Origin of the sequence: Nonomuraea indica, assembly GCF_002850745.1 — a bacterium.
GTDB classification, from domain to species: Bacteria; Actinomycetota; Actinomycetes; order Streptosporangiales; family Streptosporangiaceae; genus Nonomuraea; species Nonomuraea indica.
The window spans coordinates 57,672-114,696 of record NZ_PJOK01000068.1 but is presented as its reverse complement, the minus strand read 5'-3'; the positions used below and the strand labels follow the sequence as shown (position 1 = coordinate 114,696).

The window sequence follows — 57,025 nt, the reverse complement described above, 5'->3', positions numbered from 1 at the left end:
GTACGGCCGTTCCTGTGAGCGAGGCCGAGGAGGCGGTCATCCGGGCCCACCACGACGAGTGGGCGCGGGTGGTGGCCGCCCTGACCAGGCGTTTCGGTGACCTCGACATCGCCGAGGAGGCGGCTGCCGAGGCGTTCGCGACCGCCGTGGAGCGGTGGCGGGCCGACGGCGTACCGCCCAATCCGGGCGCGTGGCTGACCACCACCGCCAACCGCAAGGCCATCGACCGGATCCGGCGTGAGAGCAGGCGCGACGACAAGCACAGGGAGGCTCGGATGACGTACGACGACCTGCCCGAGCCCGTCGGCGCCATCGATGACGACCGGCTCCGGCTGATCTTCACCTGCTGCCACCCGGCGCTGGCGGTGGAAGCGCGCGTGGCGTTGACGCTGCGCATGGTCGGCGGTCTGACCGTGCCCGAGATCGCCCGCGCCTTCCTGGTACGGGCGACCACCATGGAACAGCGCATCACCCGGGCGAAGGCCAAGATCAAGGCGGCTCGCATCCCCTACCGGATGCCGTCCGCCGACGATCTTCCGGCTCGTGTCTCCGGCGTCCTGGCCGTGCTGTTCCTCGTCTACAACGAGGGCTACCTGGCCAGCGGCCCCGGCACCGACCCCGTACGACACGACCTGACCACCGAGGCGATCCGGCTCACCCGCCTGATCCGCGCGCTCCTGCCGCAGGACGGAGAGGTGGCCGGGCTGCTGGCGCTGATGCTGCTCACCGAGGCCCGCCGCACCGCCCGCGTCTCGGCGAACGGCGAACTGGTCCCGCTCGACGAGCAGGACCGTGGGGCCTGGGACGCGGAACTCATCGCCGAAGGCCATCGGCTGGTGCGCGAGCGCCTGGCCGCTGCCGCCGCCGGGGTGGCTCCGGGCCGCTACCAGATCCTCGCCGCGATCAACGCGGTGCACACCTCCGCCCGCGACATCCGCGACACCGACTGGTCGCAGATCCTCGCCCTCTACGACCGGCTCGTCCGCCTCGACCCCTCGCCGATCATCGCCCTCAACCGGGCCATCGCCGTGGCCGAGCTCGACGGGCCTGAGGTGGCACTGGCCATCGTGGACCGCCTCGCCGAGGTGCTGGCCTGCTACCACGCCTACCACGCCACCCGCGCCGACCTGCTGCGCCGGCTGGGCCGAAGCCGGCAGTCACACGCGGCCTACGACCGGGCCATCGACCTGGCCGGCAACACCGGCGAGACCGCCTACCTCACCCGCCGCCGCGACCAACTGCGGTAGCGCCCGGGTTTCGGCAGGAACGTCCACACGGGGGACGGCCGGCCGAAGGCGTCGATCAGCACCGCGGCTCGATGACGGGGCCGCTTGTACCCCCACAAACCCGACCTGCCACGCCCGGCACAGAAGCGGTTTCCTGAAATCGCGTCCGGGTCGCGACACCACCGACCGCCGCGCCCTTTTCCCCACCGACCGAATATGAGGTCCATCCTCCTGGTGGCCGGCGCCGACGCGAGGCCGCGACGAACCGAACGCGGACGGGTCGACCGGGCCGTTCCTCACCCGCCCAGACATGTCGTCCTTCTTCGTCGCCGTGCTGTATCGGTCAGGGGTTGATGAGGACCTTGAGGGTCTTGCGGTCGGCCATGTCCCGGTAGCCGGCTGGGACGCCGTCGAGGTCGGTGGTGGCGTCGAAGACCTTCCCGGGCTCGATGGCGCCGCCGAGGATGTCGGGCATCAGTTCCTCGATGTAGGCGCGCACGGGTGCGGGTCCTCCGGCCAGGCGGATGTTGTGGCGGAAGAGGCTGCCGAAGCCGACGGGGGCGTCCTCGTACTGTGGGACGCCGACCCGGCTGATGACGCCGCCGCGGCGGACGACCCCGAGGGCCTGCTCGTAGGCGGGCATGTTGCCCACGCATTCGAGGACCACGTGCGTACCGTTGCCGCCGGTGAGCTCCCGCGCCTGCTCGATGCCTTCCTCTCCGCGGGCGGAGACCACATCGGTGGTGCCGAACTCGCGGCCGAGGTCAGTGCGGGCCTGGTGGCGTCCCATCAGGATGATCTGCTCGGCGCCCAGGCGCTTGGCCGACAGGACCGCCAGCAGGCCCACGGCGCCGTCACCGATCACGGTGACGCGGGTGCGCTCGTTGACGCCGCCGGCCACGGCCGCGTGGTAGCCGGTGCCCAACACGTCCGAGAGCGTCAGCAGGGACGGCATGAGGGCCGAGTCCGCTTCGACGGGCAGCTTGACCAGGGTGCCGTCGGCGAGCGGGACGCGGACCGCTTCGGCCTGGCCGCCCTCGTCCGCCTCGCCGTCCCAGAAGCCGGCTTGCGGGTGGGCGCAGGAGGTGTGCAGTCCCTCGCGGCAGAACTGGCAGGCGTTGTCGGAGATGGCGAACGGCGCCACGACCAGGTCGCCCCGGTCGACGGTGGTCACCTCGGGGCCGGTGTCCTCGACGATGCCGATGAACTCGTGCCCCATCCGGGCGGGCCCGTCCTCCGGCTTCATCGAGCCGTAGGGCCACAGGTCGCTGCCGCAGATGCAGGACGCGGTGACGCGGACGAGCGCGTCGGTGGGCAGCTTGATGACCGGGTCCGGCACCTGCTCGACGCGGACGTCGCCGGCACCGTACATCAGGGTTGCACGCATCAGAAGTTCTCCGTTCCGGATGGTCGTCTCTCTCGGTGGTGGCGGTGCCCCGTGCCGTGACCCGGGCTGCCTGGAGTGTCTCGACTCCCCACCACTCCCCGTCTGACCTGGCCATACACCCCAGGGCGGCAGCCAGTGCGCGGGTAGCGCGGAGCGGCGGCGCCGGATGACGGCGATGGCGGTCGTGGGGTGCCGAGCCCAGGAAACCCGCCTGGTCGCACGCGAGGCAGAGCGCGTTCACAGGGGGCGACCTGGCCCGCGCCGCCCGTACCGCCCGCCGCGTACCCTCGCGTCGCAAGGACGTCCAGGTTCCGCCGCGGGTTCGGTGGCTGCTGGACTCCATGACGATGTCGGCGGCGTTCGTGCGCAACGGCTGCCAGGACATCGTCGCCGGCAATGCGCTGTTCGGACCTTGCACGCGCCGGTCTTCGACAGTCCCACCACCGCGCAGCACGGCCGCGCCAACATCGCCCGTTACCTTTTCCTCGACCCGGGCTCCCAGCGGTTCTTCGTCGACTGGGACGCGGCCGCCGTCGCCACCGCCGCGCTGCTGCGCGCCGAAGCCGGGCGCGAGCCCCACGACCGAGCCCTGCGCGACCTCGTCGGTGAGCTGTCCACGCGCAGCACCGAGTTCCGTAGCCAGTGGGCCGCCCACGACGTGCGTATCCGCCACGACGGCAGCAAGCGGCTGTGGCACCCGCAGGTCAGCGACCTGGATCTGACCTACCAGTCCCCGGAGCTGCCCGTGTCCAACCGGACGGTGTACGACTGATGGGCAGCTCCCGGATCTCCACAGATGCGCGGCAGCGGCGCGGCTCCGAGATGCGCGCAGTACATCACCGGACAGGGGCTCGTCATCGATGGCGGCCTCGTGGCAGCGGCGCCGCTCGGGCTGCGCCTTTGACCGGACGGTGACCGCGTCAGTATGCGGCGTCGAGTTTCGCCCGCTGTTCCGCGGTCAGCTCCAGGTCCACCGCGGCCAGGCTCTCCTCCAGCTGCTCGACCGAGGAGGCGCCGACCAGCGGGATGACCTGAATCTCGCCGCCCATCAGCCAGGCGAGCACCACCTGGTTGACGGTCGCTCCCGTCTCCTGCGCCACTTCCCGCAGTGCCGCGAGACGCCGTGGCGTGCCCGCGTGGTCGAACGCGACGCCGAGTGGCTTGTCCGGTCGTACGTAACCACCGCCCAGCAAGGGGGAGTAGGCGACCAGCGTGAGCGCAGGCTCGGCTCTCAGATAGCTGAGCAGGTCTCCGCTGGTAAGGCCGAGGTTGCCGTCCTTGGATCGCAGCGTCGGCAGATCGGTGCGCGGACGTAGGTAGGAGTGGTGATATTGCACGACTTCATAACCGGGTAGCCCCGCCGCGGCCGCCAGGCTTCTGCTCCGCTCGAGTCGCCAGACCCAGTGGTTGCTCGCTCCGAGAAGACCCACGGTGCCTTCCTCGACCAAGCCCGCGAAACTCTCGACGATCTCCTCCAGCGGCGCCCTCGCCTCCTCGATGTGGGCGTACAGGAGGTCCAGTTTGGCCACGCCGAGCCGTTCCCGGCTTCGCTCCGACGACTCCCGTATCACCTTGGCCGACAAGCCCTCGATGTCGAGGGTGAGCGTGGTCGCCGGAACGTTCGGCCGTCCTCCGAGCTTGGTGGCGATGACGATGTCATCCCCGATGCCGCGGCTGCGACGCCAGCGGCCGAGCAGCGCCTCGCTTTCGCCGCCCTGCGTGCCGTTGACCCAATAGGCGTAATTGTTCGCGGTGTCGATGAAATTACCGCCGGCCTCGACGAAGCGATCGAGGATGGCGAAGGACGTCGCCTCGTCGATGGCGCTGCCGAAGAGCATCGCACCAAGGCTCAGCGCGCTGACACGTCGCCGGCTCTTCGGGTCGCTGCCAATCATGCGGTACTTCATCGATAATCCTTTCGCGGCTGTCTCGGGCGAAATCATTCACCCTAGAGTCGACTCGAGGTCAACTCGGAAGCCCGGGATCACCCCGCCAGGTCGACGCCCGCCCGGGAAGAGCTCGACATCGTGCAACGGTCCACGGCCCAGCGGGATCGCCACGAGCTCGTCATGGAGTCGTCCTCGCTGCCATACGGCCTTCAATCACCGGCGAAGAGCAGTTCGAGGCCGGCGTCCTCTGCGCAGAGCCGGCCCATCGCCACGAGCTCGTCCAGGGCGTCTCTCTCGACATCGTCCTCCGCCAAGGTTCGCAGATAGTCCAGCTCGTCGAGGAACTGCGGCATCTCCGACGAGGTCAGGGTGACGTCGTCCCAGGGATCGATGCGCTGGAGCAGGGGAGCCCGGCTCCTGTCTCTCGCGAGCGCGACGAGATGCTCGATGGTTGCCCACGGCTCCCAGCCGAGATCGACGCCCGACTCTGTCACGGACCGCCGTCGCGGACCGGTCCCCGCCTGCGCCACCCTCATCAAATGCACTGTGACGCTCAAGATCGAATTTCCCTGTCGGTTCTGTCGAACACCGGCCGGCGATGGTCGGAGGACAGCGATCCGTCAGGCAAGGGTTCGCCAGCGCGCCGTCGGGACGGCCTCCCGCAACTCGGCGAGACGGCGCAGCGCCTCGTCCACCGTGGTGGAGGTGCCGTCGGCGAACAGGACGTGGTCGACCTCCAGGCCGACGAGCCGGTCGAGATCGGCGGCGATCTGCCGGGCCGAGCCACCCAGGAACGGCCGCTCTCCGCCCAGGTCGCTCGAGGTGATGGGGGTGTTGGCCCGCACGACCACGCGCAGGTCCGCCACAGCACGCCCCGCTTCCCTGGCCGTGGCGCGAAAACGAGTGACGGCCTCCTCCAAGGACTCGTACGAGAACGCCACCGGGTGCAACCCGTCAGCCACTCGCGCTGCCCGGTCGATCGCAGCCGGAACCATCGCCGCCAGCACGATCGGAACCCCCGACCGCTGGACGGGCTTGGGATTGATCGCAGACGACGGGACGGCATAGTGCTTGCCCTGGAAGCCGACGGGGTCGGCGCCCCAGGCGGCCCGCAGCACGCCGATCGCCTCCTCCAGAGCCTCGCCCCTGGTGCGCTGTGAGACGCCGACCGCCTCGTACTCCTGGTCCATCCAGCCCAAACCCAGGCCTGCGATGGCTCGCCCACCGCTCAACTGGTCGAGCGTGGCGAAACGCCGGGCGAGCACCACAGGATTGTGGAAGATCGCGTTGACGACACTGGTCCCCAACCTGATGCGCTCCGTGCACGCCGCCACATAGCTCAACGTCTCGATCGGCTCGAAGGTCGATGCGTAGTAGTCGGGGAGTGGCTGGGGCCGGCCGCCGGACGTGGCACCGGCCGTCGGGTACAGCAGCCGCTCGTAGGTCCAGACGGCTCCATAGCCCAACTGCTCGGCCTCTCGCGCCACCCGCGTGATGGCTTTCACCGACGCATACGGCCCGGACGTGGGCAGCACCACCCCAAGATCCACTCTTGCTCCTCGCTCATAGGGTTCCTACTGATTCATCCTGGCCAACCTCGCACGGCAACCACAGGGCAACGACTGCCAATTTCTCTCGGTTTACTGCCAACCGGCGACTGCGTCTCATCGCGTGGGGGACGCAGACGCCGTCCGGTGGCCATCACTTTCCGCCGATCACGCCGGTCCGTTCACGATGGGCTCGTCTCGCTGTGGCAGGTTGCGAACTCCGGCGCTACTCCTGCCGCTTGGAGTGAAGGTGTCATCAAGCCGTTGCCCACATGGAAGCGACGCCTCATCACGACACTGCTGATGGCCGGAACGACCAGCGCCGGTCTCGCGGCTGTGTGCGGGGGATCCCGGGACACCCTCGTGCTGTACTTTTCCACCGGCATCGTGGCGGCCCGCCGGCCGGATGAGACGCACCGCCTTCCCGCTCGCCGCCGGGAGCCGGCCCGGCGTCAGGGGCGCGTCGATGAGGGCAGGCGCGGCGGCCGCCATCGCCAGGTGGGGTTTCCGTCAGCGGCGATGCCCTTGCGCCACAACGGCGCCGGCATCAGCCGGATCATCGTCACCATCGCCCGGTGGGCGGCCCTGGAGGTGGTGCGGTCGCCGTCCTTGCGGGCGCCTCGGGCGGTTGCCTGCGTGCGCGGGCGGCGTTCGGTGTCGTAGCGGCGCAGCGCGGCCTCGATCCTGGGCTCGCCGGCGAGGGCTGCGGCGAGCACGACGGCGTCCTCGATCGACTGCCCGGCGCCCTGGCCGCGGTCCGGGCTCATCGCGTGCGCGGCGTCGCCGAGCAGGGCCACCCGGCCGCGCACGTAGGTCGGCAACGGCTCCAGGTCACAGATGTCGATATGGATCACCGCCTCGGCCGGGGTGGCCTCGACCAGGGCCGGGATCGGGTCGTGCCAGGCGCCGACACGGGCGGCGACTTCGGCCTTCTCCTGGTCGTAGCGGACGCCCGGCGTGTCGGCTGTGGTGACGTGGGCCCAGTACGCGCGATCGCGCGCGATGGGGTGAACGAGAAGGTAGCCGCCTGGACCGAGGGTGATGCTGCCCGGCAGGCCGGCGATCGGGGCGATGCCCAGCCATGCGGTACGGGCCAGGAAGCGCGGCGGTGGCGCGTCCGGCCACAGCAGGCGGCGGACGGTGCTCCGGATGCCGTCGGCGGCGATGACGAGGTCGGCGGTCAGCTCGCCGCCGACGAAGTCGACGGTCACGTTGCTGCCGCTCTGCCGGACGGCGGTGACCTCCGCACCTGTGCGGATCCAGTCGGCGGGTACGGCCTGCAGCAGCAGCCGGTGCAGATCGGCGCGAGCGAAGGCGAGCATCGCGGTCGCATCCCCGGGCCGGGCTCGTTGCAGGTAGCGGCCGTCCGGGGTACGCAGGTTGGCGGAGGCGTGGGTGGGCACCCCGACCGCACGGGCTTGGTCCTCGACGCCGAGCTCGGCCAGCGCGCGCAGGGCGTTGGGCGCTTGGGACATCCCGGCGCCGATCTCGCTCAGTTCGCTCGCCCGCTCCAGCACGGTGGCCCGCCAGCCGATCCGGTGCATCGCCAGCGCCGCGGCCAGCCCGCCGATGCCGCCGCCGACCACGATGGCGTGTCCGCTCATGAAGTCTCCTCGTCGCCGGGGCCGTCAACGGGTGGAGGCGGCGCGCTGTCGAAAATCTTGGCCATCCACTCGAAGGTGGCGTGCGCCTGGCGGACCCGTGCGGCACGTTCGTCGTCCGCGCCCACCAGGTCCACGCCGTCGCGGGCGATCTCCAGGAACGAGGCGATGGAGGCGATCTGGCGGCGCACCACGACCACCCAGGCGTCGTCGGCCATCCGGTAGTAGACGGTGCGCTCGCCCGGCCGGGTCCGCCAGGTGAGGAACCCCATGCTGGTCAGCAGCCGCAGGTTCGAGGTGAGGGAGGCGCGGCTGGCGCCGATGGCGGTGCTGATCTGCCCGGCGGACTGCTCGGGCGGATCGCAGACCATCAGCCAGCCGAGCACCCGCCCGGCGATCGGTGGCACACCGTCGCGCGCCAGATACATGGCGACGCGTTCAACCCACTCCAGCAACGCATCTCCTTGAGTCATGCCGGACCCGCCCTCCCTCTTACAGTTATTTCAGTATGGGCTAAAATATCTGTATTGATCAAGTGGGCGTCCGTTGATTGACCGCGCGTATCCTCACGCCGCTGCTCTGGTGCCGGTGCTGTTGTGGGCCGACGACGCCACCCGGCCCGGTCACAGCCTGTGGCACCACAGCGCCAGCCAGCTCGGCACCGGCGAGCGCGCCTGGCTGCAGACGGCGAACTTCGTGCTCGGCGGGATGCTCTTGCTGGCCTTCGCGGCCGGACTGCGCCGGGCGTTGCGCGGCGGCTCAGTGCGGCGGCCTTCGTCCTGGCGCGGCGCCTGCGGGAACGAGGCCGGAGCTGGGCCCGCTACTCTCACCTGTCGGGGGCACTGATCATCGTCTCCGCGTTCGCCGCCGGTATCGCCTGCCGCCTCGACGTCCTGGGAGTCTGGCGACCGGCACCGGCGGGACTGCTCGAACACGTCTCCTTGCTGACCGGCTTCTGCTGGCTCATCGCGCTGAGTGTTCATCTGCTGCGCACGCGAACGTGAGACGACAGCCAAGATTTCTCATCATCCGGCTGGGTAGGACGACGGTCCGCCGGCAGAGGCGGCGGAAGCGCGTTCACGGTCCTTGTCCCATGCCGATCCGGGGTGGAGTCATTCGTTGCGCCGGGCCAGGCCCGCGGCGACGATCTCGATGAGCAGGTCGAGGATCTTGGGGTAGAGGACCGGGTCGCCGAGCCGTTCGGCGAACATCGGCACCAGCAGCACGCACTGCAGGACGCCGATGATGACGGCCGGCTCGGCGGCGACCAGGTCGCCCCGGTCCTTGTGGGCGGCGACGTACTCGGTCAGTGCGGTGGCGGGGTTGTCCGGCATGGCGGCGACCCGTTCGGGGTCCAGCTTGCGGGCCACAGCCTGCATCTCCTCCGGATGGGTCATCAGGCGGCGCCACAGCGGGTTGGCCGACAACTCCTCGATGGTGGCGTGCAGGAAGCGGCGCAGTCCTTCGCGTGTGTCGTCGGTGCTCAGCAGCGCGCCGTCGATGACGCGGCGCGTGACCTCGCCCGACTGCTGGAGCATCAGCTCCAGATACAGCGCCTCCTTGGAGTCGAAGAACACGTAGAAACTGCTCTTGGCCACTCCGGTGGGGGCCATCAGCTCTTCCAGGGACGTCTTGCGCAGCCCTTGGCTGGTGAACAGCTTCTGCCCGGTCTCCAGGAGCAGGGCGGTGATGCGGGCCTTTTCCTGGGCGGTGAACGCGGGCGGCATCGGACGACCATTCCTTCCCTCAAGCGAACAGATCGTTCATATGGTTTCACGAGCCCGCCTCGATGCGCCCAGTTCGCGCATCAGCGACGGGATGGCCAGGTTGAGGATGGTGTTGTCGATCAGGCCACCATCCTGGACGTCCTCATCACGGTCCGCTGACAGGCGAGGAAGCCGCAGGGTGCTCAAGGATGGCCAGGCGGACCTTCGCGTTGAACCGTTATTGTGAGAGCCCACGCGGCGAGCGATATGGCCGGCAGCGGGCGCGGCGGGTCGTCGGGCGCGTGCTCGGTGCAGTGGTGCGATGCCGGCCGATGAGGCCGCGTGCCCAAGGTGGGCTTGGCTGGGTGGTGGCGGGGTCGAACAGGACTTGATCACGGGGCGCCGGCGGTGTCATGCCGAGGTTCTCGGTGGAACAGGACCTGCGCCTGCCCCTGTCGCTCATCGAGGCCCTGATCGCCGGCGCAACCTTCGCCGACCGCCGGAGCGCGCCGCACCGCGGGCGCGGGGCTCGGGCCGTGATGGGGGAGTACGGACGACGCGCGTTCACGGAAGGTGGAAATCTCGCTATGCCAAGCAGGCCTGACGGGCACAGACACGTCATCGCGGTCGCGGTCACCGATGCCGTGCCGACGTTCGAACTGGCGGTCCCGTGCGAAGTCTTCGGCGTTGACCGTAGCGACATCGTCGCTCCCTGGTACGAATTACGCCTGTGCGCCGCAGAGCCGGGTCCTCTGCGGACACCGGCGGGGATGCGGGTCGACACCACCCATGGGCTGGAAGATCTCGCCGAGGCGGACACCGTCATCGTGCCGGCGATCGACAGGGACATTCAGCTCAACCCGCCCCCGCTCCTGATCAAGGCGCTGCGCTCGGCCCACGACCACGGCCGCCGGATCGTCTCCCTGTGCACCGGTGCGTACGTGCTCGCCACCGCTGGGCTGCTCGACGGCCGCAAGGCCACAACCCACTGGATGAACGCCGGCGACTTCGCCCACCGCTTCCCCGCCGTTCAGGTCCAACCGGATGTGCTCTACACCGACGACGGCGACATACTGACGTCAGCGGGAACAGCCGCGGCCATCGATCTGTGCCTGCACCTGGTACGCCTGGACCACGGCGCGGCAGTGGCCAACGAGATCGCCCGCCGCATGGTCGTCCCTCCTCCTCGCGAGGCGGCGGAGCCCCAGGTCGCCCAGCTGCTGGTTCGACCCGAGATCCGCAGCGAACTCACGCCGGTGTTGCAGTGGGCGCGTGCGAACCTGGACCGGTCGCTCACGGTTTCCGACTTCGCCAGGGCCGCCCGTATGAGCGAGCGGACTCTGGCCCGCCGATTCCGCGAGGTACTCGACATCACCCCGAAGAAGTGGCTCATGCAACAGCGGGTCCGCCTGGCACAGGAACTGCTGGAGACCTCCGACGAGTCGATCGACAAGATCGCGAAGCGCACGGGGTTCGGCGCCGCCGCCAACTTCCGGCACCACTTCAGCCGGATCACCGGCCAGTCTCCGCAGACGTATCGCCACATCTTCCGCGATCGGGCGGCCGGGTGAGACACGACCGACCCCTAGCCGGCCGCATCCGCCCAGGCTCGCAGCGGCGTGGCCTTCTGAAGTGCTGTTGGCCACGGCAGGAGCAGTTGCGAGAGGTCCGGGTCCCTCGACACGTCGGCGGTCCTGGCAGGCAGGCCGGCCGGGTGCGGGCCGCCGCCGTGCCTATCGGTGCCCTGGCCCGTCCTGTTCTTCCCGCTCCTCCCGGTGCGCCGGCATCGCAGACCCGGCCGTTGACGGGAGGGCCGCGGCGATGCAGTCGAGGACGCGCTGGAGCCCGTACCGGAACTGGTCGTCACGGCTCAGGTGCGGCTGGCGCGCCTCCATCACGATCTTGGTGAAGATCGGGTACTCCCCGCTCTTCACCAGCCGGTCGACGTACGGGGAGCTCCGCTCCATCCACTCCGACTCGCTGAGCCCGCTGCGGCGGACCTCCTCGGCCGAGCTGATCTCCTCGCGGACGGTGCCCTCGACGTAGCCGTTCAGCACGGCCATGAGGCTGAGGTTCTCGTCGATGGAGACGAAGGGGTCGAGCACTCCCATCAGCCGTTCGATCAGGAGCAGCTGGTTGGGGCCGAAGCTGGGGAGTGACCGCTGCACGGTGGAGATCCACGGGTGCCTCAGCCACATGGCCCGCAGCCCGTCGGCGTAGCGGGTCAGGTCGGCGCGCCAGTCGCCCGAGGGCATGCCCGTGACGTCGATCTCGCCCATCAGCCGGTCGGCCATGAGCTCGACCAGGTTGTCGCGGCTCGGGACGTACCGGTAGAGGGACATCGCGCCGGCGCCGATCTCGGCGGCGATCCGCCGCATGGTGGCGGCGTCGAGCCCCTCGGCGTCGGCGATCCGGATCGCCGCCTCGGTGATCTGCGCGCGGCTGTAGACCGGCTTCGGGCCGCGGGCGGGGCGCTCGGGCCGCATCCAGATGCTCACGTATTCGGCGTCGGCCACCGTCTCCTCCCCTCCAGTTGCGTACATAGTACCCAGTACTCTAGCCTGACCCGGAACCGCGTACAACGTACCCAGTGGAGGCGACATGCCTGATCCGATCGTGGTCGCCGAAGGGCTGCACAAGTCCTTCGGCGACACCCATGCGCTGCGAGGACTGGACCTGAGCGTCCCGAGAGGAACCGTCTGCGGGGTGCTGGGGCCCAACGGCGCGGGGAAGACGACCGCGGTGCGCATCCTGGCGACCCTGTCCGATCCCGATGCCGGCCACGCCCGCATCGCCGGATACGACGTCGTCCGGGAGGCGGACCAGGTACGCGCCAGGATCGGGCTCGCGGGCCAGTACGCCGCCGTGGACGAGAAACTCACCGGCCGTGGCAACCTGCGCATGTTCGGGCGCCTGTGCCACCTGCCCCGGCGCGAGGCGCACCGGCGGGCCGACGAGCTGCTCGAACGCTTCGGGCTGATGGAAGCCGCCGATCGGCAGGTCTCCGGCTACTCCGGCGGCATGCGGCGCCGCCTCGACCTGATCGCCAGCCTCATCCTGCGCCCCGAGGTGCTCTTCCTGGACGAGCCGACCACCGGCCTGGACCCGCGCAGCCGCGGCGAGATCTGGGACCACGTCCGCGAGCTGGTGGCGGACGGCACCACGGTGCTGCTCACCACGCAGTACCTGGACGAGGCCGACCAGCTGGCCGACGACATCGCCGTCGTCGACCACGGCCAGGTCATCGCCACGGGCACCCCCGACGAGCTGAAGGCCACGATCGGCGACCGCCTCGACGTCGTCCTCGACGACCCCGCCGCACTGCCTGCGGCGATGACCGTCCTGAACACCCTCACCGGCACCGATCCCACGACGACGGGCGCCGACCGGCTCAGCGTCGCCCTGCCCGGCGGCGGCTTCCGGCTCGCCGACATCGTGCGCGACCTCGACCACGCCGGGGTCGCCGCCGCAGACGTGAGCCTGCGCCGCCCCACCCTCGACGAGGTGTTCCTGCGCCTCACCGACCGTAAGGAGACCGTGCGATGACCGCCCTCACCTCACCACTGGGCCGCCTGCGCTGGACGCTCACCGACGGGCTGACCCTGGTCGGCCGCGAGCTGGGCCGCCTGCGACACGACCCCGGCGAGCTCGTCGCGGCACTGATCTTCCCGGCCGTCATGGTGCTGCTGTTCGGGTACGTCTTCGGCAGCGCGATCCAGGTGCCGGACGGCGGCGACTACCGCGAGTACCTCATGCCCGGCCTGTTCGCGATGGTGACCTTCTCCGCGCTGATGGGGGTCATGACGCGGATGGCCGCCGACGCCTCCCGCGGCGTGATGGACCGGTTCCGGTCGATGCCGATGGCGCGCCTGGCGGTGCCGTTCGGGCAGACCGGCGCCGACCTGCTGACCGGCCTGCTGATGCTGGCCATCATGGTGGGCGCGGGCCTGCTGGTGGGCTGGCAGCCGCACCGCGGCCTGATCCCCACGGCCCAGGCGTTCCTGCTGATGGTCGTGCTGCGGTACGCGCTGAGCTGGGTGGGCGTCTACGTGGGCCTGGCGGTGAAGAACGACCAGGTCGCCGACGCGATGGTGCCGCTGTTCCTGCCGTTCACGATGCTGTCGAACGCGTTCGTCCCGACCGACGGCATGCCGGGCTGGCTGCGCTTCCTGGCCGACTGGAACCCGGTGAGCGCGCTCACCGCCGCCTCACGGGAGCTGTTCGGCAACCCGGGAGCTCCGTCCGGAAGCGTGGCCTGGCCACTGGCGCATCCGGTGGCCACCGTCCTGCTCTGGTCGGCCGCGCTGCTGCTGATCTTCGTCCCGCTGTCGCTCCGCGCCTACACGCGCCGAGGACGCTGAACGCTCCAGGCGTCTTGCGGACCGGCTCGACGTGGTCCGGAGCGTAGTCGTGCTTCTGGGGCTTGCGCGGAGATGACGGCCGATCGGGACCGGGCGGGATACCCTGCCTGCAGTGCCCCGAACCACGTGACCGGAGGAGTCGATGCTGGGATGACGGCGGAGCGACCGATGCCCACGCAGGACGACGTGCTCGGATACTTCGACACGCTGTCGAACTGGGGCCGGTGGGGCGACGACGACGAGCTCGGCACTCTGAACCACATCACCGACGATGTCCGGCTGGCGGCGGCGCGGGCCGTGCGCCACGGCAGGAGCGTGTCGTGCGCGTGGGAGGTCGCCGCGCCGGAGGACATGGAGCGGTCGACGACGACATGCCCGTGCGCCGCCGACATGCCGGGCGCCGACAACATGCCGGCGCCCGGCTTCCGCAACGACCGGCGCTGGGGCTTCTCGTCGGAGCGGCTCGGCGTCACGTTCCACGGCAACACGCTCACCCACGTCGACTCGCCGTGCCACATCTTCTGGGACGGCATGATGTACAACGGGCGGTCGCACTCGCTGGTCGACGCCGCGACGGGATCGGCGTGGGCGTCCGTCACGGCGGCGGCGAACGGGATCATCACGCGTGGCGTCCTGCTGGACATCGCGAGCGTGCGCGATGTGCCGTGGCTGGAACCCGGGCAGGGAGTGTTTCCCGACGATCTCGAGGAGGCCGAGCGTCGCCAGGGTGTGCGGGTGCGGTCCGGCGACGCGGTACTCCTGCGCACCGGCCGTGGCCGCGTCCGGCGCGAGAACGGTGCGGTCAGCGGTTTCACGCAGGCCGGGTGGCACGCGTCCTGCCTGCCGTGGCTGCATGAACGGGAGGTCGCGCTGATCGGCGCCGACACTCCGCAGGACGTCCAGCCGTCGGGGTACGAAGACGTGTTGATGCCGGTGCACGCCGTGAGCCTCGTCGCGATGGGTCTGTGGATGCTCGACAACTGCGACCTGGAGGCGTGCGCGACGACGGCTGCCGAGCTCGGCCAGTGGGACTTCCACCTCGCAGTCGCGCCGGTACGCTTCGCCGGTACGTCCGGCAGCCCGGTCAACCCGATCGCCACATTCTGACCCGCGGCCCCCGGTCGGCTCGGCAGGAAGCTCGAAGACTCGGAACCGAGGGAGGCGCGACAGTGCGAGACCAGCTCCTTGGGGGCCGTTACCGGTTGGTGCGGCAGCTCGGCGAGGGCGGGATGGGGCACGTGTGGGAGGCACAGGACGAGATACTGGACCGGCCCGTCGCAGTCTCGCGCCCGCGGCGAACGCGTCCACCTTGTTCTACACCGAGCCGGACATCCCTGCCGCGCTCCAGCCAGGGGAGTACGTCGTCGTCACCAGCGTCAACGGGGACGGAACGCTGCGGTTGTGGGACCCGGCCACCGGCCGCCCTGTCTGTCAGCCGCTGACCGGCCACACCGCCACCATCGAGGAGGACGGAACGGTGCAGTTCTGGGACCTCGTCACCAGGCAGCCTTTCGGTCAGCCGCTGGCCACCCGCGCCAGCCTGCAGGTGTACATGGCGCTCTCCTTGCGCATCAGACACCGTACGCGGCCTTGGCGGGGGGCGACTGAACCGTTCCGCCGCGGGGGGACAGGGTGCCGCGGCGGCAACCCCGCGGGTCGGAACAGCCTAGCCGCCGTACGGCACGGTGATGATCTCCAGGTTGTGGCCGTTGGGGTCGGACCAGTAGAGGCCGCGTCCGCCGTCGTTGGTGTTGATCTGCCCCTCCCGCCGGTGGAACGGATCGGCCCAGTACGTCAGCCCGCGCTCCTTGATGCGGCCCCAGATCTGGTCGAACTCCTCCTCTCCGACCAGGAACGCGTAGTGCAGCGACGGCAGGTCGTCGCCCGCCTGCACGATGTCGATCGACACGTCGTTGCCGAGCGAGACAACCCGGAACGGCCCGTACTCCGGCGCCGGCTCCAGGCCGAGGATCTCGACGAGGAAGGCGGCGGTCGCGTCCCTGTCCCTGGCAGGCATGATGGTGTGGTTCAGATACACGGACATGCTCGAAGGCTACGCCAGAGCCTCGTGGAGGTCGTGGCGGGAGCTCACGCCGAGCGGGGTAGGCGCGGTAGAGGCGGTGTCCTTCAGCTCCGCTCGGGCTGAGGCCGCCGCACCGTGCCGGGCCGGTCCACCGAGCCCGTACCCCTTCCCGCCCCAGGCGACCCAGCAGCCAGCTTCCGTGACCGGGCCTCGGCGGCCCAGTGGGGCGCGTTCCACCGGTCGGCGATGGTGGCGGCGTGGGCGAAGTGGGCGGCGGCCTCGGTGCGGCCGAGGAAGACGGCCAGTTCACCGAGGGTGTGGGCGACCGGGGGCAGCGCCAAGGACAGGCTCGCGGCGCCCGCCGGGGGGCCGTCGCGGTGCGGAAGCAGCGCCGCGTAGATCTCCTCGGCGGCGTCGCGGTCGTTCAGGGCGATGATGGCCATCGCGCGGACCGTGGTGAGGAAGGTGAAGAAGAAGTCGGGACGGATCGGGCGGGGTGACGCGCGGACCGCGCGGGCCTCGGCGCCCAGGCCGTTGGCGTGGAGGGCGAGCGCGAGCAGGTCGGAGGTCATGGGGCCGAGCGTGGCGTGGAGGGCGCGCACGTCGTCCAGGTGCGCGCCGAGCGTGCCCTCGTTCAGCCGGATCGTGGCCAGGGCGAGGTGGAGAAAGCCCGTGGCGTGCACCGACCCGATGCGTCGCATGCCCTCGTCGGCCGTGCGGTAGAGGCGTTCGGCGTCGGCGAACCGGCCTTCGACGAGCGCCAGGCTCGCCAGCGTGATCTCGGCGACGGCGATCGCCTCGCGCATCCGGTAGGTGCGCGCGAGTTCCAGGGCCTCGGTGATCACCTGGCGCATGGTCACCGGGTCGTTGGCGGCGGCGGCGACGGCGGCATGGTTGAGCAGCCCGGAGACGCGGTAGACCGGCAGGTCGTGCTCGGTGCCGATCTCCACGAGCTCCCGGCAGAGCTCGGCATCGCTGTGGACCTCGGCCAGGATCTCGAGTGCCGCGGCCCGCAACCGGGGTTCGGTGGCGAGGTCGAGTGCCTCCCGCGCCGCCTCCAGAACGGTCGGGTCGTCCTCGCCGACCAGTTCCTGCGCGTACGCCGTCAGGAGCCGGGACCGCACCGGAGGAGCCAGTTCGCGCTTCAGCAGGCGGCTCAGGCGGTCGACGATGGGCCGGTCCACCGTGCCGTAGGTACGGGCCTGCCAGGGAGTCGGCTCCGTCCACGCGGTGAAAGCGGCGATCATCAGGTCGTCGCGGCCCAGGGACTCCGCGTACTCCACGGCTTCACGGCGCGTCTCGCGGGCGGCTGCGACGGCCCCCGCCCGGATCTGCGCGCGCATCAGCCTGCCGAGCAGTTCGACGCGTTCGTCCGGTCCGGTCGAGTTGGCGACGGCGTCGGTGAGGAGGTCGGCCGCCACCTCGTGGGCGTAACGGGCCTCGGCGAGCTCGGCGGCCTGGACGCAGTAGCCGACGGCCTTCGGTGAGCCGGCGCGCGCGTAGTGATGGGCCAGCGCCGCGACGTCGTCGGTGCCTTCGAGAGCGGCGGCGATGCGGGCGTGCATCCGGGTGGCACGCAATCTGCTGACGTCGGCGATGAGCGTGTCCCTGACGAGGGCGTGGACGAAGCGGATGAGGCCGGGACCGGGCTCGTCGAGAAGCCCGGCGATGACGCCCGCGTCCAGGGCGTCCATCACCCCGTCCTCGTCGGTGTCGGCGGCCTTGACCAGGACGTCCACCGAGCTCTCTCGCCCTGCGACCGCGGCGAGCCTGAGGACGGACACCCCTCCCTCGGGCAGGCGCGCGAGCCGGCGGCGCAGGACGTCCCGTACGCCTTCGGGGACCTCGGAGAGGGCGACCAGCGCGCCTTCGCCGTTCAGCAGCCGGGCGCTTTCGCGCACGTAGAACGGGTTGCCGCCGGTGCGCTCGGCGATTCCCGCGATGGTCTCCTCGTCGGCTTCGCACTCGGCCCTCACGAGCTCCGCGACGGCCTCGTCGTTCAGCCCCGGCAGCGCCAGGCGGAGGGGCGTGGCGCGCGCGAGGGAGGCCAGCGTTTCGGTGAGGCGCCCGCTCTCGTCCGCGCGGTACGCGGCGACGACCAGGACCGGCGCCCGCATGCCGACGACGCCGCCGACCAGTTCCAGCGTGGTGGCGTCCGCCCAGTGCAGGTCGTCCAGCACGACGGCGACCGGGCGTTCCGCGGCGACCGCCGCGAGCCACTTCCACACGGCTTGGCGCAGGCGGAACCGTCCAGCGGTGGCGTCGGCGTTCACCGGCTCGGTGTCGGTGAGCAGCGGCGCGAGGTCGTTCGCGTACGCGCCCGGGGACGTGGACGCGGCCACGGCGCTCAGCGCCTCGGTCCAGGCCCACGCGGGCGGCGCGCCGTCGACCTCGGGGCAGCGGCCGACGGCGACCAGCCAGCCGTCACGTTCGAGCCGCCTGCCGAGGTGTTCCAGCAGCGTCGACTTGCCCAGCCCGGCCTCGCCGGTGACGAGGGCGACACGGGCTCCGTCGGCGGCGGCCCCGGTGGCGGCCGTGACCAGTGCCGACAGCTGCGCCTCACGTCCGACGAACGGCGCCTCGGCGATCGGAGCCGTCCCCGGGAGGGGAGCCACGTGCGGGGGCGGGGGAGGGGGCACGGTCGCGCGTAGGACGTCCGTGCGCTGGGCGAGGATCGCCTCCTCCAACGCCCGCAGGTCCGGGCCGGGGTCGAGCCCGAGCTCCTCGGCGAGGATGCCGCGGGCGCGACGGAGCGTCGCCAGCGCGTCGGCTTGGCGGCCGCTGCTCCACAGGGCCAGGGCGTGCAATCGCCAGCCCTCCTCGCGGAGGGGCTCGTCGCGGGTGAGCCGCTCGGCCTCGGGAACCACCGCGGCGGGGTCGCCGATGCGCAGACCCGCGGCGACGTGCAGCTCGGCGGCGACCAGGCGTAGCTCGTTCAGCCGGGCCGTCTCGGCGGCGGCCCACGGCTCGTCGGCGACCTCGGCGAACGCCGGCCCCTGCCACAGTCCCAGCGCCTCGGCGAGCCGAGCCCGCGCGGCGCGTGGGTCGGTGTCCGTACGCGCCTGGCCCAGCAGGCCCTCGAACCGCCACGCGTCCACCGCCTCCGGAGGCAGCCGCAGCGCGTAACCCGGCGCCGCGCTGACCAGCAGCCGGGCCGGCGTGCGCGGCGGACGTCCGGGCTCCAGCAGCCGACGCAGGTTGGACACGTACGCCTGCAGGGACATCAGCGCCCGCGCGGGCGGCTCCCCGCGCCACAGATCCTCGATCATCCGGTCGACCGGCACGACCTGCCCGCGCGCCGCCACCAGCAACGCCAGCACGCCCCGCTGCCGGGGCCCGCCGAGGTGAACGGGCGCACCGTCCACCTCCGCCGCGAACGCGCCCAGCACCCGGATGAAGACCATGATCTGGACATCGTACGTGGGCGCTCCAAATCGGCTCCAAGCCCCCTCCAAACACCCGGGAGCAGCCTGGACACATCGCAACCGACCGAGGGCAGGGACAGATGAGCGTCAACACCCAGGACATGGAGATCGTCCACCGCGTTCTCCGCCGTGAGTCACGGCTGCTGATGGAGCTCGTCGCGGCCGTCACCCCGGGTGACACCGCTCGCGCCAAGGTGATCGCCGGCCACTTCCGCGTCTACCGGCTGGGCCTGCGCAACCATCACGAGGGCGAGGACGAGCTGCTGTGGCCGCCGCTGCTCTCCCGGGTGGACCTGGAGGCCGACATCGTCCTGCGCATGCAGGCCCAGCACGAACGCATCGCGGCCACCCTGACCAGGCTGGACGCCGCGGTCCCCGCCTGGGAGGCCACCGCGGGCGCCGACGAGCGCGACACCCTCGTGGCCGCCCTGTCCGAGCACCGCGCGGTCCTGCTGGCACACCTCGACGACGAGGAGGCCACCCTCCTCCCGCTCGCGGCCAAGCACATCACCCGGCAGGAGTGGGCCTCCCTGGGCGACCACCTGGTGAACAACACCCCCAGGCTCACCCTGCTCACGCTCTTCGGCGCGGCCATGGAGGACGCGAACCCGGCCGAGCGCGCCGCCGTCCTCAGCCGCCTCGCCGCCCCGACCCGCGTCCTCTGGCACGTCGTCGGCCGCCCCCGCTACGCCCGCCACATCCGCCGCGTCCGCGGCTGAACCCCTGCCCGGTCCGAACATCGAAGGAGAACACCCATGTCGCTGAAGAAGCTCAACACCGTCCTGGCCACCGCCGTCGTCCTGTTCACCCTCTACCTCGGGTCGTCCTTCCTCCTGCCCCTGGAGGCGTCCTTCCCGGGCCTGCCGAACTGGCCCTCCGGCGACAGCGGCTTCCCCGTCGTGAAGGGCAGCCGTGAAGTCGCGATGGGCCTGGCCATGGGCATCCTGCTGGTGACGGGCCGGCGCCGCGCCTTGGGCTGGGTCCTGGTGATGGTGGCCGTCGCCCCGTTCGGCGACATGGTCAACGTCCTGGCCCACCACGGCTCCGCTGCCGCCGCGTTCGGCATCCACGGCCTGACCTCGGCGCTGATCGCGGTCACGGGGTCGCTGCTCCTCCGCGAGACCGGCAAGGCGCGCACGACCCAGGGGACCACCACCCCGGCGCCCGCCGCGCGGCCCGCCTGACGTCCCCGTGGCGCGGCACGGCATTCTTTCCATTTTCTGACGACTCGACAAAGGAAGACGATGATGACGATCAACGATCTGCGGGGTGTCCTCAAAGGGCGCGTGCTCCTGCGCGATGACGACGGCTTCGAGCAGGCGGCCGCCGCGTGGAACCTGACCGTGAGGCAGCCGGTGGCGGCCGTGGCGGAGGCCGCGGACGCCGACGACGTGGCGGCGCTCGTGCGCTACGCGCGGCGGGCGGGTATGACGGTGACCGCGCAGCCGAGCGGGCATGGCGCCTCGGGTGACGTGGAAGGCCTGATCCTGTTGCGTACCGGCCTGCTGGACGAGGTGGAGGTACGCGCGGAGGAGCGCGTGGTCCGGGTGGGCGCGGGCGTGAAGTGGGGGCAGGTGCTGGCGGCGGCCGGGCCGCTGGGTCTGACCGGCCTGTCCGGCAGCGCGCCGGGGGTCAGCGTGACCGGCTACACCCTGGGCGGTGGGGTCGGCTGGTTCAGCCGCAGGTACGGCTTCGCCTCCGACAGCGTGCGGGCCGTCGACATCGTGGACGCCGACGGCGAGCCGGGCCGGGTGACCGCCGAGTCCGATCCCGAGCTGTTCTGGGCGCTGCGCGGCGGCGGCGGGGACTTCGCGATGGTGACCGCCCTCGAACTCGACCTGTACCCCGCGCCGGCCCTGTACGGCGGGCGCGTGATCTGGCCGGAGCACCGGACCAGGGAGGTGTACGACGCGTTCCTGGAGATCACCGCCGAGGCGCCACGCGAACTCAGCGTCTGGATCAACCGGCTCCAGCCCCCCGGCGCGCCGCCGATGGTGACGCTGGATCTGGCCTACCTGGGCGGGGCGGCTCAGGGGGAGGAGCTGCTGGCGCGCATCGACAAGATCGGGGGCGCGATCTCCGACAGCCGCGGCGTCCTCCCGGTCGCGGAGCTGGGTGGCATCAGCGCCGAGCCCACCGCTCCTGCCCCGTCCATCACTCGTGCGGAGCTGCTCACCGGCCTGGACGCGGACGCGGTGGAGCTCCTGCTGGCCAAGCCGGCCGAGCCGCTCATCAACGTCCAGATCAGGCACCTGGGCGGGGCGCTCGCCGAGCCGGGCGGCGGGGCCGGTGCGAGCGGCGCGCTGGCTGAGCCGTACCTGCTCGGCCTGCTGGGTCTCGGCCTGCCGCACGCGGCCGACGCGACGCGCGCCAAGCAGGCCGAGGTCGTGGCCGACCTGGAGGCCTACGTCAGCGGCCGCAAGCCGTACACCCTGCTGTCCCCCGGTGACACGGCGGCGATGTCCTTCTCCGGCAGCGCGCTCGCGCGGCTGCGCGAGATCAAGCGGGCCCGCGACCCGCACAACGTGTTCCGCGCGAACTACCCGGTGCTCGGATAGATCCGTCCCCGGCAGTAACGGCCCCTCCGCCCACCAGGACGGCGGGGCCGGACCGATCCGTCTGCGGACCGGCCCGGCGTCGATGCGATCTTGTGCGGAAGGGCACCTGTGGACGATCATGGACTCCCATGACGAAGAAGATCCTTTCCAGTGTCGCCGGTGTCGTTCTGGGGGCCGCCGCCATCGTGGGCAGCACCGCCTCCCCTGCGGCCGCGGTGGGCAGTTGCTCCAAGACCGCGAGCTCCGACCACTCGGTGAGCGTCCGGTGCACCAGCGGGCTTGAGACCTACTTCCGGGTCTACGGCTACTTCTGCTCCACCTCGTCCTGCTCGTACGTGCCGGGCGGCCTGGTCCCTCTGGGCGGCACGAGCAAGGCGTCCAGCAGCGCCTACTACAGCGGCAAGTGGTACGTGAAGGGCTGCTACGTGACCAGCGGCTGCTGACGCATGGGCGAGGCCGCCCGCCCCGTCGAGACGGGGCGGGCGGCGCGCTGCGCGGTCTGTCAGCGGAGGGCGAACGCGCGGAGCGTGGTTTGCTTGACGCGGTCGCCGGCCGCGTCCCACGTCTCGACCTTCAGGCCGACCGCGCCCTTGGTAGGGGGAAGGCCGCGTATCGCGCGGCGGTGGCCACGGTGAGCACCAGCGCCACGGCCGCGGCGAGCGCGCCGGTCCTGGGCAGCCACCGTGGCGCCCAAAGCGCGAGGAACGCCAGCAGGACCGGCAGGTAGTCGGTGGCGTAGCCGTGGGCTGTCCCGATCGCGAGCTGCAACGGACCCGGCTGCGGCGGCTCGTGGCCGAACCAGCCGTAGCTGTGGAGCATCAGCAGGGACAAGAAGGCCGGCGCGGTGGCCGCCAGGATGGCCAGGAGACGGAACATCGGCAGCCTCTCGCACGATCTTGGTCCGCGGAGAGCGTACCGGTGTTCCCGTCCGGACATCGCCCCGTCTCCGCCGCCGAGGGCTGTGAGACGTGTGAGCCGACATCTCAGGTCGCTGGAGACGGCATGCCGGCCGGGTTGTCGGCGAGCACACAGGCCACGGGCGGGTCGAGCTCGAGGGTCTCGACCCGGAGATGGATGAAGCCGGCCCGGGTGAGCATGTCCCGCAGTTCCTGGGCGGCTCGGGCCGTGTCCTTCCGGGTGGCGCCGGGGCAGCGGGGCTGGCTGACGAGCGCGATGCGCCCGGCGGGGCGGAGCAGGCGGCGCAGCTCGCCCAGCCGCTCCACCGGGTCGCGCCAGAACCCCACGGAGTTGACGGCGAGGATGGCATCGAGCGGATCGCCGAAGCTCGGCAGCTCCTCCACGGAGGCGCGCGTGAGGTGCACGCGCTGGGCGCGGACGGCGGCGGCGTTGCGACGGGCGGCCTGCCGGACCATGGCCTGCGAGTGGTCGATGCCGAAGACGTGGCCCCGGGTGGCGCGGGCGGCGAACTCGGCGATGGCGACGCCGGGACCGAAGCCGATCTCCAGCACCCGGTCGGTGGGCTGCACGTCCAGCAGCGACACCGCCCAGATGTTGCGCTTGCGGTTGGAGGGACGATGGGCGAACATCCAGCCGACCGCCCACCCGATGACGCCTCGGGGCTGATGGGCCTGGCGCACCAGTTTCCTGCGCGCGCGTTGCTTGAGAGATGTACCTGCTGCCTTCATGATCGCCAGTCAACGGCTTCAAGTATGCTTGAAGTCAAATGAGCGAGCAGTTGACGATCGGTGAGCTGGCGAGCCGCACGGGCGTCGCCACCTCCGCTCTGCGCTACTGGGAGGAGCTCGGCCTGCTGCCGGCGCCGGCCCGCGTCTCAGGCCAACGACGTTATCCGCCATCGGTCGTCGGGCTGGTCGGTGTGGTGTTGTCGCTGCGAGATGCCGGTTTCACGTTGCGGGAGGTCAAAGCGTTCATCGCGTCTCGTTCGCCGGTCAGCGACGGTCGGCGGGAGATGTACCAACGCAAGCTCGCCGAGCTGGATCAACGGATCGCCCAGGCACAGGTGGCACGCACCGCCATCGCCCACGGTTTGGCCTGCCCGCACGAGGACATCTTCGAGTGCTCCAACTTCGCCGGCGTGGTCGCGGCGCTCCTGGCGGGACGTTCTCTCGAAGAGGCTCACGCGCAGGTTCATCCGGACTGACCCTGCCGTAGGGGATAGGCGGCCTCACCGCTGGGGGGGATCGTCACCGCTGCCAGGATCTCCGGGCAGCACGTGGCCTCAGGGTAGGGCGCCAGGGAGAGGTCCGAGACCGATGACATCTCCACCAGCCGGACGTCGGACACCGGGCCGGTGTCCGACGTCCGGAAGAACATGGTCATCGATGCGCCTCGCCGCTAGTTAATCTACAATGTAAAGGGGCGGGCTAGATGCAAAAATCTACCCCTCACCCTCTACAAACCCCACCGAGGGCCAGCAGCGTTCGGAGCGGGCTACGGACGCCGGCCGGACGGCCGCCGACTGCGGGCGGGAAGCGCGGGTCTCGGCCGCGCGCCCGCGCGAGAAGTGTCCGTTCCGGTCGAAGCTTGCCAGCAGTCAGCGCGCTGAGCTGCGGGTTGAGCAGGAGTTCCGAGCATCGGTCGTCGATCTTGTTCAGACTTGCCTGCACCTTCGGTCGTGCGGGCCTCGGCGTATGGGCAGAATCGGCTGGTGTCGAATATCTTCACCGACTTCATCCGGGTTTATGCGCAGCCTGGTCACCACATCGATGAGGTCGAGGCCCAGTGGATCGCCTGGATGTTGCTTGGGCCCCGCGGTTCCTATCATGTTCCGGTTCGCGTCCGGTGCGGGCCGCAGGGGCGCTACGCCGAGATCCAGTACGGTTCCGGCAAGAGCCCCGATGTCGTGAATTTCTGTGAGAATCACATCGGGTACTGGCGCTACAGCACGATCTGGGGCCGGTCCTTCAACGACGGCGGTTCAGAGGACGTGATCTGGCAGGACGATGTCAACGACGGCCCGCGTCGGTTCTGCCGGTACGGTTTCGACGAAGTCCGCGTCATCACCGCGGGCGGGCAACCGCCCGTGGTGCCGGAAGCGCCGTGGCGGCGACAACTGGATGGCTCCTGGCGGCTGCGGGTCGCCGGCAGCTACCGCACCGGCAACGACCGTTTCGCCAGCGTCGGGCCCTGCGCCACGGCCGCAGTGGACCCGCCGGCCCCAGACCCGGCGGACCTGCCTCTGTCCACCCCGACCACCCCGAACATCCACGGCGAGGAATTGTCGAGCATCGACCCGCCCTGGCTGGCTGCTCTCACCGAGGCCGGGTCGGCTGCCGTGTTGATCGAGTACCGCTGGCGAGGCCGGATCGTGCATTGGTCGTCGTTCCAGTCCGACGAGCGTTACAACGATCCTGACCCTGAATGGCAGCACCGATGCGCCGATGATTGGGACAACTGCCTCGACTCGGAGTTTCTCCGTTTCATCGGCGCGACGGACCTGCTGGCGCCGGCGGAAGTTTATGAGCGCGACCAGGAAGATTGGGAATCGGCGAGCTGGTACCGGGGGCGGTGATCGACGTGCCCACAGCGGAGCCCGCAGTTCGGGCTGGCCGCCCCCACCGTCAGCCACCACCTGAGCGGTGAGGGCGGCGACCTCCGGCCACCTGAACGAGCGCGCCTTCCACGACGGAGCCGATCGCTTGCCCGCCCCTTCGAGCGCCTCATGGCCCGCGGGTCGCGCACCCGTCCAGGCACTGGAGGATCTCCGCCCAGGAGCCGCATGCTCGCAAGTGGCACGCGCGGAGCGACCTGCACAGGGTCATCATCGAGCCGATCTGGCGTCCGGCGATCGTCGACCGGTCGGTCGCCCTCGTCCGTGCCGTCCCCGGCCCGGTACGCGGCGGCGTGTCACAGCTGTGTGCCGTTGACGACCAGCGTCACTTCGATGTTGCCGCGGGTGGCGTTGGAGTAGGGGCAGACCTGGTGCGCCACCCGGACCAGGTCGGCGGCCTGGTCGGGGTCGGTGATGGACGGCAGGCTGATCTCCAGTTCGACGCCCAGCTTGAAGCCGCCGTTGCCGGCGGGGATGAGCATGACCTTCGAGTCGATCGCCGCGTCGTCGCCGCGCAGCTGTCTGCGCTGACCGACCAGGGCCAGCGAGGCGGCGAAGCAGGCGGCGTAGCCGATGGCGAACAGTTGCTCGGGGTTGGTCCCTTCACCGTCCCCGCCCAGTTCCTTGGGCTGCCTGAGGTTCACCTCCAGCCTGCCGTCGGCAGTGCGGCCGTGCCCGTCAGCCCGGCCTCCGACAACGTGTGCCTGTGCGGTGTAGAGCGCGTTCGTCATGGTGATCTCCCTAGGGGTCTGCTACTCGAAAATGTATCTTAGACTTCAAAAATAGGAAGTCAATCCCATAGGCTCGACCACTGCCGGCGACGAGAGAGGAACCACGTGGCCCCGTTAGAGATCGGCTACCTGTTGCCGACACGCGACCAGGCCGTACGCGGCGATCACAACCTGGAGCAGCTGGTTCAACAGGCGCGGCGCGCCGAAGCGCTGGGATTCCACTCCGTGTGGGCCGGCGACAGCCCCCTCACCCGGCCCCGAGCCGACCCCTTGCTCCTGCTGTCGGCCGTGGCTGTCGCCACCCGCCGCATCACGCTCGGCACCGCCGTACTGCTGCCCGCGCTCCGTCATCCCATCCTGCTCGCGCACCAGCTCGCCACCCTGGACAGGCTCGCCGACGGGCGCCTGATCGTCGGCGTGGGGGGCGGATTCCCCAACCGCGGCACGAAAGATCAGTTCACCGCGCTCGGGGTCGCCTTCGCGCGCCGCGTCAGCCGCCTCGAGGAATCGATCGAGGTGATGCGTCGCCTGTGGAGCGGCCGGGAGGTCTCCTACGCCGGCCGGCACTTCGAGTTCCACGGCGTGACCCTGGCTCCCGCGCCCGATCGGCCGGCAGGCCCGCCGATCTGGCTGGCCGGAGGTGGCGAAGCGGCGCTGCGACGCGTGGCCCGCCTGGCCGACGGCTGGCTGCCCTACCCGCCCCAGGCGCACACCTACGCCCGGGAGTGGGCCGCGCTCCAGCGGAGCGCGGCCCGGCCGATCGCTCCCGCCCTGTACGCGACCCTGTGCCTGGACGAGGACCCCGGGCGGGCGCGGAACCGCCTGCGCGCGAGCATCGAACGCTACTACAACGCACCTCTGGAGGCCGTCGAAGGCGTTCAGGCCATGTTCGCCGGTACGGCTCGCGCGGCCGCGGACTGGCTCACCTCCTACGCCGAGGCCGGTGCTCGGCATGTGGTGATCCGGCTCGCCGCCGACGACCATCTCGCGGCCCTGGAGAACTTCGCCGGCCACGTCCTGCCCCTGCTTGATGTGAAGGGAACAGCATGACCACCTTCGTTCTCGTACACGGCGCCTGGCACGGCCCATCCGCCTGGGAGCGTCTCACCCCGCTCCTGCGGGAGGCCGGAACGCGTACTCTGACGCCCTCCCTCACGCTGGAAGGCGACGCCGGCCTGGACGCCCACGTCGATGAGGTCCTTGCCTGCCTCGACGTCGCCGCGACGGCCGACGACGACGTGGTGCTGGTCGGGCACAGCTACGCGGGGTTGATCGTCCGGCAGGCCGCCGACCGGCGACCCGATCTGATCGGTCACATCATCCTGATCGACGGCTGGGCCGGTGGCGACGGCGCCGGCATGTTCAGTCTGGCGCCCGGCACCTTCGTCGACGCGATCCACGCTGCCGCCCGTACCACCGCGGGCGGTCGTCACATCCCCGCCCCACCCCCGGCGAGCTTCGGCATCACCGATCCCGACGACGTGCGCTGGCTGGCCCCGCGCCTGCGGCCACAACCTCTGCGTACGTTCGCCGAAGCGACCCGGCTGAGGGGAGCCGTCGACGACATTCCTGGCACAGCCATCTGCTGCCGGCCGCAGACGTACCCGTTCGACCGGTTCGCCGCGGCGATCGGGTACCGGATCATCGCCATGGACGCCCCGCACGACGTGATGCTCACCCAGCCGCAGGCACTGGCCCGGCTCCTCCTGGACGCTCACGCATATCAGTTCAATAACGAGAAGTTGTAAGGTTAAAATGGAGAAGTGGAACAGCGGAACTACAACCAGTACTGCGCGACCGCGCGCACCCTCGACCTCATAGGCGAACGGTGGACGCTGCTGCTGATCCGTGAGCTGCTGACCGGCCCCAAACGGTTCAGCGACCTGCAACACAGCCTGCGCGGCCTCGGCACCGGCCTGCTGGCGGCACGGATGAAACACCTGGAACGCGAAGGGCTGGCCCGCAAGGTCACCCTGCCGCCGCCGGCCCGTACCCCCGCCTACGCCCTCACCCCGGCCGGTGAAGACCTCGAGCCGGTGGTGATGGCCCTGGCCCGGTGGGGGCTGGCATGGGCCATGGGCGAACCCCGCGACCAGGAGAGTTTCCACCCCGGCTGGGCCGTGCTCGGCCTGAAGGCGTGCTTCGACGCCGAGGCCGCCAGGGGCCTGCGGGCGCTGTACGAGTTTCGCGTGGAGGAGGAGGTCTTCCACGCCCGCATCGACGACGGCACCATCGAAACCGTGCACGGCCCGGCCCAACACCCTGACGTCGTCATCACAACCAGCAGGGAGACTTTTCGCGACCTCGCGGCCAGCAGGTCGACCCTCGACGAAGCGATCAGCGGCGGCGCCGCCTCCGCCTCCGGCGACCGGCAGGCCCTGCGCCGGCTTCACCACCTGTTCCGCCTGCCGGCCCCGCGAACCCGATCCACGGCTCCGGCCTCCACGTCATGACAGGGCCGCTTGCCTTTGCGGTAGCGAGCCGGAATCACGGTGTCGCCGAGTCGCGCCGGCTTTGTTCGCCATCGGCCCCCAGCCGTGGGCCCAACCCGAAAAGGGGGGCAGGCAAGGCCGTGACCATCGCAGACGTAAGCGTGCCATCGCCGATGCGAGCCGGGTCCAGGGTTCGAGGAGGAGACGCATGAGTTCCGTCACGCCTGAGATGATCAACTACTACACGCAGCTCCTGAACGATCTGGAACGGGTGAGGGGCGGCAGCACCGACGCGCTGTTCTGGATGGTCGTGCGAGGCCGTGAGCAGCCCCTCACGGTCGCCGATGTCGCTCGCCGGCTGGGCGCTGACCTCGACATGACGAGCCTGCGAACGGTGCTGGAACCAGCGGAACATGCCGTGCTGGAACAGAGCGACCACGGCGTGATCCTGCTGGCGGCGGACGTCTACATCGACGGTCCCGACATATGGGCCCGTCTGACCGAGAACGCGCAGGCGTGGGGCTTCTGGTATCTGATCAATGCTGCGAACAGGTTGTTCCACGCCGCCGATGGGCAGCTCGTCACCGAGATGGACGCCCTTCGTCCCGAGCCTTCACAGTGCTGGGGCCGAACTCCCCGCGCGCTGGATTCCTGCCTGGGGGCCCTGCGCGCTCTTGCCGATCAGAAGCGGACAGACGACCAGGCCGGTGTGACACCCTCCGCTGCGTACCCGGAGTGGGAGACCGCGCTGGCGACCGTGGAGGCGATGACCGGCGTGCGCTTGGACGTCGACCGGTTCACCCGGGGACAACACTGGGTCCGCCCCCTCGGCGGCCGGTTGGATGCGATCTCCACGAGTAGGAGAGGAAGGGCCAGCAGCGGGCTGCGCGATGCCGAACAGCGTGCTCGGCCCCGCGTCAGGCCTACCTGGCGCAGGACCCCCTATGGTGAAGCCGCTCTCGGAGGTTGCGTTCAGCCCAGCACCGAAGCCGTCGCCGCCGCGCTCGCCGAACACGACCCGGGCCTCCGACGCCACTGACCGGCCACGCATCGCTGAGGAGAGCGCTCGATGCCCCGACCGACACCGCACAGGTCCGTGTGCTCCTGCTGTGCGGTGCACCGGACCCGTCGATGCCGGCCGCGACCGGGTAGGGGCGGGCACGTGGTACTCAGCGACGGCACGGCGGCACCATGCGGTCACTTCGGGGGCGTCACCCGCAGGCCGGGATCGAGCGGCCCGCCGGACGACGGCGACGCGACATGACGAAGGGCCCGCGGCTCAGTCGTACTCATCGTGACGCCTCGAAAGCGTGCAAAAGGAAGGCCAGCACATCAGCGAGCAGGGCATGTTCCTGCTCGCGGGTCGAGCCGGCGCCGTGACCGCCGTGCTCCTCGACACGCAGCAGTACCGGCCGGCCGGAGGCGCTGGCCGCCTGCAGGCGGGCGGCCAGCTTCGCCGGCTGCCACGGCGGCACCCGTGCGTCGCGCCGTCCGGTGGTCAGCAGCACCGCCGGGTACGGTACGTCGGCCTCGACCCGCAGGTAGGCATCGATGATCAGCAGACCGCGCAGGCCCTCCTCGGTGGTGACGCTGCCGAACTCCGGCACGTTGATCGGCCCGCTCTCGGTGAACTCGGTCCGTGTGGCGTTGACCGTCGGCACCTGCATCGCCATGGCAGCCCACAGCTCCGGCCGGCGCACCAGCGCGCCGCCGGCGGGGATGCCGCCGGCGCTGACGCCCTCGCCGGCCAGCCGTCCCTGCCGGGTGTAGCCCAGGGCGATGAGGTGCTCGGCGCAGTCGATGAAGTCCGTGATGGTGGCCTCCTTGCGCAGGCCACGCCCGGCCTCGTGCCATTCCCGGCCATAGGCGCCGCCGCCGCGCAGGTGCGCCACGGCGTAGACGCCGCCGCGCTCGTACCAGGCGAGCATCTCGGGACGGAACTCCGGCAGCTCGGACATGCCATGGGAGCCATAGCCGGTGAGCAGGACCGGGTTGTCGCCGTCCAGCTCCAGGTCCTTGTGGTGGATGACGGTGAGCGGGATCTGTGTTCCGTCCCTCGCGGGCACATGCAGGGTGCGGGCGTGCACGTCGCCGAAGTCGACCGGTGAGCGGGGCGCCAGCCCGGTGTCCTGGAGGGTTTCGCCGTCGTAGCGGTAGAGCCGCGGCGCGTCTGTCCAACCGGCCGCCAGCAGCAGGGCCTCGGGTCGTTCCGGGTGGGTGGTCAACTCCCAGATGGCGCCGTCCACCGGGAGCGGGAGGTCGGCGGGCTCGCCGCCGGACAGGGGCGCATGCCGTATCCGATGGACGCCACCGTCGAGATCGCGCACCAGCAGCCGGTCGCCGACGACCCGCACCGCCTCCACCACGCGCTCACCCGCGGGCACGACCACCCGGGCTCGGGACAGTTCCGGTACGGCAAACGGAACGGCCAGCACGTGGGAGCGGGGCGCGTCCCGGTGGGAGACCAGGTAGAGGGTGTCGTGGCTGGTGGCGAAGGCGGTCACACCGTCGGCCACGCCCGCGACCTTCCGCCACGGGCAGGTGGCCGGATCGGCGAGCGCGGCTCGTGGCGCCACGTACAGTGAGCAATCGCTCAGCTGTTCGCTGGTCCAGGGGCCGAGTGCGCCGTGGGAGACGATCGCCAGCATCCACTCGCCGCGCGGCGGTGCCACGAGGAAGGGCCGATCCTGGGGGGTCAGCTCGACGTGGGGGTTGAGCCCGCGTGCCAGCACCACCTCATCCCGCGCCGGGTCGGTGCCCAGCCGGTGCAGGAAGGAACGGCTGTCCAGGCGGCGCTTCTCGGGCGGAGCGCCCGCCGGAGGAGCCACGAAGCGGTGGTAGACGAACGACCGGCCGTCCTCCAGCCAGCTCAGGAAGGCGAAGCGCGTCGTGGGCGGGATCGTCTCCAGGATGGCGCCGGAGCCGACGTCAATGACCTGGATCGTGCTCTCCTCCGACCCGGACGGGAAGACGGCGCAGGCGATGTGGCGGCCGTCGGGAGAGGGCACGTACCAGGCGATGGCGTGGTGCGCCTCGCCGGGCACGGTGTCCGGGTCGAACAGGACCCTGCTCGCTCCCTCGGGCTCACGCACCATCAGCACGAGGACGTCGGCGCCCGGTTCGCGCGCCAGGTAGAAGATCCTGTCGCCCGCCGGTGTGAAGTCCGAGTACTGCGGGAGCGCGCCGCCCAGCTCGCGGATCCGGGTCAGCAGCTCCTCCCGGCGGGGCAGGGTGTCCAGCTGCTTGCGGGCATGGCCGGCCTGGCCGTCGAGCCAGCGGTGGAACTCCTCGCCGTCCGCCTCCATCCACCGGTAGGCATCGTCGAGTGTGACGCCGTGGTGAACGTCGCGCACCACGTCCACTCGGGCGATCGGGGGGCCGCTGATGTCGGTCATCCGCGTGATCATAAGCGACGCTCGCTAAGAAGGTGTTTTTGATCCTGTTGATGATCGTTAGGGAACACAAAAGACCTTGTTTGCCAGGGATTGTCACTAGGCGCGATCAATAGGATGCTTGGTGTTGGTGGTCCGCATCCCGCCGTTGTCCCGTACGTCGCGTGCGAGGGGAGAGCGGACCATGCTGACCATGATCGGTCATGTCAGCCAGGAGCGGTACGAACAGATCATCACTCGCGGCCGGGAACTGGTTGAACTCCAGACTGGAGACCTATCGCTGGGTGGCCTCCCGTTGGCCGGCCCAGCACCGCCGGTACGAGGTCCCGTACTACATTCACAAGACGCTGGGCCTCGCTCCGCGACGATGAGGAGCGGTGGGAGCGCATCACCAAGCCTCCGCTGGACAAGCGCACCCAGACGCACCGGTGGACCGACACGGCCGCCAAGCAGGCCGTCGACCAGAAGTTCGCCGACACCACCTCAGTGCAGCAGAAGGTGGAGCGCATCCACGACCTGGCCCGAGACGAGCAGGTCGCCGCCGCCGTGGCCACCGATCTGCTGCGCCGCCCGGAGGTCGCCTTCAAGGCGATGACCGACACTACCGCCCGGCATCTGGTCAACCGGGCGCAGGTCGATCAGGCCCGGCAGGCCGGCGAGGTGGTCCGGGAGCGCACCCCGCGCTGCCCCGGATCGAACGCAGCCGCGACTTTTGCTGCGCGGCGAGTAGCGCCATGCCCTCCAGGGGCCTGGCCGCCAATGTCTGCGGCGACCAGGTTCGTCTCGCGCTGCTGGAGGCCCGCCCGGCCGGACTGACTGCCCGGCAACTGGTCGGCGCCACCAAACTGAGCCTCTATCAGGTCCGCAAGGGCATCCTCTACATCCGGGAGGTCTCGGCGATGGCCCACTTGACCCCGCTGATCTGGACTTATGCCGACGGCTACCGCTTCTCCTCCCAACCCGATGGCTGGATCGCCTACGAGCGCTCGCGGATGCGCACCGAACTGACCCGAATCAGTCGCCTGCTGTCAGCGACGGTCGCTCCGCACGCGGCCGCCCGGCCGGAGGAGGAGTGGGTCAACCTGGTGCTGGGCCAGCTCAACGTGGTGCAGGCAGCGCTGAGCCTGCTCAACAAGGCCGGGCGAGCGTGAGTCGATGCGCCCGCGTCGTTATCCGTCCGACACCAGCGATGAGGAGTGGGCGCTGATCGAGCTCCTCCTGCCGGTGCCCGCCTGCCAGACGCGCACAGGCGGGCGCCCGGAGAAGCACCACCGCCGCTACATCATCGACGCGATCAGGTACGTGACCGACAACGCCTGCAAGTGGAGGGCCCTGCCCGCGGACTTTCCGCCTTACCAGACCGTGTTCGGGTTCTTCAGCCGCTGGACCAGGGCCGGGGTCTTCAACCGGGTCCGTGATGAGCTTCGCCGCGCCATCCGGTTGCGCGCCGGGCGCTGCCCCAACCCGGTCGCTGGCGTCATCGACTCCCAGTCGGTGCGCGCCGCGGCCACCGTCACCGGCCGCTCCCGGTCTTATGACGCAGGGAAAAGGGTGCCGGGGAGAAAACGCCATCTGGTCGTGGACACCTTCGGCCTGCTCATGATGGTCATTGTCACGGCCGCCGGGCAGCCCGACCGCGACGCCGCCCGGGAGTTACCGGCCCGGCTGCGGATGCTGCACCCGCAGCTCACCCTCATCTGGGGCGACAGCGCCTACGCCGGGACGCTGGTCGAGTGGGCCCGCCGCTTCCTGCGCCTCACCCTGAAGATCGTGACCAAACGGCCTGGTCAGACGGGATTCGAAGTGCTCGCGAGACGTTGGATCGTCGAGAGGTCCCTGTCCTGGATGATGAACGCTCGTCGCAATGTGGTCGACTTCGAACGCAAACCGTCGCACAGCGAGGCCCACCTGACCATTGCCGCGATCACACTCATGACCAGGCGGCTGACCCGGAACAGGCCCCCGGCCTGGACTCGAAGGCCAGCATCCGCTCCCCAGGCCGCCTGAAGTTCCTCTACTGCGCTAAGGCTTCCAGGTCCCAGATGTTGATTCTGCTGTCCCGGCCCGCGCTCAGGGCGACGTGGCGCCCCTTGAGGATGGCGGTCTGAACCGTGTCGACTCTCCCCTCGTGGCCGATCAGCGGATCGCCGAGTTGCGTGCCGGTCGTCAGGTCCCAGAGGCGCACCGTCGCGTCGGCGCCCCCGCTCACCGCCAGGGCACGCTCACCGATCACCGCCGTATCCATGGCTTCGACGGCGTCCTCGTGGCCAGTCAGCGGATCGCGGATGGGGTCATCCCCGTGCTCGTCAGTCAGGCCCCACACATGGATCTCGTCCTCAACACCCGCCACCAGGATCGGGTCACCCGTCAGCCTCGTCAATGAGACGGCCAGTACACGTTTCTCGTCGGTGTCGAACTTCCTCACTTCCTCGCCCGTTGTCAGATCCCACACAGCCACTCCTTCGTCCATCCCGCCCGCCGCCGCCAGCGAGAAGCCAAGGCTGTGTGAGGCCGTGAGGCAGGCGATGCGGCCGACCTCGTTGACCAGTTCCAGCGGCGCCTCCGCGGACGGCCCCCACACCAAGATCTCCTCCGCGTACTGCGTCGCGGTCACGAACAACGGCGGCCCCTCACCCCGCACCTCGGTGATGGCAGCAAGGTAAGGATCGTCGAAACGTGCGCCCCGGATCAGTTCGCCGCTATCCAAATCCCAGAAGGCAAACCCCTGTTCATCGCCTCCCGCCGCTAGGACCACCCTGCCTTCGGACATGACCGCGGCTACCGAATGGATGTCGTTGTCAGCATTGGGATACTGGGCGGTCAGCGGGTCCCCCGCGCAGGCGAAGGCCAGCGGCCGCTCATGCCACACGTCTCGCAGGGGATCCCACGTCCACACTCCTCCATACCTGGAGTCGGCGCAGACCACGAGCGGCCCAGCCGCGGTCTCGACCAACGTGAAGTCCATGATCCGGGACGAGGAGGGCACTTCACTGCTCAACATCGCTAACTGCGCACGCATCTCGCGAAGCTACCATCCAAGATCTCCTTTTGCATGCGTCTTCTACCAGACAGTGAACATCCGCACACACGAGTGCTAAACCGTCGCAGCTCCGCGGTGTCTCTCCAAGAAAGGTCCGAAGCTGATGCGTCTCGTCTTTGTCCCGGAAAAATCGTTTCAGCCAGTTCCAAGACACCCTCTAAGCCGGGTGAGCTGGTTGAGATCGCCGCGGTGCCGTCTGCATGGCACGACTCTTTTGTATTGTCATTTCTGAATGTGAGAATCCCATTTGCACCGGAGCGCGCCTACGGCGGCGCCTTGCCCGCCTGCGGCTCCCTCGGCTCGGGACTGCGCCTGCTCGTCGGCAAGGGTCTCATCGGTCTGCCTCTGGCGGCGGCTCGACGAGTGCGAGCCCGCCGAGGACTGTGGGCAGACGATCTCCGCAGGGGCTGTCCTCGTCGCCTTCGCGGTCCACTTCGTAGACCTTAACGTCCTCGCTCAGGCCGCCCGCGGGTGCTTCTCCCGACATCGCATCCTCCGCCCACCCGGTCGATCTGGTTCACGCCATCCGTCACCGTACGCGTACGCCTGAACCGAGACCGTTTCGCCCCGCCGACGCGAGGACAGGCCCGGGGCGGCGTCACCGTCGCGGCGGTTGGTGGAGCTGGAAGACGATCCGGTCGGCTGTCGGGCCGTCGTAGTCGATGACGGGGCCGGTGACCGTGAAGCCCATCGCGGTGTGAAAGGCGACGGAAGCGTGGTTCTGCGGTGAGGTGATCGCCTGGATCCTCACCCGATGCTCGGCTGCGGCGATGTCGAAGAACCGCTGGTAGAGACGGCGGGCCAGCCCGCTGCCGCGGAGTTCGGGCGCGACGCTGACGAAGTGGATGTAGGCGGTGTCGGGCACCGAGGGTGAGAGGAATCCGATGAGGAACCCCGCCAGCCGGTCGTCGTCCTCGGCCACCAGGCTGGTGCGGTGGAAGTGGTCGAGGAACAGCCGGGGCAGGAGCGAGCGCATCGGCCGTCCCCACCAGTCGTCCACCACGCCGACGATGCGATCGTAGTCGCCGGGTTCGGCCGGCCGCAGGCTTGGACTTGTGATCATCGATGCCCATCGTACTGCGCATCGGCCGTCAGGAGCTTTCACCGGGCGGACAGCCGGGGGGAAGGGGGTGGCGCGGTGACCAAGGCGGGCCGCCGGGGGTGTCCGGCCGTGGATCGGGTGCGGAGGATAGGTGGCGGAAGGCGGGTGGATAGCGACGCGGGCGAGCCTCGGTCGCAGTGGCGACGTAGAGGAGGCCGTTGATGCGCGTGACATCCCGCCGGGTCGAGCTTCGGAGTGACACCTTCACCCTGCCGACCCGGGAGATGCGTGAGGCCATGGTGGCGGCCGAGCTGGGGGACGACGTCTACGGGGAGGACCCCACCGTCCGGGAGCTGGAGGGGATGGCCGCGCGGGTGCTCGGCAAGGAGGCGGGGTGTTTCATGCCGAGCGGGACCATGGCCAACCTGTCCGCCATCATGGCGCACTGCCCGCGTGGGAGCGCGGCGCTCGTAGGGATGGATTCGGACATCTACCGGTATGAGGCTGGAGGGGCCTCGGTGTGCGGCGGGGTGGTGTATCGCCCGATCCTGAATCGGGCCGACGGCGGTTTCGAGCCGGGTGACATCCTGGCGGCCTTGCCCGGCGACGTGGACGATCCGCAGTTCGCGGTGCCGAGGGTGTTGTGCCTGGAGAACCCGGCCAACCACGCCGGGGCGAAGATCCTCCCCGAGGCCCGCGTGCGGGAGGTGGCGGAGCTGGCGCGGCGTCATGGGATCGCGGTGCATCTCGACGGGGCGAGGATCTTCAACGCCGCGGTGAGCAGCGGGGTGCCCGCCCAGGAGATCGCCGCCTGCGCGGACTCCGTCCAGTTCTGCCTGTCCAAGGGGCTCGGGGCGCCCGTCGGGTCCGTCGTGGTGGGGCGGGCGGCGTTCGTCCGGGAGGTACGGCGTATCCGCAAGATGCTCGGCGGCGGGATGCGGCAGAGCGGGGTTCTGGCCGCGGCGGGGATCGTGGCGCTGAAGAACAGGGACCGGCTGGCGCACGACCACGAGACCGCTGGGCGGCTGGCGGAGGGACTGGCGGCCACGCCGGGCGTCGAGGTGGTGTCCAGCGGGATGAACATGGTGTTCTTCCGGGTGCCGGGCATGGACCACGGGCGTTTCATCGAGGAGGTGGGCGCGCGGGGGGTGGCGGTGGCGGAGCTGGGGCACGAGCGGCTGAGGGCGGTGACGCATGTCGGGGTCGGCCTGGACGATGTGGACTACGCGGTCGAAGCGGTCCGCGCGGTGATCACCGGGACCACGCGGCGGGCAGCGGCGGACAGCGACGCGGTGACGGCGGCAGGGGAATCGCCCGCCGCGATGACGAAGCCGAGCCGGTCGTAGGCGGTCCGGGGCGGGCGCACCGGTGCGCCCCGCCGCGCGGTCATCGTGACCTGGGTGACGCCGGGCGTACGGCGGGCGTGGTCCAGGCCGAGGACGTCACGCAGCGTCCCGGTGCGGCGGGCGGTGAAGAACCGGATGCCCGCCCAGCCGTCCGTCCGGGGTTCGAGGTCGGGGGCGGCCCCGACGGCGCAACGCACCTGCTGCTCCAGCAGGTCGACGCCGCGTGCCAGGCGGATGAGCTCGGGGATCATGCCGCCGGCGAGACGGCAGTTGATCTCGATGAGCGCGCCTGCCTTGATCTCGGTGTGGGTGGGTCCGACGCGGACGTCGAGCGCTTTGAGGGCGGCGCGTACGGTCTCGGCCAGCGCGGGGTCGGCGTCGGCGGGATGGAGATGGCCGAGCTCCACACAGTACGGCGGCGCGCCCATCACTTTCCGGGTGACGCCGACGCACCGTCCGGAGAACATCTCGACGCTGTATTCGGGCCCCGCCACGTACTCCTCCACGAGGGCGACACCCGCTGTCGGCTGGCCCCTGACGTTGTGGCGGACCGCGAGCACGGCCCGTGCCTGGGCCTGCGCCTCGCGTACGGTTCCGCAGATGCGCACGTTGGCCGAGCCGGAGTCGTCCACCGGCTTGACCACGCACGGCAGCCCGACAGCCGCGACGGCGTCGGGGATCTCCTCGGGCGAGCGGGCGCAGGCCCAGCGCGGCTGTGGTATCCCGGCTTCGGCCAGGCGCCGCCTGACCGCGGATTTGTCCCGGCATGTTCGTACGACGTCCACCGGATTGCCGGGCAGCCCGAGTTCCTGCGCCAACGCCGCGGCCACGGGCAGGAAGAACTCGCTCGTCGTGGTGACACCGGCGACCCTGCCCGGCAGCGCCGGCCGCACCGCCGTCACGCGGGAGGTGTCGCACCGCACCACCTGCGCTCCCGTCTCGCGCAGCCCCCGGTAGCGTGCGGGATCGGAGGTCAGCAGCACGGGCTCGTACCCGAGCCGGGCCGCCGTACGCAGGGCCAGCATGCCTGATCCGGTCGTGTTGGACTCAACGAACAGCAGCCGTCCCCGCGACATCCTCCACCTCCCCGGGGCGCGGCATCAGGCAGTACGACCAGGCCGACACCGGCTGCCCGTAGTCCACGCGGACCGGCGAGGGCCGGTCCTTCATCTCGTCCAGGCCGTGTTCGTGCCAGTACTCGGCGCTGAACACGCTGGCGTGGTAGCGGTCCCCCCGGTCCGGGAAGATCCCGACGATCCGCGTGCCGGGCCGCGCCGAGCGGCGCAGGTGGCCGAGTACCCGGTACACCGACCCTGAGGTGTTGCCGCAGAACAGCGCCTGCTCGGCGGCCAGTTGGCGGGTCGCGGCGAACGCCTCCCTGTCGCTCAGCCAGTGCACCTCGTCGATCTGGCCGGGGTCGAGGTTGCCGGGGATCAGGCTGTTCCCCAGTCCGCTCTGCAGCCGGGTGGGCCGGTCGGGCTGGTCGAACAGCGCGCTGCCCACCGCGTCGACGCCGACCGTCCACAGTTCGGGCATCGTCTCGCGCAGCGCCCTGGCCGTCCCGCACAGCGACCCGCCGCTGCCCACCGATCCCACCAGTACGTCGACGTGGCCCAGGTCGCGGATCAGCTCCGCGGCGAGCGTCCGGTAGGCCAGGGGGTTCTGCGGGTTGCGGTACTGCCGGGGCCAGAAGGCGTCGGGCATCACCCGCAGCAACTCCTCCAGTCGCTCCAGGCGGGCGCTCTGCCACCCTTGGCCGGTCATGTGCGAGACGATGTGCACCCGGACCCCGAGGGCACGGAGTTTGGCCAGTGTCAGGGGGTCGATGCGGGGATCGGTGACGATGTGGACGGGATGGCCGAGCGCGCGGCCGACGAGGGCGATGCCCAGCGCCATCGTCCCCGAGGAGCTTTCCACGACCGGCGCGCCGGGGGCCAGGTCGCCGGTGTCGCGGGCGTGCAGGATCGCCTGCCGGGCGACCCTGTCCTTCATGCCGTAGAGGTTCTGCAGTTCGAGTTTGGCGTGGACTTCGACCTCGGGGGCGTCGTCGAAGCGCAGCCGGACGAGCGGGGTGTGGCCTATCGCGTCGATGACGCTGTCGAACCTCATACGCGAAATCCCCTTCAGAGATGTCAGCGAAGCGTGTATTCGACGTGCACGGAGTCGGTCAGCTGCCCGCAGGCGGCTGACAGGTGGGCCAGCTTGCGGTCGTAGTCGGGGTCGGCGTCGGCCAGCAGGATTCCCAGCCGGGTTCCGCTGTGCGCGGCGAGCACGCCGAGGGCGTCCGTCCGCGCGCTGAGCTCCATGGCCGGCCGCAGCAGCCGCTTGGGCTGGAGGCGCTGGTTCATCTCGGCGCTGCGGGTGGCCAGGCGGCCGAGCGTGCGGGCGTCGCCGTCGCGTACGGCCCGGCCCGCCGCGGCCAGCATCGCCGCGTATTCCTGGGTCTGTGCCGCGGTGTACGCCTTGGGCATCTGGTTGAAGGCGACCGTGTCCACGGTCCCGCCCTCGTCCATGCCGACGATCGTGAGGGCGGGCAGGGCGCCCAGTTCGTGCAGGAGCGTGACCTCGCGGTGGCAGAAGGCGACGGCGGCGTCGTACATGACCCCGTCGCTGGGTTCGATGCCGCGCAGCGCGTCCTCGATCTTCGAGGGCCGCAGCGTGAGCCCGAAGGCGTTGGCGACCGCCCGTGCCGAGGCCACCAGGTCGGCGGAGGAGCTGGCCATGCCCTTGCCCACCGGCAGCGTGCTGGTGATCGTCAGCACGCCGCCGCCGTCCCACCCGTGACCGCGCAGCATGCGTTCGACCAGCAGCCGGGACTTGCTCTTGCCGCCGGGCCTGACCCGTATCGGCCAGCCGGGCTCGGGGACGAACCGCGCGTGCGACCAGCGTGCCACCGGCACTGTCACCAGGAAGTCGCGCCCGTCGGGAGGGAGCGCCCCCTGGATCAGTTCGCCGAAGGTGCCGAAACAGTGCCCGTGGCCGACACGCGTGTCCACGCTGGTCGTCCGTCTCACAGAGAGCTCACCTCGTGCGGATCCTGCCTGGGGGGTCCGTCCCCCTTGAGCAGCCTGGGAGCGCCCGCTATCAATCCGCCCTTCACGACCTATTGCCAGTTCGGAATGGCCATTTTCGACAAGGATCCTGATTGACGGGAAAAGTGGCGGGCTTTTAGCATCCGACGTGGAGTTCGGTTATTCGTGGGGGCTTTACACGGGCGCTCGGGCGAGCGTGGAGGTTGTATGCGCGCGGCGAGCACGGTCGATGGCCCGCGTGACCCTTCATACCCGGCAACCTGCTGGATCTCTTGGATACCCCCTTCCGGGCGCAGCATGCCACAGTGAGGATTCATGGACATCCGTATTCTTGGTCCATTGGAAGCAAGCAGGGGGAACTTCCCGATCAAGTTAGGCGGTCCCCGCCAGCAGACCGTCCTGGCGATGTTGTTATTGGGTGCGGAAAAGGTTATTCCGGTCGCCCGTTTGATAGAGGCGGTGTGGGGTGACGATCCGCCCAGCACCGCCCGCGAACAGATCCAGATCTGCGTCTCCGGCCTGCGCCGGGCCTTCGTCGGGGCCGACGGCGAGAAGCTCCTGTGCACCCACAGCCCCGGCTACGTCCTGAGGCTCGACGGCTGCACCCTGGACGCGCGGGTCTGCGAAGCCCGGGTGCGTGAGGGACGCGAGGCACTGTCGGCCGGCGACCCGGCCGCCGCGGCGGCCTGCCTGCGCGGCGCGCTGTCACTGTGGCGTGGCGCGGCGCTGTCCAGCGTGAGCAGCGCGGTGGTGCAGCAGAGCGTGGCCCACCTCAACGAGCGGCGGCTCAGCGTACTGGAGGAGTGCGTCGAGATCGAGCTGAACGCCGGGCTGAGCCACGACCTGGTGGGCGAACTGGTCGCGCTGACCCAGGAGCATCCGCTGCGCGAGCGGCTCAGGGCGCTGCACATGACGGCCCTGTACCGGACCGGGCGGCAGGCGGAGGCTTTGGAGGTCTTCCGCAACACCCGCGCCATCCTGGCCGACGAACTCGGCATCGAGCCCAGCTCGAACCTGCAGCGCCTGCACCAGGCCATGCTCGAAGGCAGGCCGCTCGAAGGCAGGCCGCTCGCGGACGGCCCGGCCCGGCGGATCGACCCGCCGCCGCCGGTCGAGGTCCGTCCGTCGCCCGGGCCCCAGCCGGGCCGCAACATCCCCATGCTGCTCCCGGCGACCATCCCTGACTTCACCGGACGCGCGGGCGTCATCGACCGGATGACCGACCTGACGGGCACCGGGGAGGCGGTGCCCGTCACGGTCCTGTACGGCCGGGGCGGCGCGGGCAAGACCACCGTCGCCGTGCACACCGCCCATCGCCTGGCCGCCCGCTTCCCGGACGGCCAGCTGTACGCCCAGTTGCAGTCGGGGACGCGCCGTGTCGACCCGGTGGACGTCCTCGGCCGGTTCCTGCGGGCGCTCGGCGTCAGCGGATCGGCCCTGCCGGAAGGCGGCGAGGAGCGTGCCGAGATCTACCGTGACCTGCTGAGCAAGCGGCGCATGCTGATCGTGCTGGACGACGCCATGTCCGAGGAGCAGATCGTGCCGTTGCTGCCGGGCAACCCCGGGTGTTCGGTGCTGGTCACCAGCCGCAGGCGGCTGACCGGTCTGCCGGCCGCGCGCCGGGTGGAGGTCGGGACGCTGAGCCCGCGCAGTTCCCTCACGCTGCTCGGCAGGATCCTCGGGCAGGAGCGGGTGGAGGCGGAGCGCGAGGCCGCCGAACGGCTGTGCGAGCTGTGCGGCTGCCTGCCGCTGGCGCTGCGCATCGTGGCCGCGCGGCTGGCGGCCAGGCCGCACTGGAGCGTCGCCACCATGGTGGAGCGTCTGCTGGACGAGTCGCACCGGCTCGACGAGCTCAACCACGGCGACATGGGGTTGCGCGCCAGCATCTCACTGTCCTACGACGCGTTGTCCCCGCAGGCTCGCAGGTTGTTCCGGCTGCTGGCGCTGTCGGAGGCGCCGAGCTTCGCCGCCTGGGTCGGCGCGCCGCTGCTCCAGGCCGACCCGCTGCGCGCGGAGGACCTGCTGGAGGAGCTGACCGAGGCGTATCTGCTGGACATCGAGCACACCCCGGCGCCGGAGCCGGTCCGCTACCGGTTCCACGACATCATGCGCTCCTTCGCCCTGGAGCGGCTGCTGGCCTGCGAGAGCGCCGACGAACGCGGGGCGGCCCTGGAGCGGCTGATCGGCGCGCTGCTGTTCCTGACCGAGGAGGCGCACCGCCGCGAGTACTCCGGCGACCACCTGCTGCCGGCGGGCAGCGCCTCCCGGTGGGAGCTGCCCGCCTCCTGCGCCGGCCGCGTGCTGGGCAACCCGCTGTCGTGGTACCGCCAGGAGCGCACCTCGATCCTGGCCGGCGTCCGGCAGGCCGCCGCCTGCGGTCTGGAACACGCCTGGAGGCTGGCACTGGGCGCGGTGCCGCTGTTCGAGTCGCAGGCGTACTTCTCCGACTGGCGCTCCACCCACGAGGTCGCGCTCGAGGCCGCCTGCCGCGCGGGGGACGTGCGGGGCGAGGCGGCGATGCGGTACTCGCTGGGCTCGCTCCACCTGGTCCAGCGGGAGAGCGCCGAGGCCGCGGCCCAGTTCGAGCGGGCCATCAGGCTGTACGATCACCTCGGCGACCAGCACGGTACGGCGCTCGTGCTGCGCTACATCGCCTACCTGGACCGGCAGAACGGCGACCTGGAGCTGGCGCTGTCCCGCTGGGAGGAGGCGTTGAAGACCTTCCAGGTGGTGCACGACCGCGTCGCCGAGGCGTACGTGCTGCACAACATGGCGCAGGTCCAGCTCGACCTCGGCGCGCAGGACGAGGCGTACGCGCTGCTGCGGCGGGCGGACCGCATCTGCAAGGAGACCGGCAACCGGCGGGTGGGCGCCCAGGTGCGGCACCGGCTGGGCGCGCTGTACCACCTGCGCGGCCGGCTCGACCAGGCGGCCGACACGTACGCCGGTGTGCTCCAGGACGTCCGCGAGTCCGGCGACCGCATCGGCGCCTGTCACGCGCTGCTGGGCCTGGCGGCGGTGGACACCGCACGCGGTGATCTCTGGCGTGCCCGCCGTACTCTCACCGAGGCCGGGGAGCTGGCCGCGTCGGTCGGCGACCCGTCGATGCGGAGCCGGGTCGCGCTCGGGCTGGCGCAGGTGGAGTTCGCCGAGGGTGAGCTGCAGGCGGCGGCGGCACACGCCGACAGGGCGGTGCACGACTTCGGGGTGGCGGGCCTGGCCCTGCTCCAGGCGCGTGCCCTGGTGGTCAGGGGGCGCATACGCAAGGCGGCGGGGTCGCCGGGGGCCGCGATGGCGGACTGGCGGACGGCCGAGGTGCTCCTGTCGGGGACGAGACCGCGCGCCGCCGCGCTGCGCGGCGAGCTCGACCGCCTCACGACCGTGTGAACCGTCGATCGCCCGCCGTGACGGCGTGAGCCGTCAGTCCCATGCCGTGTTGCCGAGGATCCCGGCGACGACGGTCACCGGCGCGCCCGTGTCGCCGGCCGTCGCGATGGACTGCCCCGGCAGGGCCGCCGCGACCACGCCGAGCCCGCAGGACAGGAGGGCCAGGATGCGACTGAGAGCCGGGGTCATGACGCCACGTCCTTTTCCGTCGAGGTCCCGTCCTGGTGGGCGGGTCATGCAGGAAGCTAGGCGCCTGCCCTATCTCACGATCATCGGTCCGCCTCCGGTGGGGATGTCCGGCCGATACCCCGGCGATAGCGGAGCGCGCCACAGTGCGCCGCAAGGGGCCGGCCGGCCCGAGATTTCCGTGAACGGTGGGGAGTATGACCTCGTCGATGGTCCCGGCGGACGCCGGACTCGCCATCTGCGTGGCCCGCGGCGCCACGGCCGGTAACCGGCCCGCGGACGGCCGTGTGCAGCGCGTGACATCTCCCCGTACTCGATTCCGACCTACCGGGGCGCTTTCTGATGAGACCCTTCCCCGATCTGTTCGCCGAACGGGCTCGCGCCATGGGCGAGGCCGTGGCCGTCTCCTGCCGCGACGCGCGCCTGTCCTACCGCGACCTGCTCGACCGCGCCGACCGCGTGGCCGCGCACCTGGCCGGGCTCGGGGCAGGCCCCGGCCACCTGGTGGGCGTGCTCATGGACCGCGGCGTGGACCTGGTGGCGGCGCTGCTGGGCGTGCTGCGGTGCGGCGCGGCCTACGTCCCGCTGGACCCCTCCTTTCCCGGCGCGCGGCTGGCGTCGATGGTCGAGGACGCGGGGGTGCGGCTGATCCTCACCGACCGCGTCGGCTTCGACCTGGGTACGGCGCGCCCGGTGCCGTACGCCGAGGCCGCGGCCGGCGGCGCGACCACCGCCCCGACCATCGCCCCGGTCTCGCCGCGCCCGGACGACCTGGCGTACGTGATCTACACCTCCGGCTCCACCGGCCGCCCCAAGGGCGTGATGATCTCGCATCGCGCGCTGTCGAACCTGCTGCTGTCGATGCGGCGGCGGCCGGGGATGCCGCCTGGCGCGACGCTGGTCGCGGTGACGACGGTGTGCTTCGACATCGCCGCGCTGGAGCTTTTCCTGCCCCTGCTGGAGGGGGCGCACGTGGTCGTCGCCCACGGCGGCCAGACCAGCGATCCGGTGCGGCTGGCCGCGCTCATCGACGGCACCGGCGCGTCGGTCATGCAGGCCACACCCGCCACCTGGCGGATGCTCCAGGACATCGGCTGGCGCCCACCGGACGGCTTCACGATCCTGTGCGGCGGGGAGAAGCTGCCGCCCGACCTCGCGGCGTGGTTCGCCGGGCACGGCGGGCCCGCGTGGGACCTGTATGGACCGACCGAGACCACGATCTGGTCCACCACCGCCCGCGTGGGTCGCGACGACTGGGCGCCGGTGGCCGCGACCTCGATCCACATCCTGGACGCGGACCTGCGGCCGGTGCCCGGCGGCGGGGAGGGAGAGCTGTACATCGGCGGGCTCGGGCTGGCCCGCGGCTATCTCGGGCGGCCCGCGCTGACCGCGGAGCGTTTCCTGCCCGACCCCTTCGGCCCGCCGGGTGGCCGTCTTTACCGCACGGGGGACGTGGCACGGCGCCTGGCGTCGGGCGGTGTCGAGATCGTGGGGCGGACCGACCACCAGATCAAGATCCGCGGGTTCCGTGTGGAGGCGGGGGAGGTCGAGGCAGCCCTGGCCGCCCATCCCGCCGTCGCCCGCGCCGTCGTCGTGGCCCGCCCGGGACCGGCGGGGGAGGCCCGCCTGGTGGCCTATCTCGTGCCGGAGGCGGGGGCGGGGGTGGACCGGGTCGGGGTGGACCGGGTCGAGCTCCGCGATGTCCTGCGCCGCCGCCTGCCCTCCTACATGATCCCCGCCACGTTCGTCACCGTGGCGGCGCTGCCCCTGACGCTCAACGGGAAGGTGGACCGCTCCCGGCTGCCGGAGCCGCGGTGGGAGGAGCAGGCCGGGCCGGCGCTCGCGCCGCGCACGGCCGCCGAGCACATCGTGGCGCGGGCGTGGCGGGAGGTCTTCGCCCTGCCCGAGGTCGGGGTGGACGATGACTTCTTCGACCTCGGCGGCCACTCGCTCATCGCCACCAGGCTCGCCTCCCGGCTGCGCGCCGCGACCGGCGCCGACGTGCCGATCTCCGCGCTCCTGGCCGACCCCACCCCGGCGGGCCAGGCGCGGGCGCTGGCCGCGCTCGCCGGCGCGGGCGGGGGCGCGGGCGGGGGCGGGGGCGGGGCGGGGGAGATTCCGCGCAGGGGCGCCGTGGACGAGGTTCCGCTGTCGGCGGGGCAGCGCCGTCTGTGGTTCGTGGAGGAGGAGAGCGGCGTCAGCGGCCTGAACAGCACGCTGGCCGCCTACCGCGTACGTGGCCCGCTGGATGACGGCCGGCTGCGAAGCGCCCTGCAGGCGGTCGCCGACCGCCACGACGTGCTCAGGACCGTGATCCGCGTGCGGGACGGCGAGCCGGTGCAGCGGGTCTCGGCAGCGCGGGACGTGGCGCTGGCCGTGCACGACGCCGGCGGGTCGCCGCAGGTGGCCGTCAAGCTGCTGACCGAAGCCGCGGCCAGGCCCTTCGACCTGTGCGACGGCCCGCTCATGCGGGCCACGCTGGCCGTGGTGTCACCCGTCGAGCATCTGGTGCTGTTCCAGTGGCACCATCTGATCTTCGACGGCTGGTCGCAGGGGGTGTTCCTGCGGGACCTGGCCACCGCCTACGAAGGCGGCGCCCGGCCTGCGCCGCCGCTCCGGTTCGCCGACTACGCCCTGTGGGAGCGCGGCAGCGACCGTGAGGCCCACCTCGCCTACTGGCGCGGGCAGCTGGCGGGCCTGCCGGAGCAGGTCACCCCCTTGCCGGACCGGCCCAGGCCGGAGCGGCCCACCGGCAGGGGCGCGCACCTGACCGGCGCGATCCCGGCCGAGGTGATGGAGGGGCTGCGCGCGCTGTGCGCCCGCCGGCGGGTCACGTTCTTCGCCGCCGTGTTCGGCGCTTTCGCCGTGCTGCTCGGCAGGCACGCCGCCACCCGCGACGTCGTCGTCGGCGTCCCGTCGGCCGGGCGTGACCGGCGCGAGCTGGAGGAGCTCATCGGGTTCTTCGTCAACACGCTGGTCCTGCGGCTGGACCTGTCGCGCGCGCCGACCGTCGGGGCGCTGCTCGACCAGGCGCACAAGGTGGCGATGGAGGCCCAGGCCCGCCAGGAGGTGCCGTTCGACCGGCTGGTGGAGGAGCTGCGGCCACCCCGCCAGTACGGCAGGCATCCGCTGTTCCAGGTGATGCTCAACCTCGAGGGCGCCGAGACCGGGGCGCTGCGGCTCGGCGGTCTGGACACCGAGGAGATCGCCGTGGAGTCCGGGCTGAGCCGTTTCGACCTGGTGCTCACGCTCAAGGAGCACCGGTCGATGGCCGAGCTGGAGTACTCGACCGAGTTGTTCGACGCCGCCACCGCGGAGCGGCTGCTGGCCCAGTACCTGACCCTGCTGGGCTCGCTGGCCGCCGCCCGGCCGGAGGAGCGGGTCTCGGCGCTGACCCTGCGGACGCGGGCCGAGGAGGCACGGCTGGCCCGCTGGAACCGTACGGACGCGCCGTACCGGAAGGACGCCTGTGTCCACGAGCTGGTGGAGGAGCACGCCCGCCGGACCCCGGAGCGGACGGCCGTGTCCGCCGACGGGCAGGTTCGCACCTATCGGGAGGTGAACCGGGCCGCCAACCGCCTCGCGCACCGGCTGCGGGCGCTGGGCATCGGCCCTGACGATCTCGTGGGTGTCCTGCTGCCCAACGGGATGGCCGCCACGACCGCTCTGCTCGGCGTGTTGAAGGCGGGCGCGGCCTACGTCCCGCTCGACCCGGCGCACCCGGTCGAGCGGCTGGCGCGGATCGCGGCGGGCGTCCGGCTGCGTGCCGTGGTGAGCGACGCCGCGTCCCGTCCGGCGGCGCCCGCGGGGACGCCGGTCGTGGACGTGGACGGTGCGGGCCCCGACCACGACCCCGCGCCGCTCGCGTACCCGGAGAATCTGGCCTATGTCCTGACCACGTCAGGTTCGACGGGCACGCCCAAGAGCGTCGCCCTGCCGCACGACGCGCTGGTCAACCTGATCACCTGGCAGGCGAGGACGCAACTGCACGGCGTCCGCACCGCGCAGCTGGCCTCGCTCGGCTTCGACGTGAGCTTCCAGGAGATCTTCATCACGCTGGCCTCGGGCGGTGAGGTGGCGATCCCGCCCGCGGGTTTCCACGGCGACCCCGAGCGTCTGGCCGGGTGGGTGGAGGCGGCGGACGTGCAGCAGCTCATCACCACCCCGACCATGCTCGACCACCTGGCCCGCCGCTGGCGGCAGGAGGGGCGGGTCCCGGCGTCGCTGGCCGAGGTGACGGTGGCCGGCGAGCTGTTCTCGCTCACGCCGGCCGTCCGCTGGCTGCTGTCGGCCGCGCAGATCGCGCTGCACAACCAGTACGGCCCCTCGGAGACGCACTGCGCGATGGCCTACCCCTGCCCCGCCGAGCCCGGCGCGCGCCCGCCGATCGGGCGGCCCATCGCCAACAAACGCGTCCACCTGCTCGATGAGGAGCTGGACCCGGTGCCGACCGGCGCGCAGGGCGAGATCTGCGTGGGCGGTGTGGGGCTGGCGCGCGGCTACCTGAACCGGCCCGCGATGACGGCCGAGCGTTTCCTGCCCGACCCGTACGGCGAGCCGGGCGCCCGCCTCTACCGGACCGGCGACCTGGGCAGGATGCGGGCCGACGGGCAGATCGTCTACCTGGGACGCGCCGACGACCAGATCAAGGTCCGCGGCGTCCGGGTGGAGCCCGCCGAGATCGAGGCGGTGCTGATGCGCCAGCCGGGCGTGCGCGCCGCCGCCGTCGCGCTGCGCAGCCTGGGCGACGACCGCGAGGTGCGCGACCCGCGCCTGGTCGCCTACATCGTCGCCGACGCCGACGCCGACGCCGCACCGGACCCGGCGCGGCTGAGCGCGGCCGTCCGCCGGGAACTGCCCGCCTACCTCGTCCCGTCCCTGTACCTGCCGATGGCGGCGCTGCCCACCACGACCAGCGGCAAGCTCAACCGCGCCGCCCTGCCCGCGCCGGAAGACGCGGCGGGGGATGCGGCGGGGGCCGGGACGCGGCCGGGCAGGCCGCCGAGCACCCACGCCGAGCAGGTCATCGCCGCCATCTGGGCCGACGTCCTGGGCGTGGAGCGGGTCAACGCCGACGACGACCTGTTCGCGCTGGGCGGCCATTCACTGCTGGCCACGCGGATCGCGGCCCGCATGCGGGCGGCCTTCGGCGTCGAGGTCACCGTCCGGCACGTCCTGGCCGCCCCGACCGTCGCCGGGCAGGCCGAGGCGATCTCCCAGGTGCACGCGGACGGCAGGTCGCGCGAGCTGGCCGCCACCGTCAGGGCCGACCCGCCGCCGCTCTCCTCGGCGCAGGCCCGGCTGTGGTTCCTGGACCAGCTCCAGCCCGGCCGCCTGGACTACCACCTGCCGCAGGTGGTGCGGCTGCGCGGCCCGCTGGACGTCCGCGCCCTCACTGCGGCCCTGTCCGGCGTCCTCGCCCGCCATGAGACGCTCCGCACCCGCTACGCCGACCTGCGCGACGGCCCCGTGCAGGTCGTCGACCCGCCCGCGCCGTACGACCTGCCGTTCACCGACCTGGCCGGCCTGCCGCCGGCCGAGCGTGAGCGGCACGCGGCCGACCTGGTGGAACGGACCTGTTTCACGCCCTTCGACCTGGCGAAGGGGCCCGTCTTCCGGGCTGGGCTGATCCGCCTGGCTCCCGAGGAGCACCTCCTGGTGACCGTGGTGCACCACATCGCCTCGGACGGCTGGTCGCTGCGGCTGTTCGACCGCGAGCTGGAACGCCTGTACGCCGGGAGGGGGCAGCTGAAGGACCTGCCGGTCCAGTACGCCGACTACGCCACCTGGGAGGCGGGCGCCTCGTGGGAGCCGATGCTCGACTCCTTGGTGGCGGCCCTGACCGGGGTCCGCCCGCTGGACCTGCCGGCCGACCGGCCGCGCCCCCGCGTGTGGGACACCTCCGCGGGCCTGGTCCGCCGCCTGCTCCCGCGCGACCTGGCCGGCCGGGTGCGGGAGCTGGCCAGGCGGGAGTCGGTGACGCCGTTCATGGTGCTGTTCGCGGCCTACGCGGCGGTGCTGGCGGCCAGGAGCGGCCGGCGTGACATCGTCGTCGGCACGCCCGCGGCGGGCCGTGACCTGCCGGAGACGCAGGAGCTCATCGGGTGCTTCGTCAACACCTTGGCGCTGCGTGTCGCCGTGCCTGCGGAGGTGACCTTCGGTGAGCTCGTGGCGCGGGTGGGCGAGCGGGCGATGGCGGCGTACGAGCATCAGCGGGTGCCGTTCGAGCGCGTCGTGGAGCGGCTGTCGCCGCCGCGCGACCTGTCCAGGCATCCGATCTTCGACACGCTGTTCACCATGACGGCCCAGTCGTCGCTGGAGCTGCCGGGGCTGACGGTGACCGCGCTGCCCGTCGAGCCGCGCGGCACCAGCGTGGATCTGTCGCTGGAGGTGGAGGAGCGGCTCGACGGCGGGTACAAGGTCGAGCTGGAATACGCGCGGGCGCTGTTCGACCCGGCCACGGCCGAGGGGCTGGCCGAGCAGTACGAGGCGGTGCTGCGCTCCGGCTGCGCGCGACCGGACCGGCCGGTCAGCGGTCCGGGCCGGTAGCGCGGTCGAGGTCGTCGCGCAGGCCCAGATACTCCCAGCGCAGCAGCGCGATCGGCACGTTGCCGTTGCGCCACAGGTAGTCGTGCACGTCACGCAGGCGGAAGCCGTCCCGCTCGCGTGCCCCGGCCACCAGGCGCTCGATCTGGGCCTTGCCGACCTGGTAGGACAGCCCCTGGCCGGGGGTGGCGGCGAACCAGGCCGCCTCCTGCCAGGCGGTCGCGGCGTCCACCGACGCGCCGCGCGCCAGCCGCTGCGCGGCCTCGGCCAGCCCGATGGCGCCCGTGGCCAGCTCGACGTCGACCTCCACGCGCAGCGCGCGCAGGCGCATGAAGGTGCAGGCGATCCTGCGGGCGTGCGGGTTGGCGTCGAGCAGGCCGTGGTTGAGCAGCAGTTCCTCGTTGTAGAAGGCGACGCCTTCGTTGGGCGCCGAGTCGTGGTAGTGCCGGCGCACCGGTCCCGCCTGTGACCAGGACAGGGCGAGCTGCTGGTGGTGGGCGCCCTCGTGGATGATGCCCAGCAGCGGGTCCACCGCGTTGGCGTGGTGGAAGAACGGCAGGTCGGGTGCGGGTTCGGGGACGTAGCTCGTCGCGTGCTCGGTCAGCCGGGCCGGCGAGGTCAGGTCGTCGGTGATGCCGAGCCAGGCCAGCGGAGCCAGGTGGGCGGGCAGGGGAGCGGTGCGGTAGTGGGGTAGCCAGTCCGGCTGGGTGAGCAGGTCGTGCTCGCGGTAGAAGCGGCGGACCCGCAGCTCGGCGTCGCGCTGGGCCGCGACCTGCTCGCGGGCGTTGCGCGGCAGGGGCGGAGGCGGGCCGCAGCGTGTCTCCTCGGCGGCTTCGCGGGCGCGGGCGCGCTCGTACTCGCGCCGGCCGAGGGCGATCAGCTCCTGCGGGGTGTACGGCAGCAGCGCCACGCGGGACAGGAAGTAGCCGAACGCCTCGGCCCCCGCGCTGACCGGCCGGTCGTTGGGCGGCAGGCGGCGCAGGGCCGCGCGGTACTGCTCCAGCGCGCGGCCCGCCGTCGCCGCCGCCCTGCGGAAGCGGCCGGTCAGCGCGAGGGGCAGTGCTCCGGTCAGCTCGTCGGCGACGGTCGCCAGCCTGTCCCCGATGCCGTCCAGCTCCTGGACGGTGAGGCGGGTGAAGGCGTCCACGGCGTGCGGGCGGACGGCGTCGAGGCCGGTGGTGAGCACGGTGGGCACCGCGTCCAGATGGCGCAGCAGGTCCGCGCAGCGGGAACGGTCGAACGGGTGGGGGATCAGCAGCAGGTCGAAGACGGGACCCAGGGACTGGTCGAGGTAGAACCCCGGGTGGCGCTGCCACAGCCGCAGCTGGTCCAGCTCCCAGCGGGCGCGGGCCATCGCGCTGCCGAGCAGGCGCAGGTCGACCTCCGTGGCGGGCGACGGTGGCGGGCCGGACGCCGTCCTGGCCAGGCGGGCCTCCATCCCGCCCAGTTCGGCGCGTTTGCGGCGCACGTCGGCGGGGCTCCAGCGGGGCAGCCATCCGGCGGGGCGTTCGATGCGCGGGATGTCGTCGCGGGTGCGCGGCTGGTGCACCGCGCGCCAGGCCCAGAACCGGGTGGCCAGCTCCAGCACGGGATCGGCGGGCCGGTCCGCGCGGGTGGCCGCCGGGGCCGGGTCAGGCGGCCAGTTCGACACCGTAGGCCCGCATCCACGCGTCGGTCTCGACCAGTGGCAGCAGCATGTGCGCCGTGTCGGCGAACACCATGGTGTCGCGTTCGCTGCCGGCCAGCGCCCGCACCCGGTCCAGGTCCAGCGCCTCACGCAGCGGCGAGTCCGGGTCACGCAGGAGGTCACGCACCTGGGCGCGTACGGCGTCGCCGTATCCGGGGTCGTGGCTGGCCGGGTAGCCGCTCTTGGCCCGGCCGAGCACCTTGGCGGGCAGCACGTCGCGGACGGCGGCGCGCAGCAGGCTCTTCTCCCTGCCGTCGGCGGTCTTCATCGCCCACGGCACGTTCCAGACGTACTCCACCAGCCGGTGGTCGCAGAAGGGCACCCTGACCTCCAGGCCGCTCGCCATGCTCATCCGGTCCACCCGGTCCAGCAGGTACGCCAGCGGCCCCTGCATGCTGAGGTAGAGCACCTCCCGCATCCGCGCCTGCAGCCCGTCCTCGCCGTCGAGCCGTGGCACCCGCGCCAGGAGCGTCCTGTAGCGGTCCCGCTCGACCTGGGCGGGGCGCAGCCGCCGGCGCAGGCCGGGGGCGAGGCAGTCGGCCAGCCTGGGGGCGTCGCCCAGCCAGGGGAAGGTGTCGCGCCACACCACCGTGGCGTCGAAGAACCACGGGTAGCCGCCGAACACCTCGTCGGCCGCCTCGCCGGACAGCGCCACGGTCGAGCGGCGGCGTACGGCCTGGAACAGCAGGTACATCGACTCGTCGAACTGGCCGAGCGTCGGCAGGTCCCTGGCGCGCAGCGTCACGTCGTGGACCCGCGCGAAGCCGCGCGGGTCCAGCACGACCTCGGTGTGCTCGGTGCCCAGGTGGTCGGCGGCCAGCCGGGCATAGGGGGTGTCGCGCTCGGGGCGCAGCGCGGTGGGGCGGAAGTCGGCGTCGGCGCCGACGAAGTCCACCGAGAACGAGCGGACCGGTTCGGGGGCGGTGTGCCGCTGGGCCAGGGCGGTGACGGCGCTGGAGTCCAGGCCGCCGGAGAGCAGCGTGCACAGCGGCACGTCGGCGCGGAGCTCGTGGGCGACGATGTCGTCCAGCAGTTCGCGTACGGTGGCCACGGTCGTCGCGGCGTCGTCGGTGTGCGGGCGGCTGACCAGCCGCCAGTAAGGCGTCTGATGCGTGCCGGACCGGTCGGCCACCACCGTGTGGCCCGGCCGTACCTGCTGCAGCCCGTCGAGTGGGGTCTCGCCCGGCATGGTCAGCCGGGGGTTGAGCAGGATCGGCAGGGCCTCCTCCCGTACGCGGGGGCGGAACAGGGGGTTGGCCATGATGCCTTTGGGTTCGGAGGCGAACAGCACACCCTGCGGGTAGGGGTGGAAGTACAGGGGTTTGACGCCCATGCGGTCGCGAACGAGGATCAGCTCCTCACGCCGGGCGTCCCACAGGGCGGCGGCGAAGATGCCCACGAGGTGGCGGGCGAAGTCCGACCCCCACTCCAGGTAGGCGCAGAGCAGGACCTCGGTGTCCGACGCGGTGCGGAAGCGGTGGCCGCGCACCATCAGCTCGGTGCGCAGCTCGCGGTAGTTGTAGATCTCGCCGTTGTAGGTGAGCACGACCGGCAGGCCGGGCTCGCCGCACAGCGCGGTCATGGGCTGGGCGCCGCCGGCCGGGTCGATCACGGCCAGCCTGCGGTGGCCCAGGGCGGCGTGCGCGCAGGTCCACACGCCCTCGCCGTCGGGGCCTCGGGCGCGCATGGTGCCGGTCATGGCCGCGACGGTGTCGCGTTCGAGCCGCAGGTCCCGGCTGAAATCCACCCAGCCCACGATGCCGCACATGCTTCCTCCTCGGTCGGATCGCTCGGTCGGATCGCTCGGTCAGGTCGCTCGGTCAGGTCGCTCGGTCAGGTCGCTCGGTCAGGTCGCCGCGCCGGGCAGGCGGGGCAGGATGTCCTCCGCGACGCGCTCCAGCACCGCCAAGCTGGCCGCGAACGGCGGCTCCAGCCGGGGGAAGGGCACCACGAGATCGGTCATGCCCGCCTCCCCGTAGCGGTGCAGCGCCTCGGCGAACGCCCCGGCGGAGGCGAGTGGTGAGCGGTCGCGGTTGGCCACGACGACCATCCGGGCCAGCGTGTCCGGGTCGCGGCCCAGCTCCGCGCAGGCCGCCCGGACGCGGGCGGCCTGCTCCGCCACGATCCGCGGCGTGACGACGGGCGCCTGGCCCGGCCTGGCCAGGCCGTTGGTGACCCACACGTCGGCCAGGCGGGCCGCCAGGCCGATGCCCCTGGCGCCGGTCGCCGCGACGGCCAGCGGAAGCCGGGGTTTCCGCCGGCAGCCGGGTTCCATGAAGACGTCGTGGGCGTGGTAGAAGCGGCCCTGGTAGGTGGTGTGACGCTGACGCAGCAGCAGGTCCACCAGCTCGGCGAACTCGGCGAACCGCGCGCCCCGGTCAAGCGCGGGCCGCTGCTGGAGGACCTGCGCGTCGGGGCCGGCCGCCCCCGCGCCCAGGCCGAGGGTGAAGCGGCCGCAGGAGATGTCGTCGAGTGTCATCGCCTCCTTGGCGAGCACCACGGGATGGCGGAAGTTCGGCGTGCACACCAGCGTGCCCAGCCGCAGCCGCGTGGTGACGGCGGCGGCGGCGGCCAGCGTCGGCACGGCGGAGAACCACGGCTTGTCCCGCAGGTCACGCCAGGTCACATGGTCGAAGGTCCAGGCGTGCGCGAACCCCATCTGCTCCGCCAGCCGCCACGTGGCGGCCGAGTCGGCCCAGCGCTGGGCCGGCAGGATGATGACCCCCACTCGCGTCGCCATGTCACACCCGCGCGGGCAGGTCCGCGGGCGCGCCCGCCAGGAAGGCGTCCAGGTCGACGAGGCGCTGCCCCGCCAGGCCGGGTGTGCGCCACCTCAGGCCGGTGCGGGCGGGGCGGTCGGCGTCGTGGAAGTAGGTCGCGTGCAGCCGCCCGCCCTCGTCGAGGGTGATGGCGGGGTTGTCCACGAGGAAGTCGCGGAGCGCGGGGGTGTCGCGGCGCGCCCGCAGCCACAGGCGTTTGCCGCCGAAATGGTCGGCGGGAAGGGTCACCCGCGGGTGCAGCTTGCGCTTGTACTGGAAGATGCCCTTGCTGAGGAAGGGCTCGCAGCCGGACAGGTTCACCGCGCTGAGGCCCTGGCGGGCGGCCCACTCCAGGACCCCGACGTACAGGCCGAGGTAGGTGGGGGAGCGGTAGTGGCCCTCCGCGCCGTCGAGCACCCCGGCCAGGCGGATGACCAGTGTGCGCGTGGCGGGTTCGTAGCGGCAGAGCATGCCCGCCACCCGCCGGCCGGCCTCGGTCAGGAACAGCAGCGCGCCGTGGCGGAACAGGCAGTGGTAGGCCACCGACGGGGACTCCGAGCGGGCCGACTCGCCGTGCCGCGACGCCATCGTGGGCAGGTGCATGCGCCGGTAGAAGTAGGCGAAGTCGGCGTCGGCCGTGCCCGGGACCACGTTCCAGGCCCTGCGCTCGCGTTCCCTGGCGTACTGCTGGCGGTCCTTGCGTGACACGCGCCGCCGTACGGCCTCGGGGCCGTCGTGCACCGGCACGACGAGGCTGAGCCGGAAGGGCAGGAGCAGCGCGCGGTCGGTGGGCAGGGACAGGGCGCGTCGGTGTGAGCAGCCGACCGCGATCAGGTCGGCGTCGGGGGCGGCGGCGTCGGCGGCGATCTGCCGCCACGTCGTCCGTCCCGTGGTCCGTCCCGTCGTCCCCGCTGCCGTCCCGACTGTCGTCCCCGCTGTCGTCTGTTCGGTTCGGTGCGCGGCGGCCGGTCCCGCGCGCCGCTCCTCGAGGAAGGGCAGCAGGTACGTCAGGCCGTCCGGGTGTCCGGCGTAGGCCAGCGGCAACGCGCCGGACGCGTCGCGGGATACGGTGACCGGCGGTCGCAGGGCCCCTGCCGCGTCCACGAGCCGGTGCGCGCCGCCGACCAGCGGTCCCGAGCCGGTGCGCCAGACGTAGTGTCCCTCGGCCCACCAGCCGTCGAGTCTCATGCTCCGGCCGGCCGGGCGCTACGGTGGATCATCGAGTCGATCACGCGCGGGCCTCTCCTCCCTGGACGCCGGGTCATCCGGCCGCCGCGGCCATGAGCAGCTTGACCAGCTCGTCCTCACCGTCCACCGGCGTGGTGTCGTGCTCGGCCAGCGGCGGCAGCACCGCGTCGCTGTAGAACCCGGAGGCGTGCACGATCACGTCGGTGCCCGGGGCGAGCAGGCCACGCTCGATGCCGGTCAGCGCCCCCGCGAGCGCCTTGACCAGCGACCACTCGCGGATGTCCGCCGGGTCGCCGGGCAGCTCCACGCCCGCCTGGCGGGCCAGCGCGCGCACGGTGTCGTAGCGCTGGAGGCATTCGTACCTCGACACCACGACGCCTCCGCCGCCGAACTCGCCGATGATGCGGTTGACCTGCGGCGAGGTCACCGGAGCGCGGGTGTAGAACGTGGCGTCGATCTCCTCGGCCGGGTCCTCGGTCACCGAGGGGAAGGCCGGGTCGGCCGACTGCCGCCACAGGCCGCCGTCGGCCTCGTAGCGGGGCAGCAGCGTGCGCGCGGTGCCGCCCTTGGTCAGGCTCAGCACCATGTCGGGGGTGGACAGCTGCTGGATCAGGAAGAACCCTGGATGTCTGGCGGGCGCGGGCAGCGACTGGGGCCGCCGCTCGGTCAGGACGCGGTGGCCCAGGTGGTAGCCGAGCAGGCCGTAGGCGCTGGAGACCGCGTGGGCGTGCACGCGTGGCCGGCTGTCGGGGGTGATGGGCATGAGTTCGGCTTCGGCGAACGCGCGTGCGGCGTCGGCGATCCGGTAGTTGTCCAGGTCGAGCGTGTACCACAGGCGGAACCCGGTGTCGGCGTGGATGGCCGCGCCGTACGCCTCCACGGCCCGCTGGCTCAGCGGCTTGACGTCGCCGGGCGTCTGGACGCGGGCCAGCGCGATCGGGTTGGCGGCGCTCAGCGCCGGGTCCCGCGACAGCGGGCAGGCACGCAGCTTGCCCCTGGAGC

The 57,025-nt window shown here is 71.5% G+C and carries 49 protein-coding genes and 1 pseudogene (2 of these 50 only partly in view); 24 read left to right on the top strand and 26 right to left on the bottom strand.

What is annotated here, in order from left to right:
- Together CXR44_RS37760 and CXR44_RS37755 are read left to right on the top strand one after the other, a co-directional pair.
- Positions 1-18, top strand: partial view of a YciI family protein gene (locus CXR44_RS37760; protein ID WP_101790960.1) — the 3' portion only. The gene continues 306 nt to the left of window position 1, outside the view; 18 of the gene's 324 nt are visible here — the last part of the coding sequence; the start codon falls outside the window, past its left edge; its stop codon occupies positions 16-18.
- The gene (locus CXR44_RS37755; protein ID WP_101790959.1) at positions 15-1,247 is read left to right on the top strand and encodes an RNA polymerase sigma factor; all 1,233 of its coding nucleotides are present in this window, start codon (positions 15-17) and stop codon (positions 1,245-1,247) included. The genes CXR44_RS37760 and CXR44_RS37755 overlap by 4 nt, the downstream gene beginning before the upstream one ends.
- Before the next feature lie 322 nt (positions 1,248-1,569).
- Here the strand turns inward: CXR44_RS37755 and CXR44_RS37750 are convergent, their stop codons facing one another.
- Entirely contained in the window at positions 1,570-2,613 is a 1,044-nt protein-coding gene (locus CXR44_RS37750; RefSeq protein ID WP_101790958.1) for a zinc-dependent alcohol dehydrogenase family protein, read from the bottom strand.
- Between the two features lie 412 nt (positions 2,614-3,025).
- On the opposite strand from CXR44_RS37750, the gene CXR44_RS37745 reads away from it, so the two are divergent.
- Positions 3,026-3,385, top strand: a complete 360-nt coding sequence (locus CXR44_RS37745) for an MmyB family transcriptional regulator (RefSeq protein WP_245899935.1) — start codon at positions 3,026-3,028, stop codon at positions 3,383-3,385.
- 148 nt (positions 3,386-3,533) lie between these two features.
- Here the strand turns inward: CXR44_RS37745 and CXR44_RS37740 are convergent, their stop codons facing one another.
- The 5 genes from CXR44_RS37740 to CXR44_RS37720 form a co-directional block, all read right to left on the bottom strand.
- Entirely contained in the window at positions 3,534-4,520 is a 987-nt protein-coding gene (locus tag CXR44_RS37740) for an aldo/keto reductase (protein ID WP_101790957.1), read from the bottom strand.
- A 191-nt stretch (positions 4,521-4,711) separates the two neighbouring features.
- Positions 4,712-4,996, bottom strand: coding sequence for a hypothetical protein (locus tag CXR44_RS37735; RefSeq protein WP_144070230.1), 285 nt, complete (start codon positions 4,994-4,996; stop codon positions 4,712-4,714).
- 126 nt (positions 4,997-5,122) lie between these two features.
- Positions 5,123-6,052 carry a TIGR03619 family F420-dependent LLM class oxidoreductase gene (locus CXR44_RS37730; protein ID WP_101790955.1) on the bottom strand — a complete coding sequence of 310 codons (930 nt, stop codon included), beginning with the start codon at positions 6,050-6,052 and terminating at the stop codon, positions 5,123-5,125.
- 449 nt (positions 6,053-6,501) lie between these two features.
- Entirely contained in the window at positions 6,502-7,653 is a 1,152-nt protein-coding gene (locus CXR44_RS37725; RefSeq protein ID WP_101790954.1) for an FAD-dependent monooxygenase, read from the bottom strand.
- Entirely contained in the window at positions 7,650-8,105 is a 456-nt protein-coding gene (locus CXR44_RS37720; RefSeq protein ID WP_245899933.1) for a GbsR/MarR family transcriptional regulator, read from the bottom strand. The genes CXR44_RS37725 and CXR44_RS37720 overlap by 4 nt, the downstream gene beginning before the upstream one ends.
- A 127-nt stretch (positions 8,106-8,232) precedes the next feature.
- Between CXR44_RS37720 and CXR44_RS37715 the strand changes: the two genes are divergently transcribed.
- Positions 8,233-8,496: a DUF998 domain-containing protein gene (locus CXR44_RS37715; RefSeq protein WP_245899931.1), complete on the top strand. Its 264-nt coding sequence runs from the start codon at positions 8,233-8,235 to the stop codon at positions 8,494-8,496.
- A 266-nt stretch (positions 8,497-8,762) separates the two neighbouring features.
- On the opposite strand, the gene CXR44_RS37710 is transcribed toward CXR44_RS37715, so the two are convergent.
- Both CXR44_RS37710 and CXR44_RS39185 read right to left on the bottom strand, forming a co-directional pair.
- Positions 8,763-9,377, bottom strand: coding sequence for a TetR/AcrR family transcriptional regulator (locus CXR44_RS37710; protein ID WP_101790951.1), 615 nt, complete (start codon positions 9,375-9,377; stop codon positions 8,763-8,765).
- 36 nt (positions 9,378-9,413) lie between these two features.
- Positions 9,414-9,563 (bottom strand): multidrug efflux MFS transporter, encoded by a 150-nt coding sequence (locus tag CXR44_RS39185; RefSeq protein ID WP_144070229.1) that lies wholly within the window; start codon positions 9,561-9,563, stop codon positions 9,414-9,416.
- A gap of 380 nt (positions 9,564-9,943) precedes the next feature.
- On the opposite strand from CXR44_RS39185, the gene CXR44_RS37705 reads away from it, so the two are divergent.
- Positions 9,944-10,927: a GlxA family transcriptional regulator gene (locus tag CXR44_RS37705; protein WP_101790974.1), complete on the top strand. Its 984-nt coding sequence runs from the start codon at positions 9,944-9,946 to the stop codon at positions 10,925-10,927.
- A 162-nt stretch (positions 10,928-11,089) separates the two neighbouring features.
- On the opposite strand, the gene CXR44_RS37700 is transcribed toward CXR44_RS37705, so the two are convergent.
- Positions 11,090-11,899, bottom strand: a complete 810-nt coding sequence (locus CXR44_RS37700; RefSeq protein ID WP_245899927.1) for a TetR/AcrR family transcriptional regulator — start codon at positions 11,897-11,899, stop codon at positions 11,090-11,092.
- A gap of 58 nt (positions 11,900-11,957) precedes the next feature.
- Between CXR44_RS37700 and CXR44_RS37695 the strand changes: the two genes are divergently transcribed.
- The 3 genes from CXR44_RS37695 (at position 11,958) to CXR44_RS37685 (ending at position 14,824) form a co-directional block, all read left to right on the top strand.
- A complete protein-coding gene (locus CXR44_RS37695; protein WP_101790949.1) occupies positions 11,958-12,902 on the top strand; it encodes an ATP-binding cassette domain-containing protein in 945 nt (314 codons plus the stop codon).
- Positions 12,899-13,717, top strand: coding sequence for an ABC transporter permease (locus CXR44_RS37690; protein WP_101790948.1), 819 nt, complete (start codon positions 12,899-12,901; stop codon positions 13,715-13,717). Before CXR44_RS37695 ends, CXR44_RS37690 begins: the two co-directional genes overlap by 4 nt.
- 168 nt (positions 13,718-13,885) lie before the next feature.
- Complete coding sequence (locus CXR44_RS37685) at positions 13,886-14,824, top strand: cyclase family protein (protein ID WP_101790973.1); 939 nt, start codon at positions 13,886-13,888, stop codon at positions 14,822-14,824.
- Between the two features lie 559 nt (positions 14,825-15,383).
- Here CXR44_RS37685 and CXR44_RS37675 read toward each other — a convergent pair.
- On the bottom strand, positions 15,384-15,761 hold the full coding sequence (locus tag CXR44_RS37675) for a VOC family protein (RefSeq protein ID WP_101790946.1): 378 nt from the start codon (positions 15,759-15,761) through the stop codon (positions 15,384-15,386).
- Between the two features lie 83 nt (positions 15,762-15,844).
- Positions 15,845-19,144, bottom strand: coding sequence for an ATP-binding protein (locus tag CXR44_RS37670; RefSeq protein WP_245899914.1), 3,300 nt, complete (start codon positions 19,142-19,144; stop codon positions 15,845-15,847).
- Positions 19,145-19,245: 101 nt separating this feature from the next.
- Between CXR44_RS37670 and CXR44_RS37665 the strand changes: the two genes are divergently transcribed.
- From CXR44_RS37665 to CXR44_RS37650, 4 genes are all read left to right on the top strand, one after another.
- Entirely contained in the window at positions 19,246-19,884 is a 639-nt protein-coding gene (locus CXR44_RS37665; RefSeq protein WP_101790945.1) for a hemerythrin domain-containing protein, read from the top strand.
- Between the two features lie 36 nt (positions 19,885-19,920).
- Positions 19,921-20,349, top strand: a complete 429-nt coding sequence (locus CXR44_RS37660) for a DUF4267 domain-containing protein (protein WP_101790944.1) — start codon at positions 19,921-19,923, stop codon at positions 20,347-20,349.
- Positions 20,350-20,412: 63 nt separating this feature from the next.
- On the top strand, positions 20,413-21,723 hold the full coding sequence (locus tag CXR44_RS37655; RefSeq protein WP_219602256.1) for an FAD-binding oxidoreductase: 1,311 nt from the start codon (positions 20,413-20,415) through the stop codon (positions 21,721-21,723).
- A gap of 128 nt (positions 21,724-21,851) precedes the next feature.
- Entirely contained in the window at positions 21,852-22,166 is a 315-nt protein-coding gene (locus CXR44_RS37650) for a hypothetical protein (RefSeq protein WP_101790942.1), read from the top strand.
- 130 nt (positions 22,167-22,296) lie between these two features.
- Here the strand turns inward: CXR44_RS37650 and CXR44_RS37645 are convergent, their stop codons facing one another.
- Both CXR44_RS37645 and CXR44_RS37640 read right to left on the bottom strand, forming a co-directional pair.
- Positions 22,297-22,599: a hypothetical protein gene (locus tag CXR44_RS37645; protein WP_101790941.1), complete on the bottom strand. Its 303-nt coding sequence runs from the start codon at positions 22,597-22,599 to the stop codon at positions 22,297-22,299.
- A gap of 107 nt (positions 22,600-22,706) precedes the next feature.
- On the bottom strand, positions 22,707-23,369 hold the full coding sequence (locus CXR44_RS37640; RefSeq protein WP_101790940.1) for a class I SAM-dependent methyltransferase: 663 nt from the start codon (positions 23,367-23,369) through the stop codon (positions 22,707-22,709).
- Between the two features lie 38 nt (positions 23,370-23,407).
- Here CXR44_RS37640 and CXR44_RS37635 point away from each other — a divergent pair, with 38 nt between their 5' ends.
- Positions 23,408-23,845 (top strand): MerR family transcriptional regulator, encoded by a 438-nt coding sequence (locus tag CXR44_RS37635; protein WP_101790939.1) that lies wholly within the window; start codon positions 23,408-23,410, stop codon positions 23,843-23,845.
- Positions 23,846-24,352: 507 nt separating this feature from the next.
- A complete protein-coding gene (locus tag CXR44_RS37625; RefSeq protein ID WP_144070228.1) occupies positions 24,353-25,216 on the top strand; it encodes a hypothetical protein in 864 nt (287 codons plus the stop codon).
- A gap of 335 nt (positions 25,217-25,551) precedes the next feature.
- On the opposite strand, the gene CXR44_RS37620 is transcribed toward CXR44_RS37625, so the two are convergent.
- Entirely contained in the window at positions 25,552-25,986 is a 435-nt protein-coding gene (locus tag CXR44_RS37620) for an organic hydroperoxide resistance protein (RefSeq protein ID WP_101790936.1), read from the bottom strand.
- Between the two features lie 105 nt (positions 25,987-26,091).
- Between CXR44_RS37620 and CXR44_RS37615 the strand changes: the two genes are divergently transcribed.
- The 4 genes from CXR44_RS37615 to CXR44_RS37600 all read left to right on the top strand — a co-directional run bounded on the left by CXR44_RS37615 (position 26,092) and on the right by CXR44_RS37600 (position 29,457).
- Positions 26,092-27,036 carry an LLM class flavin-dependent oxidoreductase gene (locus CXR44_RS37615; protein ID WP_101790935.1) on the top strand — a complete coding sequence of 315 codons (945 nt, stop codon included), beginning with the start codon at positions 26,092-26,094 and terminating at the stop codon, positions 27,034-27,036.
- On the top strand, positions 27,033-27,734 hold the full coding sequence (locus CXR44_RS37610) for an alpha/beta hydrolase (RefSeq protein WP_101790934.1): 702 nt from the start codon (positions 27,033-27,035) through the stop codon (positions 27,732-27,734). The genes CXR44_RS37615 and CXR44_RS37610 overlap by 4 nt, the downstream gene beginning before the upstream one ends.
- A 15-nt stretch (positions 27,735-27,749) precedes the next feature.
- Complete coding sequence (locus CXR44_RS37605) at positions 27,750-28,439, top strand: winged helix-turn-helix transcriptional regulator (protein WP_101790933.1); 690 nt, start codon at positions 27,750-27,752, stop codon at positions 28,437-28,439.
- 187 nt (positions 28,440-28,626) lie between these two features.
- Positions 28,627-29,457: a hypothetical protein gene (locus CXR44_RS37600; protein ID WP_101790932.1), complete on the top strand. Its 831-nt coding sequence runs from the start codon at positions 28,627-28,629 to the stop codon at positions 29,455-29,457.
- A gap of 250 nt (positions 29,458-29,707) precedes the next feature.
- Here the strand turns inward: CXR44_RS37600 and CXR44_RS37595 are convergent, their stop codons facing one another.
- Positions 29,708-31,813: a prolyl oligopeptidase family serine peptidase gene (locus tag CXR44_RS37595; RefSeq protein ID WP_180903893.1), complete on the bottom strand. Its 2,106-nt coding sequence runs from the start codon at positions 31,811-31,813 to the stop codon at positions 29,708-29,710.
- A 273-nt stretch (positions 31,814-32,086) separates the two neighbouring features.
- Here CXR44_RS37595 and CXR44_RS42275 point away from each other — a divergent pair, with 273 nt between their 5' ends.
- Genes CXR44_RS42275 through CXR44_RS37585 form a run of 3 tightly spaced genes read left to right on the top strand, consistent with a single transcriptional unit; the run spans position 32,087 to position 33,817 of the window.
- A complete protein-coding gene (locus CXR44_RS42275; protein WP_219602259.1) occupies positions 32,087-32,626 on the top strand; it encodes a DUF6192 family protein in 540 nt (179 codons plus the stop codon).
- Positions 32,545-32,961 carry a hypothetical protein gene (locus CXR44_RS37590; RefSeq protein ID WP_101790930.1) on the top strand — a complete coding sequence of 139 codons (417 nt, stop codon included), beginning with the start codon at positions 32,545-32,547 and terminating at the stop codon, positions 32,959-32,961. Before CXR44_RS42275 ends, CXR44_RS37590 begins: the two co-directional genes overlap by 82 nt.
- 4 nt (positions 32,962-32,965) lie before the next feature.
- Positions 32,966-33,817, top strand: a complete 852-nt coding sequence (locus tag CXR44_RS37585) for an IS5 family transposase (protein WP_101790929.1) — start codon at positions 32,966-32,968, stop codon at positions 33,815-33,817.
- A 7-nt stretch (positions 33,818-33,824) separates the two neighbouring features.
- Here the strand turns inward: CXR44_RS37585 and CXR44_RS37580 are convergent, their stop codons facing one another.
- Positions 33,825-34,829, bottom strand: a complete 1,005-nt coding sequence (locus tag CXR44_RS37580) for a WD40 repeat domain-containing protein (protein WP_101790928.1) — start codon at positions 34,827-34,829, stop codon at positions 33,825-33,827.
- Between the two features lie 619 nt (positions 34,830-35,448).
- The gene (locus tag CXR44_RS37575) at positions 35,449-35,913 is read right to left on the bottom strand and encodes a GNAT family N-acetyltransferase (RefSeq protein WP_101790927.1); all 465 of its coding nucleotides are present in this window, start codon (positions 35,911-35,913) and stop codon (positions 35,449-35,451) included.
- A 200-nt stretch (positions 35,914-36,113) separates the two neighbouring features.
- Between CXR44_RS37575 and CXR44_RS41475 the strand changes: the two genes are divergently transcribed.
- Positions 36,114-37,238 (top strand): GntG family PLP-dependent aldolase, encoded by a 1,125-nt coding sequence (locus tag CXR44_RS41475; protein ID WP_101790926.1) that lies wholly within the window; start codon positions 36,114-36,116, stop codon positions 37,236-37,238.
- Here CXR44_RS41475 and CXR44_RS37565 read toward each other — a convergent pair.
- The 3 genes and pseudogenes from CXR44_RS37565 to CXR44_RS37560 form a co-directional block, all read right to left on the bottom strand.
- Positions 37,205-38,263: pseudogene (locus CXR44_RS37565) on the bottom strand (ATP-grasp domain-containing protein); the annotation flags it as partial. The gene CXR44_RS41475 and the pseudogene CXR44_RS37565 overlap by 34 nt on opposite strands.
- A gap of 22 nt (positions 38,264-38,285) precedes the next feature.
- Positions 38,286-39,347 (bottom strand): PLP-dependent cysteine synthase family protein, encoded by a 1,062-nt coding sequence (locus CXR44_RS40420; RefSeq protein ID WP_219602254.1) that lies wholly within the window; start codon positions 39,345-39,347, stop codon positions 38,286-38,288.
- A 23-nt stretch (positions 39,348-39,370) separates the two neighbouring features.
- Positions 39,371-40,252, bottom strand: a complete 882-nt coding sequence (locus tag CXR44_RS37560) for a GHMP family kinase ATP-binding protein (RefSeq protein ID WP_219602253.1) — start codon at positions 40,250-40,252, stop codon at positions 39,371-39,373.
- 333 nt (positions 40,253-40,585) lie between these two features.
- Between CXR44_RS37560 and CXR44_RS37555 the strand changes: the two genes are divergently transcribed.
- Positions 40,586-43,657 (top strand): AfsR/SARP family transcriptional regulator, encoded by a 3,072-nt coding sequence (locus CXR44_RS37555; RefSeq protein ID WP_101790924.1) that lies wholly within the window; start codon positions 40,586-40,588, stop codon positions 43,655-43,657.
- 33 nt (positions 43,658-43,690) lie between these two features.
- Here the strand turns inward: CXR44_RS37555 and CXR44_RS39910 are convergent, their stop codons facing one another.
- Positions 43,691-43,846: a hypothetical protein gene (locus tag CXR44_RS39910; protein ID WP_180903891.1), complete on the bottom strand. Its 156-nt coding sequence runs from the start codon at positions 43,844-43,846 to the stop codon at positions 43,691-43,693.
- A gap of 339 nt (positions 43,847-44,185) precedes the next feature.
- Between CXR44_RS39910 and CXR44_RS37550 the strand changes: the two genes are divergently transcribed.
- Positions 44,186-50,392 carry a non-ribosomal peptide synthetase gene (locus CXR44_RS37550; protein ID WP_101790923.1) on the top strand — a complete coding sequence of 2,069 codons (6,207 nt, stop codon included), beginning with the start codon at positions 44,186-44,188 and terminating at the stop codon, positions 50,390-50,392.
- On the opposite strand, the gene CXR44_RS37545 is transcribed toward CXR44_RS37550, so the two are convergent.
- The 5 genes from CXR44_RS37545 to CXR44_RS37525 form a co-directional block, all read right to left on the bottom strand.
- Entirely contained in the window at positions 50,373-52,040 is a 1,668-nt protein-coding gene (locus CXR44_RS37545) for a DUF885 family protein (RefSeq protein WP_219602252.1), read from the bottom strand. The two genes, CXR44_RS37550 and CXR44_RS37545, sit on opposite strands and share 20 nt — an antisense overlap.
- Positions 52,021-53,844 carry an asparagine synthase (glutamine-hydrolyzing) gene (gene asnB / locus CXR44_RS37540; protein ID WP_101790922.1) on the bottom strand — a complete coding sequence of 608 codons (1,824 nt, stop codon included), beginning with the start codon at positions 53,842-53,844 and terminating at the stop codon, positions 52,021-52,023. Before asnB ends, CXR44_RS37545 begins: the two co-directional genes overlap by 20 nt.
- Before the next feature lie 78 nt (positions 53,845-53,922).
- Positions 53,923-54,816 carry an LLM class flavin-dependent oxidoreductase gene (locus CXR44_RS37535; RefSeq protein WP_101790921.1) on the bottom strand — a complete coding sequence of 298 codons (894 nt, stop codon included), beginning with the start codon at positions 54,814-54,816 and terminating at the stop codon, positions 53,923-53,925.
- A gap of 1 nt (position 54,817) precedes the next feature.
- The gene (locus tag CXR44_RS37530; RefSeq protein ID WP_101790920.1) at positions 54,818-56,023 is read right to left on the bottom strand and encodes a hypothetical protein; all 1,206 of its coding nucleotides are present in this window, start codon (positions 56,021-56,023) and stop codon (positions 54,818-54,820) included.
- Between the two features lie 73 nt (positions 56,024-56,096).
- Positions 56,097-57,025, bottom strand: partial view of a DUF6002 family protein gene (locus tag CXR44_RS37525; RefSeq protein ID WP_101790919.1) — the 3' portion only. The gene runs 439 nt beyond the window's last position; the window shows 929 of its 1,368 coding nt (coding positions 440-1,368); the start codon falls outside the window, past its right edge; it ends in the stop codon at positions 56,097-56,099.

Bases quoted from the DNA above. Each gene is read 5' to 3' on its own strand.
- CXR44_RS37750 (WP_101790958.1), bottom strand. From the start codon at position 2,613: ATGCGTGCAACCCTGATGTACGGTGCCGGCGACGTCCGCGTCGAGCAG.
- CXR44_RS37740 (WP_101790957.1), bottom strand. From the start codon at position 4,520: ATGAAGTACCGCATGATTGGCAGCGACCCGAAGAGCCGGCGACGTGTC.
- CXR44_RS37725 (WP_101790954.1), bottom strand. From the start codon at position 7,653: ATGAGCGGACACGCCATCGTGGTCGGCGGCGGCATCGGCGGGCTGGCC.
- CXR44_RS37710 (WP_101790951.1), bottom strand. From the start codon at position 9,377: ATGCCGCCCGCGTTCACCGCCCAGGAAAAGGCCCGCATCACCGCCCTG.
- CXR44_RS37705 (WP_101790974.1), top strand. From the start codon at position 9,944: ATGCCAAGCAGGCCTGACGGGCACAGACACGTCATCGCGGTCGCGGTC.
- CXR44_RS37700 (WP_245899927.1), bottom strand. From the start codon at position 11,899: ATGTACGCAACTGGAGGGGAGGAGACGGTGGCCGACGCCGAATACGTG.
- CXR44_RS37695 (WP_101790949.1), top strand. From the start codon at position 11,958: ATGCCTGATCCGATCGTGGTCGCCGAAGGGCTGCACAAGTCCTTCGGC.
- CXR44_RS37690 (WP_101790948.1), top strand. From the start codon at position 12,899: ATGACCGCCCTCACCTCACCACTGGGCCGCCTGCGCTGGACGCTCACC.
- CXR44_RS37685 (WP_101790973.1), top strand. From the start codon at position 13,886: ATGCCCACGCAGGACGACGTGCTCGGATACTTCGACACGCTGTCGAAC.
- CXR44_RS37675 (WP_101790946.1), bottom strand. From the start codon at position 15,761: ATGTCCGTGTATCTGAACCACACCATCATGCCTGCCAGGGACAGGGAC.
- CXR44_RS37670 (WP_245899914.1), bottom strand. From the start codon at position 19,144: ATGGTCTTCATCCGGGTGCTGGGCGCGTTCGCGGCGGAGGTGGACGGT.
- CXR44_RS37665 (WP_101790945.1), top strand. From the start codon at position 19,246: ATGAGCGTCAACACCCAGGACATGGAGATCGTCCACCGCGTTCTCCGC.
- CXR44_RS37660 (WP_101790944.1), top strand. From the start codon at position 19,921: ATGTCGCTGAAGAAGCTCAACACCGTCCTGGCCACCGCCGTCGTCCTG.
- CXR44_RS37655 (WP_219602256.1), top strand. From the start codon at position 20,413: ATGACGATCAACGATCTGCGGGGTGTCCTCAAAGGGCGCGTGCTCCTG.
- CXR44_RS37650 (WP_101790942.1), top strand. From the start codon at position 21,852: ATGACGAAGAAGATCCTTTCCAGTGTCGCCGGTGTCGTTCTGGGGGCC.
- CXR44_RS37645 (WP_101790941.1), bottom strand. From the start codon at position 22,599: ATGTTCCGTCTCCTGGCCATCCTGGCGGCCACCGCGCCGGCCTTCTTG.
- CXR44_RS37640 (WP_101790940.1), bottom strand. From the start codon at position 23,369: ATGAAGGCAGCAGGTACATCTCTCAAGCAACGCGCGCGCAGGAAACTG.
- CXR44_RS37635 (WP_101790939.1), top strand. From the start codon at position 23,408: ATGAGCGAGCAGTTGACGATCGGTGAGCTGGCGAGCCGCACGGGCGTC.
- CXR44_RS37620 (WP_101790936.1), bottom strand. From the start codon at position 25,986: ATGACGAACGCGCTCTACACCGCACAGGCACACGTTGTCGGAGGCCGG.
- CXR44_RS37610 (WP_101790934.1), top strand. From the start codon at position 27,033: ATGACCACCTTCGTTCTCGTACACGGCGCCTGGCACGGCCCATCCGCC.
- CXR44_RS37600 (WP_101790932.1), top strand. From the start codon at position 28,627: ATGAGTTCCGTCACGCCTGAGATGATCAACTACTACACGCAGCTCCTG.
- CXR44_RS37595 (WP_180903893.1), bottom strand. From the start codon at position 31,813: ATGACCGACATCAGCGGCCCCCCGATCGCCCGAGTGGACGTGGTGCGC.
- CXR44_RS37590 (WP_101790930.1), top strand. From the start codon at position 32,545: ATGCCCTCCAGGGGCCTGGCCGCCAATGTCTGCGGCGACCAGGTTCGT.
- CXR44_RS37585 (WP_101790929.1), top strand. From the start codon at position 32,966: ATGCGCCCGCGTCGTTATCCGTCCGACACCAGCGATGAGGAGTGGGCG.
- CXR44_RS37580 (WP_101790928.1), bottom strand. From the start codon at position 34,829: ATGCGTGCGCAGTTAGCGATGTTGAGCAGTGAAGTGCCCTCCTCGTCC.
- CXR44_RS37575 (WP_101790927.1), bottom strand. From the start codon at position 35,913: ATGATCACAAGTCCAAGCCTGCGGCCGGCCGAACCCGGCGACTACGAT.
- CXR44_RS41475 (WP_101790926.1), top strand. From the start codon at position 36,114: ATGCGCGTGACATCCCGCCGGGTCGAGCTTCGGAGTGACACCTTCACC.
- CXR44_RS40420 (WP_219602254.1), bottom strand. From the start codon at position 39,347: ATGAGGTTCGACAGCGTCATCGACGCGATAGGCCACACCCCGCTCGTC.
- CXR44_RS37555 (WP_101790924.1), top strand. From the start codon at position 40,586: ATGGACATCCGTATTCTTGGTCCATTGGAAGCAAGCAGGGGGAACTTC.
- CXR44_RS39910 (WP_180903891.1), bottom strand. From the start codon at position 43,846: ATGACCCCGGCTCTCAGTCGCATCCTGGCCCTCCTGTCCTGCGGGCTC.
- CXR44_RS37550 (WP_101790923.1), top strand. From the start codon at position 44,186: ATGAGACCCTTCCCCGATCTGTTCGCCGAACGGGCTCGCGCCATGGGC.
- asnB (WP_101790922.1), bottom strand. From the start codon at position 53,844: ATGTGCGGCATCGTGGGCTGGGTGGATTTCAGCCGGGACCTGCGGCTC.
- CXR44_RS37535 (WP_101790921.1), bottom strand. From the start codon at position 54,816: ATGGCGACGCGAGTGGGGGTCATCATCCTGCCGGCCCAGCGCTGGGCC.
- CXR44_RS37530 (WP_101790920.1), bottom strand. From the start codon at position 56,023: ATGAGACTCGACGGCTGGTGGGCCGAGGGACACTACGTCTGGCGCACC.